Here is a 57,671-nt window from a genome sequence, read left to right as displayed (position 1 = left end):
CTCCTGAGCGCCGGGGCGGCCCGAGAGTGTGCCCTTTGGGTCGCCCCGCAGCCCTCCGCGAAGGGCGGTCCGCGCGGCCTCCCGAGGCCGCCCAAGGCCCCCGCACAGCCCTCCGAGACGGCCCGCAAGGCCCTCCAGGGCAGCCCCAAAGGGCACACTCGCGGGCCGCACGCATGCCCGTTAGGGCAGCAACACACCCGGTTCGGGCTGGGGTTGACTTCGCCCTTGGTCTAGTCCATCTTTGGTTGAAACCGAAGCTGGTCTAGTCCACTCCGGGGGGTGCGCGCCGGATCCAGGAGTCCGGTGCGGGTCCGCCGCCGAGGGGGACGACCGGCAGCGCGCGTCCACCGCGGCCTCTTGCCCCGGGAGCGGCGTCGAGTACGAGGAGGTAGCACCACCGGCTCTGTCGACACCGAGCACCACGGCGCCCGCGCCACCGGCACGACAGTGCCCCGCAGCCCTGCCACCCCGCTGCCCCTCCTCCCGCCACGCCGCCCGCCCCGGACGCACCTCGCCGAGGGCGCGGCCCGGCGGACCACGTCCGAGCACCCTTCGGCCGCGCTCCGCCGCCACGATCCGTACGCCATGCCACCACCGTGGCCCCGGACCGACCACCCCCACGCCACGGCAGCCGCACCGACCGTCCGCCCCCCTCTCGCCCACCCCCGCACACCGCGTCCCATGCGGCCGGCGGGAAACGAACCCGCACGCACTCCGACCTCGGACACACCGGGGCACGTCGTCGCACGACGCCCCCGCGACCGGACGCCCGCGTCCGTCGCGGCGCGTACCGCCCCGGCATCTCCACCCGGCCCGGCGGGCAGTGCCGCTCCCGGACCGCGACGACGGCAGCTCCTTGGCCCTTCTCGTCGCCGCCTCCCCCAGCGAGGCCTCCCCCCACGCGCGAACCCGCCGAGCCGCGGCCCCCGCCTGCCCTTTCGCCGTGCCCACAAGTGCCCCTTCACCGCGTCCCAGCAGCCTTGGAGGACCCCGCATGTCCACCCCGTACGAATTCCTGCACCGCGCCGCGTCGGACCGCCCGTATTTCAGCTCGGACGGCGAGACGTACCTGGCGCAGTTCCCGCTGAACGAGATCAAGAAGACACACCCGCTGCGCGTCCTCACCGAGGAGCAGTTCACCTCCTGGCAGACCTACGGCTACGTGGTGGTCCCGGAGGCGATATCCGCCGAGGCCGCGGGCCGTCTGCTCGACTTCACCTGGGAGTTCCAGGGACTCGACCGGTCCCGGCCCGACACCTGGTACGAGGAGCGGGAGTTCAGCACCGACCTGGAGCGGGACCTCTACATCTACGGCTTCGTGGAGGCGTACCACCACCAGCTGATCTGGGACAGCCGCCAGACGCAGCGGGTCTACGACGCGTTCGTCGACGTGTGGGACTGCGAAGAGCTGTGGGTGACCCTCGACCGGCTCAACCTCAACCCGCCGAACGTCAAGAACCGTGACCGCGCGCTGATCGCCCCCACCGACGAGGGCTTCGACATCGAGCTGCACTGGGACGTCGACTCCACGCGCGGGGTGCTGCCGCAGCGGGTGCAGGGCATCATCGCGCTCCACGACACCCAGCCGGAGCTGGGCGGTTTCCAGTGTTCACCGGAGCTGTTCCGGCAGTTCGACCGGTGGAAGCTCGACCAGCCCGCGGACCGCGACCCGATCCGTCCCAACACCGACCGCGCCGAATTCCCGGTGGTGCGGCCCGAGTTGAAGGCGGGCGACCTGCTGATCTGGAACGGCATGCTCGCGCACGGCGTGGCCCCCAACACCTCCGCCGACGGCGTCCGTTCGGTGCAGTACCTCTCCATGATGCCTGCCCTGGAGTCGAGCCACACCCTGCGCAAGTCGCGGGTCGAGTCCTGGCGGAGCCTGTCCACGCCGGACTGGAACGCGACGCTCGTCGGTGACGCCACGCGGCACGAGTCGGAGCGCTACGGCACGGCCGAACTCACCGAACTCGGCGAGAAGCTCCTCGGCCTCAGTTCCTGGCACGCCGACAACGCCTAGTGGTGAAGCGGAGAACCGCCATGCGCAAGATCTGCCTGACCCTGCCCACCAACAGGGCGTGCACCGCGATGATCGTGGCCCTGCTCCAGGAGGCGGAGTACGCGGCCCGCACCTTCGACGTCGAGGTGCACGTCCTCATCCTGGACTCCTCAGGACCCGCGACCTTCGCCGAGCACGCCCGCGCCGCCCGGACGGCGCCCGCCGCCGCGGGGATCGTGGTCCATCACCTCGGCGAGGACGAGCAGCGGGACTTCCTGCGGGAGGTGATCGACGCCTCGGGCGCCGTGAAGCAGGAGCTGCTGCTCGACCTGATGCTGCCCGCCGCCGTGTCGTACGGCGCCTGCACCAACCGGGCGTTCCTCATCGCCGCCGCGCTCGGCTGCGCGTCGGTGCACCGCAGGGACTCCGACAGCGACTACCAGGTCCTGAACGGCGAGCCCGTCTACCCCGTCCACCACGAGCTGATGTCCCTCGGCAAGCGCGCGGCCGACGCGGCCGGGGGCGTCACCGGGACCGACCTCGCGGCGGAGCACGCGGACAAGCCCGTGGTGCTCGTGGGTTCGTCGTTCATCGGTGAACTGTCCGTGGACATCGGCGAGATGCGCGACCTGGACCGCGACGTCTACTACGACGTCGTCAGCCTGTGGGCGCCGCCGGACTGGTCCGCGGAGCAGAAGCGGGACCTGGTCGACGAGTCCTTCCGGGGCGCCGGGCACGACCCGTTCACGGGCGACCGCGCGGACCTGACCCTCGTCGACCCCATGCGCGTCGACATGTGCAACGTCAGCTTCCACACAGTGCACGAGCGGGTGCCGCTGCCCCCGGCGACCGACACCATCGGCAGCGACTACTTCCTGCTGCATCTGGTGTACGACGCCACGCTGCCCGGAGTCGTGCACAACCGCAACATCGTGAACTTCTACACGGGCGAGCGCAGGACCGAGTCCGGCTTCGTCGCGTACCAGAACCGGTTCGTGAAGTTCTTCCTGTCGATGCTGTACCTCAACCACGTCTACCGCGAGATGACGGACGCCGGGTCCGCGCTGCTCGACGAGCACCACGAGGTGCGCGTGGGGCGGATCGCCGAACTCGTCCGGGAGAGCACCCGGTTGGACACGGCGGAGAACGTGGCGCGGCTCGACGCCCTCGATCGTTCCTACCGGAAGCTGGGCGGCAAGTACGCCGCGTTCGCCGACACCCTCGTGCCCCGGCGCGGGCGGCTGCTCGACGAGGCGCGGCAGGACATGGAGGACTTCGCGCTGCTCATCGAGGGCTGGGCGGCGCTGATCCGGGCGAGCCGGTCCACGCGCCTCGGCCGACGGCACGCGTAGCGGAACAGGGCATCCACCATGTACGAAACGACCAACCTGCGGGCGGCCCTGGCGGCCGCCACGGAGGACCAGATCGTCTACGACCTGCCCGGCATCGCGGACCGGCACGACTCCCTGGTGCGGGAACTGCCGGGCGTGGCCGTCCGGTTCGCGATGAAGGCCTGTCCGGTCGACGAGGTGCTGTCCTGCCTCGCGGGGCGGGGCGCCGGGTTCGACGCGGCGAGCCCGCACGAGATCGCGCAGGCCCTCGCCACCGGCACCCCGACGGACCGGATCCACTACGGCAACACCATCAAGTCCGACCGGCACATCGCCGAGGCGTACGACCTCGGCATCAGGGACTTCGCGACGGACAGCGTGGAGGACGTGCGCGCGCTGGCGGTGCTCGCCCCCGGCTCCCGGGTGTTCTGCCGTCTCGCCACCGACGGCGAGGGCGCCCTGTGGGGGCTCAGCCACAAGTTCGGCTGCTCCCCCGCCGACGCCCTGCGGGTGCTCTCGACGGCGCGGGCGTCGGGCCTGACGCCGTCGGGTCTGTCCGTGCACGTCGGCTCCCAGCAGATGACGGCCGAGGCGTGGCACGCCGCGTTCGACCGCATGGCCGACGTGCTCGCGGCCCTGGAGCGGCGCGGCATCCGCCTGGACCACATCAACCTGGGCGGCGGCCTGCCCGCCCTCGGCTACCGGGACCGGCACGGCAGGCCCCTCGACCCGCCCCTGGACAAGATCTTCGCCGTGATCCGGGAGGGCATGCAGCGGCTCAGGGCCGTCACCGGGACCCCGCTGGACTTCGTCATCGAGCCGGGCCGCTACCTCGTCGCCGACCACGGCGCCGTCCGTGCCCATGTGTCGCGCCTTTCCGCGCGCGAGCAGGTCAGCGGGGAGCGCCAGCACTGGCTGTACCTGAGCTGCGGCAAGTTCAACGGCCTGTACGAGATGGACGCGCTCCAGTACACGCTGGTCTTCCCCGAGTACCGGGGCAGCGACTACGTCCCGGCGGTCGTCGCGGGTCCCACCTGCGACAGCGACGACGCGTACAGCCACGAGGGCAGCCTCGTGCACGTGCCGCGGAGCGTCGCGTCGGGCGACCCGGTGTGGATCCTGTCCTCCGGCGCGTACGCGGCGAGCTACACCACGCAGGGCTTCAACGGCTTCGGCCCGCTGCCCTACACGTGGATACGCGGCGAGGGCGACACCGCGCCCGTCGTCTCCTCGGCGGGAGGGCGCGCGCGATGACCCAGGGCATACGCATCCGGCTGCGGCACATCGCCGACGGCGACTGGGACGGCATCGCGGCGCTGGAGGCCGAGGTGTACACACCGCTCGGGCTCTCGGAGGGCAGGGCCGCCCTGGAGTCACGGGCGCGGGCCTCGCCGAGCACCTGCTTCGTGCTCGACTGCGCGGGGGCACCGGCGGGGTATCTGCTCGCGCTGCCGTACCCGCCGTTCGAGTCGCCGGACCTGGCGCGGGCCGAGGAGCCCGTGCCCGGCGCCGACCCCGGCTCCCCCCAAACCCCCGCTTCCCCCGCCTTCCCCTCCGACAATCTGCACCTGCACGACCTCGTCGTCGCCGAGGACTTCCGGGGGCGCGGGCTCGCCCGGCGGCTCCTGCGGCATCTGGCGACGACCGCGCGGTCGCAGACGTACGAGCAGATCTCCCTGGTCGCCGTCGCGGGGAGCGAGACCTTCTGGTCGGCGCAGGGGTACCGGGCCCATCGGGAGATCCCGCTCCCGGGCAGCTACGGCACGGACGCGGTCTACATGTCCGCGGCCGTGCCGGAAGGACGAAGAGGCTGAAGACGCTCATGCAAAGATCGCTCGTTCGCGATGAGTTCCGGCGCGCACAACTGGCCATCGCGGCGCTGTTCTGCGTCCTGGGCTTCCAGTACGCCACGTGGGCGGCCAGGCTGCCCGCGCTCAAGTCCCGGCTCGACCTGTCCGAGGCCGAGCTCGGGCTGCTCCTGATGGCCTGCGGTGTGGGCGCGGCGGCGTCCTTCCCGCTGGTCGCCGCGCTCACCCGGCGCTGGGGCTCGCGGCGCCTCGCGCTGGTGTCGGCCCTGTTCCTCGGCGTGCTCCTGCTCGCCCTCGCCGCCGCGCCGAACTACCCGGTCGCCCTCGTCGTCATGTGCGCCGACGGCGTGGGGGTCGGATGTCTGAACGTCGCCATGAACGCGCAGGGCGCCGCGCTGGAGGCCCGGCACGAGCGGACGGCGATGTCGCAGCTGCACGCGACGTTCAGCGCCGGTTCGCTGGGGGCCGCGCTCCTCGCCTCCGGCATGAGCGCGCTGAGCTCGTCGGTGGCGCTGCACTTCGGCGTCGCCACCGTGCTGGTGCTGCTGCTGACGCTGTCCGCCCAACCGGCGCTGCTTCCCGACGAGAAGCCCGCCGGGGCGGCCGCCGAGCAGGACGTCGACGAGCCCGCCGACGGGGCGCGGAAGAAGGCCCGGCGCGGCTGGAGCCTGCCCTCCCGCGTGACCCTGTGGATGGGCGGCGCCATGGTGTGCGGCACCGTGGCGGAGGGCGCCATGAACGACTGGTCGGCGCTGTACATGAAGGAGGTCGCCGACGCGTCGGCGCGCCTCGCGCCGCTCGGCATCGCCGTGGTCTCCGTCATGATGGTGCTCGCCCGGCTCTTCGCCGACGGCTGGCGCACCCGGTTCGGCGACGGCCTCGTCGTGCGGGTGGGCAGCCTCCTCGCCGCCGCGGGCCTCGCGTTCGCCCTCCTCGCCGGCGGTGTCGTACCGGCCCTGATCGGCTTCGCCTGCATGGGCCTCGGCATCGCGGCGGTCACGCCGTGCGTGTACGTGGCGGCGGCGCGGCAGGGCTCGGAGGCACTGGCGCTTGTAGCCGCGATGGGCACGACGGGCCTGCTCGCGGGACCGCCGCTCATCGGCTTCCTCGCCCACGGCACGAGCCTGGTCTGGGGCATGGCGGCGGTGGCGGTCTCGGCGTCGCTGGTGTCGGTGTTCGCGGCGCGGATCAGTTGGCCTACGGCTGCGGCGCGCGGTGCGGAGGTGGAGGCGAAGGTGTGAGGGGCGGGTGGGCCGCCTCGGGGACGGGGTGGCCCACCGCAAGCGAACGGACCGCCCCGGCTGCGCGCCGGGGCGGTCCGCTTTCCCCTCGATGTCCGCTTCACAGGCCTCTTCGAGGAGCTCGACACAGGTGGCCGTGCGGTCGCCGAATGGGGCCGCTACGCCTCGCAGTTGAGGACGATGCCCTCGTTGACGCGGCAGATGTCGTGGTCCACGCCGCCGTCGACCTCACCCTCGTTCAGCAGGACCTGGATCTCGTCGTCTCCCTGGTTGCCGTGGATCCTCCCCTTGGCACCGTCGATCTCACCGTTGACGGAGACGATGACGTCGTCGTTGCCGCCGCCGGCCTGGATCAGGCCGATGCTCTCCTCCTCCAGCCTGATGGTGTCGTCCCCGTTGCCGCCGTTGATGACGCCGGCGTGGTTGAACGTGACCCGGATCGTGTCGTTGCCCAGGTGACCGAAGATGACGTCCCCGGAGACCAGGCGGTCGCACCGAATGTCGTCGTCGCCGCTCGTTCCGTAGATCTCCGGGCCGGGTTGGGGCTGGCCGTTGACGACGCAGTTCTCCGCCGCGGACCGCATGTCGCCGGGGGCCGCGAAGGCGACGGTGGGCCAGGCGAGCATCGCGGTCACGGCTGCGAGGCGGGCCACCCGGTGGAAGGTCGTACGGCGCGGACGCCTGTATTCGATGCGCATGCCGTGAGCATCGACGGGTCCCGCGGCGCTGTCACCGGAGCGGAAGCCAACGTCACCCGCATGTGGTGCCCATTCGTCCCCTTGGGTGACATGGCCCAGGCTCACGTCCGCCGTCCACCAGGCTCGGCAGGCTCGGCAGCAGAGAACCCTCCGCGAACACCCCCCATCAAGCCACAGCCCGCGCCTCCAACCGGCAAGCGGCCACCGCCTCCTCGGGCGTCATGGCGGCCCCGCGTCGGTGCGCCGCCCCGTACGCCTCCTCGTCGAGGCGCTCACGTACCACCGCATTGATCCGGTCGACGTCACCGCGTTCGGCGGGCGGCAGGGGCATGCCGACCGATTGCCGCGCCGTGTGGGCCGCGCCGAGGAGGACGGCGGCGCACACCGGGCGGCCGTCGGCGGCGTGAGCTCCGGCCAGGCCTTCCAGGGCGAAGGCCAGGGCGCGTGCGTCGCCGGTGTTGCGGGCCGCGGTCCATCCTTCCAGGTGGAGGCGCAGGGACGCCGCCGCGTCGCCGCGCTGTTCGGCGACGAAGCCGAGTTCGGCGAGGACGAGTGCGATGCCCGGTTCGAAGGCCATGCGGGTCTGCCACCGGAGGACTTGGCGCAGCTGGGTCTCGGCGGCGTCGAGGCGGCCCGCGCGGCGGGCGCCGAGGGCGAGGCCGGTCTCGGCGCGGATGACGCCCGGCGTGAAGCTGTGCTCGGCGGCGATGCGCATGGCCCGTTCGTGAAAGGCGCGCGCCGCGTCGTGGTCCCCGGTGAGGGTGGCGGTGCTGCCGAGGCCGCAGAGCTGGTCGGCGGCCTCCGGCCACAGGCCGAGGTCCTCGGCGATGCGCAGCCCCTCTTCGTGCAGGCGGGCGGCCCGCGGGTAGTCGCCGGTCATCTGGGCGAGTCCGGCGAGAGGTTCGACGGTCAGCAACTGCCCCCAGTTGTCGCCGAGTTCGGCGAAGAGGGCCGCGCTCTGCCGCCCGGCGCGTTCGAGGGTGCCGAGGTCGCCGCGTACATGGGCCTGGTTGGCGCGGACGCACAGGGCCGCCGCGAGGCCCCACTGGTCGTCGAGGGCGCGGAATCCGTCGAGGGCGAGGCGGATCAGTTCCTCGCTGGCGGCCTGGTCGCCCACGCCGAACAGGGCGAAGCCGAGGAACCACTGGGCGCGGGCGCCCTCGCGCCGGTCCGTGATGTCCTTGGAGAGTTCGACGGCGCCCCAGTTCCACTCCGCGCGGTCGGAGCCGTCCCCGACGAGCACCGCGAACCCGGCCTGCCAGGCCCGTGCCTGGGCCCGGGCGGAGACGACGGACTCCGGGGTCGCGGCGGGTCCCGCGTGCCGCCGTGCCGTCTCCAGCGCGGCCTCCAGGGATCTGACGGCCTCCCTGAGGCGCCCCCTCAGGAACCAGTACCAGGCGAGCGCGTTCACCAGACGCAGCGCTTGCTGTGCGGCGCCGTCGCGCACGGCCTCGTCGAGGGCGCGGCGGAGGTTGGCGGCTTCCGCGTCGAGGAGCCGCAGTTGGTGCCGCTGGTCGTGGCCGCGCAGGTGGGGTGCGGCGCTTTCGGCGAGCGCGAGGTAGTGGTCGCGGTGGCGACGGCGTACGCGTCCGGCCTCGCCCGCCTCCTCCAGGCGGGCCGCGCCGTAGTGCGCGACGGATTCCAGGAGCCGGTAGCGCGGCCCGTCGCCGGTGTCGACCGCGGCGACCAGTGAGCGGTCCACGAGGCGTGCGAGCAGGTCCAACACGTCCTCGGCGAGCAGGCCTTCGCCCGCGCACACCTCCTCGGCCGCCGCCAGCGTGCAGCCGTCGGTGTGCGCGGCGAGCCTGCGGAGCACGGTCTGCTCGGGCGCGGTCAGGAGCTCCCAGCTCCAGTCGATCATCGCGCGCAGGGTCTGCTGTCTGGGCGGGGTGCCCCGGTGCCCGGTGCGGAGCAGCCGGAACCGGTCGTCGAGCCGGGCCACAAGCTCCCGCACGCCGAGGGCCCGTACGCGCGTGGCGGCCAGTTCGAGGGCCAGCGGGATGCCGTCGAGCCGACGGCAGACCGTCGCGACGTCGTGGGCGTTGTCCGCGTCGAGGCGGAAGCCGGGGGCCGCGGCGGTGGCCCGCGCGACGAAGAGCCGCACGGCACCGGTACGTGCCACGTCCGCGACGTCCGCGTCCCGCGCGGGGTCGGGCACGTCGAGCGGCGGTACGGCCCAGACCGCCTCGCCGGGGATGCCGAGGGGTTCCTGGCTGGTGGCGAGGATGCGCAGGCCGGCGGCGCGGCGCAGCAGCGCGGATGCCAGGTCGGCGACGGCGTCGATCACGTGCTCGCAGTTGTCGAGGACCAGCAGCAGCCGCTGGTCGCCGAGCGCTTCGGCGAGCCGGTCGGCCGGTGCGGCGGGGCTGCCCGGGGCGGCGGCTTCGGAGGCGGTCTCCTCGCGGATGCCGAGCGCGGCCATGACCGCCTCCGCGACGGCGTGCGGGGCGTCCGCCGGTTCGGTGCGCCCCCGGGACGCGAGCTCGACCAGCCGGACCCCGTCGGGGAAGTCCCCCGCCGCCCGCGCCGCCACGGCGAGCGCGAGCCGGGTCTTGCCCACCCCGCCGGCCCCGGTCAGCGTCAGCTGCCGCACCGAGCCGAGCAGGGCCGTCACCTCCGCCAACGCGTCCTGGCGGCCGATGAGTTCGGTGAGGGGCACGGGCAGGTCGGGGCGGGGGCGCGGGTGCGGACGCGGAGCGAGAGGTGGTGCAGAGCGGTCGTCGTCGCCTCGTGCGGAACGGCCGTCACCGCCTTGCGCAGAACGACCGTCGTCACGTCGTACGGCGCGGTCCCCGTCGGCGCGTACGGCCTGAGGGTCGTCCCCCGCCACCGCGCGCCCCCGAGGCGTCACCACCGCCGCGCCGAGCGCCGGATCCTGCTCCAGGATCGCCTGGTGCAGGCCGACCAGCTCGGGGCCCGGGTCGAGCCCCAGCTCGTCCGCGAGCCGGACCCTCAGTTCCCGGTACGAGGCCAGCGCGTCGCCCGCCCTGCCCGCGCCGTAGAGCGCGCGCATCTGCACCGCGCGCAGCCGCTCCCGCAGCGGGTGCTCCGCGACGAGCGCGCCCAGTTCACCGGCCACGTCGGCGTACGCGCCGAGTTCGACGCGCGCCTGCGCGTACTCCTCGACGGCGGCGAGCCGGGCCTCCTCAAGGCGGGCCACGACCGGCCGCGCGAACGGCGTGTCCGCGAAGCCCGCGTACGCCGTACCGCGCCAGAGCCCGAGGGCGTCCGACAGGAGCCCCGCGCGGACGCTCGGGTCGTCGGCGGCCCGCGCGCGGGCCGTCAGCGCACCGAACCTGACCGCGTCGACGCTGTCCCGGTCCGTGCGCAGCGCATAGCCGCTCTCCTGGAGCGTCAGGAGGCCACGGCCGCCGGGCTCGGCGTCCTCGAAGGCGCGCCGCACCTGCCACACCTTGGTCTGGAGCGCCGCCGCGGGCTTGCCGGGCAGTTCCTCCTCGCCCCACAGGTCGTCGATCAGCCGGTCCGCGGACACGGGCCGCCCGTCGTGCGCCAGCAGCGCGGCCAGCAGGGCGCGGGTCTTGGGTCCCGGCACGGTGACCGGGTCGCCGTCCGCCGTCCACACGGCCAGTGGCCCGAGCACCCCGAATCGCATGGCGTCACCGTAACTCAGCGCCGTGACCAGCGGGATGGCGGGCGTGAGGGTGCCGTGAGCGGACGGAGAGCGGTTCGTGAGTGCCCTGCCGCAGGCTGGCATCCGCTCCGGCGATCAAGCCCGGGAGCGAGTTCCTTCCACCCCCTGCGAAAGGCGCACCATGACCGCGTCGAACACGGCGAACACGGCGAAGCCGACGAACACGGCGAACACGGCGAACACAACGGAGTCCGCCCTTGCGGCCGTAACAGCGTCCACGAGCACCGCGACGCCCACGCCACCCACGCCACATACGTCCTCCGATGCCCCGCCAGAGGCGGAGCGCAGAGCGGGGCCCAGGGAGTGGCTCGGCCTCTTCGTGCTCACCCTGCCCACGATCCTGCTGGCGCTCGACGCGACCGTGCTGAACCTGGCCGTGCCGGACATCAGCGCCGATCTGGGGCCGAGCAGCGCCCAGTTGCTGTGGACGGTCGACATCTACGGCTTCATGATCGCCGGTTTTCTGGTGACGATGGGCACGCTGGGCGACCGGATCGGCCGCCGCAGACTCCTGATGTTCGGGGCCCTGGGATTCGGCCTCGCCTCGGTCCTGGCGGCCGAGTCGACGAGCCCGGAGATGCTGATCGCCGCCCGTGCGCTGCTCGGCATCACGGGCGCCACCCTGATGCCGTCCACGCTGGCGCTGATCAGCAACATGTTCAAGGACCCGCGGCAGCGCGGGGTGGCCATCAGCGTGTGGGTGACCTGCTTCTCCGTGGGCATCGCGGTCGGCCCGGTCCTCGGGGGCATGCTCCTGGAGTGGTTCTGGTGGGGTTCGGTGTTCCTGCTCGGCGTCCCCGTCATGGTCGTGCTGCTGGTGGCCGCGCCGCTGCTGCTCCCGGAGTACCGGGATCCGGCGGCGGGGCGCATCGACGCGGCCAGCGTGGTGCTGTCCCTGGTGACGGTGGGTCCCGGCATCTACGGCATCAAGCGGCTCGCCGAGCACGGCGTCGACGCCTTCGCGGTCGCGGCGCTGCTGACCGGCGCCGTCTTCGGCGTGCTCTTCGTGCTCCGTCAGCGCCGTCTGGCCGACCCGCTGCTCGACCTGGGGCTGTTCCAGAACCGGGCGTTCAGCGCCGCGTTGCTCGTACTGCTCCTCGGCCTCGGCGTGATGGGCGGGCTCTACCTCTTCATCACGCAGTATCTGCAGCTGGTCGAGGGTCTCTCACCGCTGGAGGCCGGTCTGTGGCTGCTGCCCGCGGCTCTCGCGCTGATCGTCGCCTCGTCGCTGACTCCGGCGCTGGCCCGGCGGATCCGCCCCGGGTACGTCGTCGGCGGCGCCCTGCTCGTCTCGGTGGTCGGCTACGCCCTGATCACCCAGGTGGACAGCGGCGGCGGACTGCCCCTCCTGGTGACCGGCTTCGTCCTCGTCTACACCGGCATCAGCCCCATGATGGTCCTCGGCACGGACCTGGTGGTCGGCTCGGCCCCGCCGGAGAAGGCGGGTTCGGCCGCGGCGATGTCCGAGACGGGCATGGAGTTCGGCATCGCCCTCGGCATCGCTGGTCTCGGCAGTATGGTCACGGCCGTCTACCGCGACGAGACCACCGGCACACTTCCCCGCGAACTCCCGGAGGACGCCGCGCAGGCGGCCCGCGACACACTCGCCAACGCGGACGCCGCGGCCAGTGAACTCCCCGGCCCGCTGGGCGAAGAGCTCCTCGAACCCGCGCGGGAGGCCTTCACCGGCGGCCTGAACGTCGCCGCAGGCGTCGCGGGCGCCATCGTCGCGGTGCTCGCGGTGGCGGCGATGGTGCTGCTGCGGCAGGTGCGGACGGGCTTCGAGGAGGAGCCCGAAGAAGAGGCCGTCCCGGAGGCGAAGGTCGCCATGGGCGAGGGCCGCTGACGACGGCCCGGCAGGGGGGCGGCGTGGTGGACGGCGGAGCAGGCGTCGTCCACCACACCGCCCCCTTCTATGCCATCTGTTGCCGCATGACCGCCTACCGCCTACCGCCTACCGCCTCAACGCTGGAGCGCGAGATGGAATCGCGTGTAGTCCGCGAACTCCACGGCCCGCTCGAAGCCGAGGCGCCCGAGCAGCGCCACGCTCCGGTCGTTCCCGTGCGTCACCCCGGCGTAGATGTCCGTCGCCCCGAGCTCGCGCGCCGCGTGTGCGTACAGCGCCGCGCACGCCGCCGTGGCGCGGCCCGCGCCCTGGTGGGTCTCGTCGATCCAGTAGCCGGTGCCGTAGTTCGGCGGGTCCACGGCGATGAGGTCGACGCGGCCGATCAGTTCGCCGCCGAGGCGGATTCCGTAGCGCAGATCGGGGGCGGGGTCGTCGGACAGGTGCGCGCGGACCCAGGCCGGGGTGGCGCGGCTCTCCTCCTGGTAGTCGCCGAGGCGGCTCAGGTGCTGACGGTTGCGGTCCAGGAGCGCGTAGTAGGCGTCGGCGTCCTCGGCGGTCAGTTCCCGGAGCACCAGGTTCGGCAGGTCCGTGGGGAGGTCGGGGGCCCTGCCGCGGGGAGTCGCGGATTTCGTCACGCTGCCGAACGTACGGCGCCGTGAGCCCGGGGCTCAACGGAATTACGGGGCCGGGCGGGTGACTCCGGGGCGCACGGTCCAGATCGAGCCGAGGGGCGTGAGGCCCAGGCCTCGGGCGACCGCCTGGGAGGCGTGGTTCGTGCTGGTCGTGCTGTAGAAGAGGGCGTCCTTTGTGGGGCGTACGCGCTCCGACCAGGCGGCGACGCAGACGCGGGCGAGGCCCCGGCCCCGGTGGTCCGGGCGGGTCCAGATGCCGGCTTCGGCGGCGGCGTCGTTGGCCGCGGGGGTGTGGCAGATCGACACGGGTTCCCCGTCGCGTACGGCCATGGCCCACTCCCCCAGGTCACCGCCGATCAGCTCGGTCCACTCGCCGGGCCGCCAGTTGTCGGGGCGGATCAGGCCCCGGGCGGCCGCCCGGCCCTCGGTGGTGGAGACCAGGACGGGCAGCGGGCCGGGCGCGGGGGCGGCGAGTCGCGCGGGGAAGAGCCAGGAGGGGCCGCCCTCGACGGACGCCGCCCGGCCGCCGAGGTCGGCGGCCAGGCGCTCCAGGGTGCGGGGCGGCCGGTCCGGGGTGTACGGCTCGTCGTCCGCGCCGGCGCCGGGCGTGCTCTCCGCGCGGACCGGGCGCGCGACGCCGGGGCCGATCGCCAGCAGCCGGCCCCGCGGCGACCAGGCCCAGACGGCAAGGACGGTCGCGTCCCGCACGGCGGGCGGTTCCCCCGACTCCGGTACGAGCCCGTGGTTCGCGTCGACCTCCAGGGCGAGGAGCCGCGCCTCGTCCCCGGCAGGCTCGCCCCGGACCGGCTCTCCCCCGGCCGACGCGTCCCCCTGCGACTCACCCCTGCACGACATCTCCTCAGACTAACTCCGCAGGATCTTCAGGGCCTTGTCGAAGGCGGAGTCCCTGTTCTTCTCGAACTCCTCCTCCGTGAAGACCGGTTCGGTCAGGTGCGGGGGGATGCCGGGGCCGTCGAAGGTGGTTCCCGACCTGGTCAGGAACTCCTCGTTCGGCAGCCACGTCCCCATCCCCGCGATGGGCAGCCTGCGCGGCAGGACGTCCGAGAACACGCCCTGCGTGGGCTGCCCGATCCGCACGGCCTTGCCGGGCCTGTCGATCAGGGCCTGCGCGAAGGTCTCGCCCGCGCTCACCGTCGACCCGCCGGTGAGGACGGCGACGGGGCCGGTGTAGCGGGGCGCGGCGGCGGGTGTGACGCGCACGGGCTGGGGGCGGGTGTGGCGCGTGGGGTCGGCGGGGTCGTTGCGGGCGCGCTTGGAGTACGCGACGTAGCCGGTGTCGGTGAGGCGCCCGGCGAGATGTACGCCCAGCGCGTCCGAGCCGCCGCCGTTGATCCGCAGGTCGATGATCAGGCCGCGCAGCTTCCGTGTGCGGTCCTCGGTGAAGACGGCGTCCAGCGCACGGTCGAGCTCGGCGAGCTGCTCGGCATACGGGGCGCCGTCGCCCGCGTACCCGCTGAAGCCGGAGATCCGCAGATAGCCCTGGCCGCCCGGCAGGTCGGCGTAGGTGATGCGGCCCTTGGCGAAGTCCTGGACGTGCTCGGCTCCCTTCAGGTCGCGCGCGAGCACGAACTTCTTGACCCGGGTGTCCAGTTCCTCGCTGGGTGGCACCGTTCCGGACCGGCCACGGTTGAAGTACCGGTCGCCGTACCCCACTCCGGAGTGCATGTCCTCGAGCGGGTCGAGCATCTCGGAGAAGATCGCGAACAGCTCGTCCGGGGTGGTGTCGGCGTGCACCTTGGGGCGGTACCGGTCGCGCATGGCGTGCCAGTCGATGCCCTTGGTGGCGAAGAACGGGTAGTTCTCCTCGTACGACTGCCAGAAGACGTCGAAGGTCGCCACGGGGCCCTGCGGCGCCGGTCGCGTGCAGGCGGCGGGGGGCTTGCCGACGCGCCGCAGCTCCTGGAGGCCGGTGGTGCCGTCCATGTGCAGGGTCGCCCGGTCCCGGCCGGGCGCCGAGCGCAGGGTCAGGCCGACGCCGTTCTCGTCGGTGTAGCGCCCGGGGCCCGTCCGTTTCGCGACGTCGCCCTTGAGACAGCTCACGGACGTGGTCTCGTACTCCTGGAGCACGCCATCACGAATCGACCACACCGCCCCATATCCGTCCACACGCCACCATCCGGATGTGGGCGAATCCGCCCCGGCCGGTTGCGGTGCGGTCTTCGCTGGTGTGACCGCTGTCGCCGCCCCCGCGGTGAAGCCCGACCCCACGGTGAGAGTCAGGGCCGCCATCGCAGCCGTCGTCACCCTTCGCATATGCATTCCTCCCGTTTCGGCGTTTCGCCTCATTCGAGAGCATGTCCCGGCCTTCACAGCCGAGAAACGTGACCCGGCTCTCAAAGCAATCTCTTCGCTTTCTGTTATCCCGCCCCAGCCCGCAGGATCTCCCCATCAGCGCGGCCACACAGGAACCAGCGGCCACAGAGGAACCACGGAGAGGGGAGCGTTGTGCGGAACGACCGACTGAGGCCCGAGCAGGCTTTCTGCGCTGCGGCGGGGCGCCTCGCGCGCCCCACCCGCGCGTGCGCCGCGTACACGCGGCACGGCGCGCCCCTCGCTCCCACGGAGCGGGTCCCGACCGGCCCCGCACTCGTACCGCCGCCGACGGCGGGCACCATCCACCTGACCGCCCCGACCGATCTCCTCGAGCGCACGCACACCGGCGTCCCGTCCCCGGGCCACGCCGACCCGCTCGTTTCCCCTGCCAGTCCCCTTCCGACCACACCGAGGCGTTCCCCCACACCATGAATCCACAAGATCCGTCAGACCCGCTGTCCCACCCGCACCCCGCCGACCCCACGGCGCCCGGCGGCCCCTACCCAAGCCACCCCGACCCGTACGCGTACGACGGCGTCACCTCCATATCCCCGGCCGCGTCCGGCGCCACGGGTTCCCGGGCCGAGCTGCGGCAGCGGCGCACCACGCGGCGCCGCCGTCAGGCCATCGCGGCGGGCGCGGGCATCGCGGCGATCGCGACGCTGACCGCCGTCATGCAGTGGGGCTCGGACGGCTCCGACACCCCCGAGAAGACCGCGGCCGCGGCTGCCATGGACACGGACACGGACGGGCCCACGCCGTCCAGCGAGGCGCCGTCCCCCACACCGAAGGCGAAGAAGTCCAAGTCCGCGTCCCCGTCGAAGTCCGCCGAGCCGAAGAAGTCCAAGTCGGCCAAGCCCTCGAAGAAGCCCGCGGAGCCGAGGAGGGCCAAGCCCGCGAACCCCGGGAAGCCGAAGCCCCCGGCGTCCCCGAGGACGAGCCGCCCGACCCCGACACCGGAGGCGCCCAAGGCCCCCTCGGCCGCGGGCTCGGGATCGACCGCGCAGCAGGTTCTCAACCTGGTCAACGCCGAGCGCCAGAAGGCCGGTTGCCGCCCGCTCACCACCAACAGCAAGCTCGCCACCGCCGCGCAGCGGCACTCCGCCGACATGAAGGCACGCAACTACTTCTCGCACACCTCCCCCGACGGCACCGACCCGGGCAAGCGCATCACCGCGGCGGGCTACCGGTGGAGCACCTACGGCGAGAACATCGCCCGCGGCCAGCAGACCGCCAAGTCCGTCATGACCTCCTGGATGAACAGTTCGGGCCACCGCGCCAACATCCTCAACTGCTCGTTCAAGGAGCTGGGGGTGGGCATCGTGAAGGGCTCCGGCGGACCGTGGTGGACGCAGAACTTCGGCGCGCGGTGAGCGGGTGACCTGAGCGGCGGGGACGCGCGGGGCTCGGGGGCGACGGCTTCCGGGCCCCGGCGGGAGCCGGTGCGCCCTCAGTAGCCGGTGACGTCGGCAGACTCCGGGTCCTGGCCGCCCGCGCAGCGCCGCCGGGCGAGGGCGAGGTTCCTGCGGCTCGTGGCCACCCGCGGGTGATCGGGGCCGAGGGTGCGGCAGCGTGCGCTCAGCACCGCCTCGTTCTCGGCCCTGGCCTCGTCCGCCCGGCCCTGGTCCAGGAGGATCGCGGCGTGGTTGCTGCGGCTGGTCAGCGTGTCGGGGTGGTCGGCGCCGAGCACCCGGGCGCGGGCTTCGAGCGTCGCGCGGCTCTCGTGCTCGGCCTCGGCGAGTCGGCCGAGGTCCCGCAGTGCCACGGCGAGGTTGCTGCGGGAGCCGAGGGTGTCCGGGTGGTCCGCGCCGAGCAGCCGCGTGCGGTCGGCGAGGACCGCGCGGATCTCGGCCTCGGCCTCCGCGGCCCGGCCCTGCTCCCGCAGGATCCAGGCCAGGTCGCTGTGGATGGTGAGGGTGTCGGGGTGGTCGGTGCCGCAGACCCGGCGGCTGGCCCGCAGCACCTCACGGCATTCGGCCTCGGCCTCGTCGAAGCGTCTCAGGTCCTTCAGGACCCAGGCGAAGTTGGCCCGGCTGCGCAGGGTGTCCGGGGCGTCGGCGCCAAGGACCTCGCGCCGGGCGAGCAGGGTGTTGCGGTGCTCGACCTCGGACTCCTGCCACTTTCCCTGCGCGTACAGGACCTCGGCGAGGTTGTTGCGGCTGCGCAGCGTGTCGGGGTCCAGCGGGCCCAGGACTTCCTGCCTGATGCGCAGGGTGGTGCGGTGTTCGGCTTCCGCCTCGTGCCACTTGCCCTGGGCGTGGAGGACCTCGGCGAGGTTGTTGCGGCTGCGCAGGGTGTCCGCGTGCCGCTCGCCGAGCACGTCCGCGCTGACGGCGAGCACCACGCGGGCCAGGTCGTGGGCGGCCGCGTAACTCCCGGCGGTCCGCAGCCCTTCCACGGCCTTCATGGCCTCGGGGAGCAGCTCCGTCGAGGCGGGGCGCGGCAGGGCCCGGCTCGCCAGGGCCGCCGCGCAGTGCGGTGCCACCAGGACCCACCAGGGCGCTTCGGCGGGATCGTCCCCGGCGTGGCCGCGGCAGACCTCGGCGAGGAGGTGGGCCACCAGCACCGAGGCGTCACGGTGGGCGTCGTCGGTGCGCATCCGGTGCCGGTTGACGTCGACCAGCAAGGGGTGCACGAACAGGCACGGTACGGGCGCCGTGCCCGGCTGGGAGGCGCGGTAGACGGTGAGGGAGACCAGGCCGAGGGCGGCAAGGCCCGCCAGGACGTCCTGTGTCTCGTCCGCCGCGGTGACCGTGGCCCGCCCCCGCGCCGGGCCCGTCGGCACCAGCCGGTGGAGCGTCCCGGGGCGGCCGCGGCCGAGCACCCGCCGACGGCGCAGGACGGACGGTTCGAGCAGCGCCACGGGGACCGGCGCGGCGGCGAACGCGGTGATGAGGCGCAGCAGGGGCCGGGCGGCGTGCAGTCCGCGCGCGGCGAGGAGGTCCAGGGACAACTCCCAGGTCGCGGTGACGACTTCCTGGGGTCGGGCACCGGCGACGTCGTCGGGGAAGAGCTGGCCGAAGCGGGTCTCCAGGGCGTCGGCGTAGGCGGCGAAGGAGGAGACGCCGTCGAGCGCGGCCCGGGTGGAGGCCAGGTAGCGTCCGGCGGCGCGCAGGCCGAGCGGCAGTCCGCCGAGGCGCCGGGAGAGCACCGCCGCCGCTGCCGCGTCCCCGGCCTCCGCGCCCGCGTCGTCGAGGAGCACTCGCGCGCCGTCGGCGTCGGTGAGCGGCTCGACGGCGTGCAGGACCGCGCCGTCGCCCCAGACGAGGGGGTCGGCCTGACGGCTGGTCACCAGGACGAGGCCGCTGAGCGAGCCGCGGATGACGCCGTTGCCGTCCCGGACCGGCGCGTCGGTCGCGGTGAGCGCCTCGGGGGCGTCGACGTTGTCGAAGACGAGCACCCAGCCGGACGCGCCGTCCAGGAGTGCCCAGACCAGGTCGAGCAGCCGTCGTGTGCTCATCCGCGCCTGGTCGATGGGGGCTTCGTCCGCTCCGAGGCCCCGGGCCAGGGCGATCAGCGCGGTGTCGAGCGCGGCGCCGTCGGGGACCCGCAGCCACCAGGTCGGCAGGCCGCGGGCGCGGGCCCGGGCACAGGTCTCCAGGGCGATGGCGGTCTTGCCGCAGCCACCGAGGCCGTACAGCACGTGGAAGCAGCCGTCGGGCGCGGTGGTGAGCCGGGTGAGCCGCCGCACGGTGGCGTCCCGGCCGCGGATGTGGCGCGGCCGCAGGCCCCAGGGCGGCACCAGGGAACCCGTCTCGGGGCCGGGCGCAGGGGGTGGTGGGGCGGGGTCGGCGCGCCGGGCCTCCAGGACGGTCCAGCACACGACGGTGGCGACGAGGAAGCACAGCACCAGCCAGTTCCACGAGCTGGTGAGGAGGTTGACCGCCGCGCCCGCGAGGACCTGGGCGCCCACCACGGCCGACATCGCGAGGCGGCCGTTGCGGCGGCGGGCGTCACCGGACCCGGCCATGTCCTGCCCACGGTCCCGCCGGACGGCACCCGGCCGCGCCGAGCCCGACTCCGTTGCCCTGACACGCTCTTGGCCCGACCCCGCCCTTGGCCATGGACGCCCCCCAGCCGCACCTGACGGAGCCCGCTCCCCGACGTGCGGGCGCCGTGCCGCCAGCCCATTGTGCCCCGGTTCCGGACATCAGGGATGTCGCATTCTCACCCTTGGAGAAAATCTGAAGAACGTGAAGAATCCGTGACCGTCCTGGCACGTAACTCGCGTGACACCCGTGAGGAGAAACCTTGCGCCCGATCAAGTTGGCTCTGTCCCTCGGCGCCGCCGCCCTGATGGTGGCCGCCGGAGCGGCGAGCCCCGCCGCGGCCGCGCCGGACAACAACGGAAAGGCGATGACCTGGACGCTCCTGTCCGACGGTCCCAGCGGCACGGTTCAGGTGGGCGGCGGCCCGCTCAGCAACGCGTACACCGGTGACACGGACATCACCACGGCTCTCCCGGTACTGTGTCTGAAGATCGACAACAGTGCCGCGCCCACGGGCATCACCCCCAATTTCTACGCCGGTTGGGCCCGCGGCACCGTCGCCGCGAGCAACCCGATCCGCGGCACCCGTCTAACCAGCCGCACCGTCGCCGACAACGTCTGCGCGAACACCTTCGGCGCGGGCTGGCGGATGGCCGAGTTCCACGACGGCCGGTACGGGCCGAACCTGGAGAGCTCCGGCGGCTGGAGCTACTGGGCCAAGGGCGAGGTGCCCGCGGGCACCCGCTTCTGGACGGCGATCAACGACCAGCCCGCCAACCCCTGGAACTGATCCGCCCGCGCGAAGCCGCTCCGGTCCGCTGCCCCCAGCGGCGGGCCGGAGCTCCGCCCCAGGGCGCGGGCCGCGCGACCGCGGGGGACCGGCTCCGGTGCGGTCAGAGCCCGTTGCCCACGAGGAGCGCCAGGTCCACGAGCCGGTTCGCGTACCCCCACTCGTTGTCGTACCAGCCGACCACCTTCACCTGCGGGCCCAGGACGCGTGTGAGCCCGGCGTCGAAGACGCAGGAGGCCGGGTCGCCCGCGATGTCGGTGCTGACGAGCGGGGCCTCGGTGGCGGCGAGCAGCCCCTTGAGCGGGCCCGCTGCGGCCTCCGCGTACGCGGCGTTGACCTCCTCGACGGTGGTGGCGCGCGTGGTCGTGACGGTCAGGTCGGTGACCGAGCCGGTGGGAACGGGCACCCGCAGCGAGAACGCGTCGAGGCGGCCCTGGAGTTCCGGCAGCACCAGACCGATGGCCTTGGCGGCACCGCTGGAGGTGGGGACGATGTTGAGGGCCGCGGCCCGGGCCCGGCGCGGGTCCTTGTGCGGGGCGTCCTGGAGGTTCTGGTCCTGGGTGTAGGCGTGGACGGTGGTCATCATTCCGGATTCGACGCCGACGGCGTCGTGCAGCACCTTGGCCAGCAGGGCAAGGCAGTTGGTGGTGCAGGAGGCGTTCGAGATGACGGTGTGGCGCTCGGGGTCGTACGTGTCCTCGTTCACGCCGAGCACGATCGTGGCGTCCTCGCCGTCGGCCGGGGCGGCGATGATGACCTTCTTCGCGCCACCGTCGACGTGCGCCCGCGCCTTCGCGGCCGCGGTGAACACGCCGGTGGACTCGATGACCACGTCCACGCCCAGCTTCCCCCAGGGCAGGTCGGCGGGGTCGCGTTCGGCCAGGACCCGCACCGTCGCGTCGCCGACGCGGATGCCCGTGGGCTCGGCGGTGACCTCGCCGGGGTAGCGGCCGAGAACGGAGTCGTACGCGAGCAGATGGGCCATGGTGGCCACGTCACCGAGGTCGTTCAGGGCGACGATCTCCAGGTCCGCTCCGCGCACGGCCGCCGCCCGGAAGACATTGCGGCCGATCCGGCCGAAGCCGTTGATGCCTATGCGCACAGTCATGGGGCTGTCCCTTTCTTGCGTCTACGAGGCGTGCGGCGCCCGTCGTGCGAAGGTCTGTCGAGGTCGCGCGGCGCCGACGAGAACATCATAAGCAACTTAATTAAGTACGCGATATATTTTTGGAGTGGACGACACCATGAAGAACAGTGCGGGAGACGGCGCCGACGGCGGTCTGGACGTGGAGGCCTTCGCCGCCGCGGTGGAGAACTTCAACCGCTTCTACATCCGCCTGCCGGTCCTGGAGAAGCTGTCCTTCACCACGCTGTCGGTCCTGGACACCCTCGCCTTCGGGGGCGGCCCGCTGCGCCTGAGCGACCTGGCCCGCACCGAGCAGGTCAGCCAGCCCGGCATCACGCAGCTCGTCACCCGCCTCGAACGGGACGGCCTGGTGGAACGCCACCCCGACCCGAGCGACGGGAGGGCCGTGCTCGTCCACATCACCGAGGCCGGGCGCCGCATCGGCAGGTCCCGCCACGAGGACCGGACCCGCCACCTGGCCCCCCTGATCGCCGAACTCACCCCGGAGCAGCGCCAGGCCCTCACCGAGGCCCTGCCGGCCCTGACCCGCCTGGCCGAACTCGGGCGCGCCCGACGGTGATCCGGCCCCGCACCGTCGGAACCAAGCCAATCCGCAAGTTCACCCAATGGGGTGACATGCGTGGCCGCCTGTAGACATGTGCCCCGTGGTGTCAGGGAGCCTGGGAGTGAGGAGTCACGGGGAGGGGGCAGGCATGTGGCAAGCGGTTGCCGAACGCAGCGGGACGCGGGGCGGCCGTGAGACACACGCACTGCCGCACGCCCGCGTTCCCGGGTCCCCGGTGCGGGTGGCCGGGTGTCTGACCTCCCCGGTCGTACGCCTTCCGAGCGGCGCGAGTCGGCCGAAACCGGCGGAGACGATAGCCCCGCGCGTGCGATAGAAAGCGTGTTGCACAAAAGGGAACCACTCGTCACAGGACCGGTCCCCCCTCACGGGACTCGCCCCACCGCACATCCGCTCCGGCGGCCTCCCACCCAGCCACGTCTTCACGTCATCCACGTCTCCGCGCGCCGACGTGTCCGCTCCGGATCCACGCGGCTCCGCGCCCTCGCATCTCACCGAGCGCGTCCCCGAGCACGGCAGTCGGCACCTGCGCCGTCGCCCTGAGGCAGCTCTCCGACCACGCCCGTCGCACGTTTCCAGCCCGACACATGGTTCAAGTGGGCCCCGGTCCGGCCGACGTCCCACGTCCAATGTCCCACGGGGGAATCGCATGTCCGTGCCACCGTCACCCCAGCCCTACCGACTCCTGCGCGCCAGCGACCTGCTCGACCTTCACTTCCTCTTCCAAGGGCTCCGCCTCGACCGCCCTCTCGTCGGACCCCGCCGCCTGCTCCGCAAGGACCCCGCCCAACCGGCCTACCTCGTCGTCACGTTCGGCCCCCAGCACGTCGCCGAACAGGCCTTCTTCGAGGTGAGCCCCGGCATCCCCGAACCGGAGCCGCCGGCCGCCCCCGGCGGCAGCGAGCCGCACAAGCCACCGCCCGTCGCCTCCCGCATCGGCGGCCGCAGCGTCCTCGTCTTCGCCGTCGGCGCCCAGGACGTCATCCCGTACACGGAATCCGGGCTGCTCACCGCCATGCGGACGCTCCCCCTGCGGGTCGTGGACGCCGCCCGGGAGCCCGCCGTCGCGGCGGGGCTGCGCCAGGCCATGACCAGCCGGCCCGACGACGTCTTCCAGGCGCTGCGCCTCGCCCGGACCATGGCGGAACTCTCCTCGCGGCACGGCCCCCACGGCCCCGTCGCAGCGGGCCTGCGCTCCGCGCCCGCCCCGGCGGAGCAGTCCGCAGCCGAAGCCCTCGGCCCCGGCCCCGAGAACCCCCTGGCCGACCCCGCCAACCCCCGTACCGGCATCGAACTCCCCTACCGGCTCCTGCTGTCCCCGCCCCAGACGGCGACCTGGACACACACCACCGAACTCCCCGACCCCGACGGCCGCATCGAGCTGTGGCACACCCGGATGCCGGCGGGCGACGCCCGTGCGGTGTGGACGCGCGACACCGGCTTCAACCCCGCGGACCCACGCCCGCTGGACGACCCGAGCGAGTTCACGATGGCGCTGACCAGCGGGGACCGCTCCTCCGTCGTGCATCTGAGCTCCAACACCAACCTGCCGGGCGGCTTCACGCCCGCGCCCGTGAAGGTCGACAACCTCATCCTGTCGTCCCTCGGCGGCTGGCTCGACTCGCTCGGCGTGTGGGAGCAGCCGCCCACCAACTTCGACGTCACGCAGTGGCGGCACCGCACCTCCATGGGCCGCGACCACTACGTGCGCGTCATGTACCGGGGACGGCTCTTCCCCTTCGGTCACCTCGCCGACCTGGTGAAGGTCACCGAGCGGAAGTTCGACCACGACCGCCCGGACAAGGCGGCCTACCTCAACCAGCGGTTCTTCATCATGGTCCGCGAGCCGGTGCGCGCGTACGGCTCGCGGGCGGACAACGACGACCAGAAGCGGCTGCGCAGGCTCTTCCCCTTCAGCAGTGTCCGGCTGCTCACCCTGGTCACGCCGGACCTGCTGCCTCCGAAGCCGATCCCGGGCCTGTCCTCCACCGGCGGCGACCCCAACGACAAGTTGGCCTTCTTCCCGGTGACCCTGGCAGAGGACCCGTTCCGGTTCCAGGTGAGCATGGTCGACGTCGACGGCCGCGTCCTGGAGTTCGCCACGCCCATGGCGTTCGTGGGCAAACGGGTGCACGAGAACACCGCCGACGTCGAGAAGATCATCCAGCACTACCACGGGCTGATCGACGACGCGCGACGGCCGGAGCCACCGGACCTCACGAGCGCCGACGTGCGACGGGTCGTCGCCGACGTACGCGGCCAGTCCGTGGCGTACGCTCCGAGCCGGAAGCCCGACGACACCACGCTGCCCACCGGCCAGTTCGTCTGGGGCGCCGTGACCACACCGTCGATCCTCGCCCTTGACGCCACCGAACACCCCCGGTTCCTGCCGACGGTGCGCTGGGCACGGGCCGTCGTGCCCGCGCTGAGCCAGTTCACCACCGGCTTCGGCGGCGACCGGACGCAGTCGGTGTTCTATCCCGAGCCCTACGTGACCAACGCCTTCACGGAGGCGAACAAGGCGCAGCTGTTCATCGAGCTGGCCGAGCCAGTGGACCTGACGTTCCGCAACGGCGGGCAGACGGCGGGGGCGCTCGCCCAGCCCAACTTCCCCGTGGCAGGGCTCTCCCGGCTCACCGGCCCGGTCGCCGCGACCCCCACCACCGCCCTCGGCGCCCGTCCGGGCGCCGGGCCCGGCATCGACAAGTGGGCCAAGCTCGCCCAGGGCCGGTTCAATCCGCTGGACTTCTTCGGGCAGCTGTCCGGGGCGAAGCTGTTCGGGATGTTCCCGCTCACCGAGATCATGAGCGAGATCGGCCTGGACAACCTCAAGGCGCCGAACTTCTTCACGGCGACGGTCAACGCCGTCACGGGATTCCTCAACGACCTGCGCGGGCTGCGCGATCTGCTCGCCTCGGTCGAGGAGCAGTTCCCGGAGATCGCCGACCAGGTCATCCGGGTGACGGACGCGGCGGCGCTGTTCGCCGAGACCCTCGTCGAGTTCATCACCAGCCATCTGGAGCAGGACCCCGACCCGATCCCCATCAGCGAGGTGGAGAACGCCTTCAACGCGTTCTCCGAAGCGCTCACCGCGCTGCGCGTCGCCCTGCCCGCCGCCGTGGACACCGGCGTGCGGCAGCTGCTCACTCGCATCGCCGAACAGGCCGCCACCTGGGACAGCGCCGTCGGCCAGGCGCTCGCCCTCAAGAAGGCGATCGAACTCGCCGCCCTCGGCGCCAAGTTGCCGGACGTCGTCAACTCCCGGCTGCAGTGGCAGCCCGACATCAAGCCCTGGTCTCCGGACAAGTCGACGCCCACCGACCCCGAGCACGCCGTGTTCTGGCCGTTCGGCAAGCTGACGCTGGTCGCCGACCTGCGCGGCTCGCTGCGCCCGGACGTGCCCCAGGCCGCGGACGTGTCCTGCACGCTGGACAAGTTCCAGTTGCGCATGGTCCCCGGCTTCGACGCGATCGTCCTGAAGTTCGACCGGATCCGGTTCGGCATGCGCGCCGGGCAGAAGCCCGACGTCGAGGTGAAGTTCGGCGGCATCGACTTCGTGGGGAACCTGGCGTTCGTCCAGACCCTGCGGAACATCATCCCGCTGGACGGCTTCAGCGACCCGCCTGCGATCACCGTCGACGGCTCGGGCATCCACGCGAACTTCTCCATGCAGCTGCCGAACGCCGCCGTCGGCGTCTTCAGCCTGGAGAACCTCTCCCTGAACGCCGCGCTCTCGGTGCCGTTCATCGGGGACACACCGCTGCAGGCCGGGTTCTCCTTCTGCCGCCGCGAGGCGCCGTTCCGGCTGACCGTGTCGATGCTGGGCGGCGGCGGCTACTTCGGGATCGTGCTGAGCCCGAAGGAGATCGCCGTCCTGGACGCCGCCCTGGAGTTCGGGGCCGCCGTGTCCATGAACTTCGGTGTGGCCAGCGGCAGCCTGTCGGTGATGGCCGGGATCTACTTCCGGCTCGAACTGACCGGGGGCCCCGGCTCGCCCCGCAACAAGGTCAAGCTCGTCGGCTACCTCCGGGCGCGCGGCGAGGTCGACGTCCTCGGCATCGTCTCGGCGTCCATCGAGCTCTATCTGGAACTGGGCTACGAGGACGGCTACGCGGTCGGCCGGGCCAGCCTGACCATCAGCATCGAGATCGGCTTCTTCGAGACGTCGGTGACGATCCGCTGCGAGAAGCGGTTCGCCGGGAGCGGCGCGACGTTCGCGCTCGTCGGCGGCGCGGCCGCCCCGGGCATCGCCCCGCCGACGTTCACCGACCTGATGTCCCCGTACGTGGACCCGGTGACCGGAGCGCGCGTCGACCCCGTCTTCGACTACTGCACGGCCTTCGCGGAGGTGGCGTGACCATGGACAGCATCCGATGGACGGTGCTCCCGGACGGCGTGGTGGAGGGCGACGCGGTGCGCGTCTCCGTCCTCGTCAGCCCCAGCCTGACCGGGATCGACACGCTCGCCGGCTCCGGGTACTTCGTGAACTGGCCGGACAAGCTCGCCCGACTGCTGCCGGGCCTGTGGCTGGAGTTCGACAGCCCCGCGGGCACCGTCGTCAAGCAGTGGCAGCCCACCGGCCGCTACCCCGCGGCCGACGCCACGCTGTGGCAGGCCCTGTTCACCCCCAGCACCTTCGTCCGGCGGCCCGAGGATCCCACTGCGTTCGCCGCGGCCGAGCGGCGCACCCTGCGGTCGTACCCGGGCAAGCTCGTGCACGACGAGGTGACCGGGGTGTACGAGGCGGTCGCCGTGTACACCACCCGGAACAGGCTGGGGGCGCACTGGGCCCGCGAGGAGCGGATGCTGTGCGAGGAGCCGCCGACGGACCACCGCGGCTGGGAACTCCCGTCGGTGTACCGGATGACGGACATCATCTCCCAGCAGGTCCTCGACCTCGGCCAGAACGTGCAGACCGGGTTCGCGGCCGTGGAGGAGGCGCTCGAACCGCACGGTGACGGCCCGCGGGCGGCGGCGCCCGAGCACGAGCCGCGCTTCATGAACCGGCAGAGCGACATCTACACCGACGAGGAGAAGCGGCGGATGCTGCCCCTCGCCGAGGCGGCCCGGTTCTACGAGCGCGGCAAGGAACCCGCCCCGCTCGCCGACGAGCCCGAGCACCGGGTGGACTTCCACGAGGCGTGCGGCCTCATCGGCGACTACCCGGAGCTGCAGCGCAGATTCGGCCTCGTCGTCGACCTGCGCTTCACGATGCCGTCGGGGGTGGCCGACGGGGCGAAGGTCCGGGTGCTGTTCGACGACGGCGTCACCGGCGACGCCCAGCTCAACGCCGACGGCAAACGCCCCTGGACGAAGATCCGGTTCAGCCGCGGCAGCGTCTTCGAGGCCGCCGAGGAGACCCCGGGGGCGCTCACCGGCCGGGTCCTGAACCTCGGCGACCCCGAGTCCTGGCACCTCACCGAACTCGACGTGGACGGCGCGGCCCTCAAGCACATCGACTACGCCCGCTCCGTCGACAGCCTGCGGAGCAGCGACCTGCCCTCCGGCATCGGCTCGGTCGCCCAGCAGGTGACGGGCACCGGCACCCCCGCCGCCCGGGGCTCCGGCATCACGCTCCTGCACACCGACAGGGACCGGCAGCTGGCCGGTCTGATCGGCGCCGACGTCCGCCGCCGCACGACGGCCGCCGACGCCCACCTGACCGCCGAGAGCCTGGTGCGCGGCTATCGGGTGGACATCGGCGCCGTCGACCCGGCCACGGGTCTGGTGACGCAGTGGCGGTCGCTGCTGCGGCGCCGTGGCCGCTACGCGATCCGCAGGCCCGGGCAGCCGCCCGTCGAGATCCAGGTCCGCCCCGACGAGGGCACCGTACGGGCCAGCGTGGTCACCAAGGACGGGGCCGACAACCGTCAGCTGTACGGCCACCAGGCCGTGTTCGGCTGGCACGGCTGGAGCCTCGCGGCGCCCCGGCCCGGCCGCACCATCGGCCTGGGCGACGCTCCGGAGGAGCCCGATCCGCCGGTCTCCCCGGATGTGCCGCTGGACACGAAGTTCACCGCGGAGCCGGGCTCGCTGCCCGCGCTGCGCTACGGCCGGACGTACCGGATGCGGGCCCGGGTCGTCGACCTCGCGGGCAACAGCCTGGAGCACACGGTCAGTACGCAGGAGGCCGTGCAGTCGGAGGCGATCACGTACGGCCGCTGGGAGCCGGTGCCGCAGCCGGTGGTGCTCCCCCTGCTTCCGTTCAACGAGGGCGAGTCCACCGAACGGCTCGTCATCCGCAGCACGGTCACCGACGACGGCCGGGAGATCTCCACCGACGAGTACGTCCTGTGGCGCTCGAACGTCCCCGATCACAAGGCGCACTCCGACGTCGACGGCCTGGACCGGCAGTACAAGGCCATCGCCGAACGTCATCTGGCGCCGCCCAAGACCGCCCTGCAGATGGCCGAGGAGCACGGCGTGTTCGACGCCGCGTTCGGCGCGGGCAAGCCCGAGCGGCTGCGCAAGGAGTACTTCACCGTGGCCTCCCGCGAGGCCGGGTCCTTCCTGGACACGGTGGTGCGCGACCCCGAGTGGCCGTATCGGGAGCACGACCTGCTGCGTGAGGACAGCATCCACATCGCCAAGCACGACGTGCACGATCCGCTGCCCGTCACCCCGCTGCCGCTGCCCCGGCGCGGTGCGGGCCTGGAGCAGGGCGAGTTCGTGGTGCACGACTCCGACCAGCTGATCCTGCCCTACCTGCCGGACGTCCTCGCCGAGGGCGTCATGCTGCGCGGCCTGCCGGGCGACCGGGAGAACCGCAAGATCCCCTTCCCCGGGCCGTGGCCGCAGGCGAAGCCGTTCAAGCTGCGCATCCTGGAGGGCACCAGGGAGCCGCACTGGCACGACGGCGTCATCGAGCGGGTCCTCGAGGTGTTCCTGCCCAAGGGCGAGATCGCCAAGGTCCGGCTGAGCTGCTACCTGGACGCGGCGAAGCTGCCGCTGCTGCGGCAGTGGAACCTGCTGACCGGCTCGCAGTTCTGGACGGGCCTGCCGGAGCGGGACAAGACCTTCGTGACGCGGGCCAGCGCCGACGGCGAGAACTGGATGCTCACGCCCTGGGTCGAACTGACTCTGGTGCACGCCGTGGAGAAGCCCGTGCACCCGCCGCGGCTCGACGGCCTCGGGTCCACCCGGGAGGCCGAGAAGACGGCCGCCCTCCTGACGGGCGAGCTGACCAGCCACGCCGAGAGCAGCGGTCATGTCGAGCTGGACGCGCACTGGAGCGAGTGGCTGGACGACGTCACCCAGGCCGCGCCCAGCCGCATCGACGGCCACACGCACCTGGAGGACATCACCCTGGCGTACACCGACGACGTGGAACCGGTCCGCCGCACGCACGAGTTCGGCGACACCCGGCACCGCAACGTCCGCTACACCCCGACCGCCGTCACCCGCTTCCGTGAGTACTTCCACCCCAGCATCACCCAGGACCGGAGCAAGGTCATCCGCGTCGGCCCGACGCACGCCCCGCTGCCGGTGCCCAGTTCCCGCAGGCCCGAGCCGCCGGTCGTGGCGTACGTCGTGCCCACCTTCCACCGCGGGCGGACCGTGGACCACCAGCGTCTGACGGTCACCCAGCGGCGTACGACGGCCGGGCTCCGGGTCTACCTCAACCGGCCGTGGTACTCCTCCGGCGACGACGAGATGCTCGCCGTGGTCCTCGATCCGGGCACCGACCTCAAGGATCACCTCGCCACCCGCTGGGGCGTCGACCCCGTCTGGTCGGGCACCCCGCCGCTGCCGAAACCGGCGGCCGCGCACTTCCCGAACGCGGAGCGGCGGCCCACCGGGCTGCGCCTCGCCGAGTCGCCGGACTCCGCGCCGGTCCTCGTCGACGCGGTGGCCTTCACACCGAAGTACCACCAGGAGCGGCAGCTCTGGTACGTGGACATCGATGTGGACTTCGGCGCGGGGGCCGGTGCGGCGGCGTACTTCCCCTATCTGCGCCTCGCCCTCGCCCGCTACCAGCCGTACTCGGTCGATCCGCTGCACCTGTCGAAGGTCGAGGTAGCGGAGTTCGCGCAGGTCCTCCCGGAGCGCACTCTCACGGGCCGCCGGGAGGGCGATCGCCTCGACATCAAGCTGACGGGCCCGGCGACGTTCAACGAACTCGGTGAGATCAGCGGCACCGGCGCGAGTGCGGCGGCGGCGAGCCGCCGTGTCGTGGTGACCCTGCAGAGCCGGGCGAGCCTCGGCGAGGACGACATGGACTGGAAGCAGGCCGCCGCCCCGGTGGACCTCGTCTGCCGGGCCGAGGGGGGCGGCTTCGTGTGGAGCGGCGGTGTGCCCGCGCCCGCGGGCCAGTTGCTGACCCTCTACCGGCTGCTGGTGCAGGAGTACGAGCTGTACCGCACCGACAAGGACACCGCCACGGACACCGTCACCGTGAACGGCCAGCCCGTGGCGGCGGCCCGCCGCCTCGTGCACGCCGACTACTTCGGCCTGACCGTCGGCCTCCTCGGCCGCCTCGACTTCGAACTGTAGGAGGACCGGGATGCGCAGACAGGCGATCACGGCCTGCGTGGCCGCGCTGATGATGGCTCTGACGTGGTCGACACCCACCTCGGGCGCGCCCGCGAGCCGGGCCAACGACCCGCAGCCGCACCGGGGCGGCGCCGACATCGTCGTCCACCGCAGCACCGGCGACTTCGGCTGCACGTCGGGGTTCACGGTGCGCCGCTGGGACGGCGGCAAGCGCGCCATGGCCACGGCCGGACACTGCTCGAACGCCCTGACCGGGGTGAAGGTGACGTCCGGCGAATACCCGTACGGCTCGTTCTCGAAGGCCGCCTTCGAGGAGAAGGCGGACCTCGGGCTGATCACGGGCACGGCGGACAGTGCGCAGACGTACGCGCCCACCCTCTGGACGGACGGCGGCCCGGCCGGCTCACCGGTCGCCCGCCGGGTGCTCGGCAAGGTCGACGCCCCGGCCCAGGGGTCCAGCGTGTGTATCAGCGGGAACATCACCAAGCTGGTGTGCGACATCACGGTCCGGCACCTCAGCGACGGCGTGGAGTGCGAGAAGGATCCCCCGAAGCGGTGCACCAAGGGGCTCGCCCGCGCGGTGAAGGGCGGCCAGACGATCTCGGACTTCGGCGACTCGGGCGCGCCGGTGTTCGTACCGATCGACACGGTGATCGACGGACACCCGGTGCACGGCGCGTTGCTCGTCGGACTGTTCGTCGCCGGTGGCAAACAGAACCCGACAGGGCCGGACGACATGGTCCTCTTCCACACCGTGAAGCAGGTCGAGTGCTTCCTGAGGGTCCAGGTGCTGACGTCGCAGGAGGCGGACTCGGGGAACACGACACCACCGACGCCCCGGTCCGACTGCGGCTAGCTCCACGCCTCAGGCCGTCCACTGTCGGCCACTTGGGTGACACCCGCGTACGGGCGGCGGATCCGGGCAAGCGAACGGTGTCCAGGAGCCGCAGAGCGACGGGAGGTTGCCATGGTGCACTCCCCAGGGGAGCAGCGGGTGTGCCGGGAGTGGAGTCGGGACGCGCCGACGTCGGCGGCGCAGGCCCGTGCGATGGCACGGGATTTCATGGCGGCGGCGGGCTACGACGACGAGAGACACCGGGACGCCGTCCTGGTCGTGGTGTCGGAACTGGTGACCAACGCCCTGCAGCACGCCCGCGGGGTGACCGGCCTCAGGCTCAGCCACCACGACCGGGGCCTCACCGTCTCGGTCCGCGACGCCGGCAACCGGCCGCCGCGCACCCTGCCACTCGACCCGGCCCGCCCCGGCGGCTTCGGCCTGCATCTGGTCCGCGGCCTCACCGAGGGCGTGCGGGTGGAGTGGCGCCCCGGAGGCAAGAACGTCTGGGCGACGGTGCCGCAGCCGGGGGCCGAGGGGCGGTGAGCGCTACCGGCGTTCCCTGACCCAGCGTTGACACGGACCCAGCGTTGGCACAGCTATGCCTCTGCCCCCGCATCCGGCTGCGGGGGCAGAGGCAGGGAGCTCACCTCCGAACTCTCCCGGGAGCAGCCCGGCCGGTGGACTCGCCACGGGCCGGGTTCCCGGATGAGCGGGATCTATCCTGCGGGATCGACCTGCGGGACAGATGGGATCGATCCTGTCGGGTCGCGCCGCTGTTCCCAGGCCGGAGCGGGTCAGACCCCGGCCGGCATCAGGCCCGCGCGCAGGCGGCCGAGGATGCGCTTGAGGAGACGGGACACCTGCATTTGGGAGACGCCGAGGCGCTCGCCGATCTCGCCCTGGGTCAGTTCCTCCACGAAACGCATGTGGATGATCTCCCGGTCGCGGTCGGAGAGTTCACCGATGAGCGGGGCCAGGCTGTTGAAGTCCTCGACGAGTTCGTACGCCGCGTCCTCCTCGCCGATGAAGTCGGCGAGGGCCGCCTCGCCGTCGTCGTTGCCGCCGCCCATGAGCAGCGCGGCGTTGAGGGACGTCGAGGTGTAGCCGTTGGAGGCCTTGCGGGCCTCGATGACCTCTTCCTCGGACAGGGACATCAGCTCGGCGAGCTCGGCGGTGGTCGGGTCCCGGTCGAGCCGGGTCGCCAGCTCCTCGGTGGCCTTGACCAGTTCGATGCGCGCTTCCTGGAGCCGGCGCGGCACGTGCACGGCCCAGCTGGTGTCGCGGAAGAAGCGCTTTATCTCGCCGACGATGTAGGGGACGGCGAAGGTGGCGAACTCCACCTCGCGCGTCAGGTCGAACCGGTCGATGGCCTTGATCAGGCCGATCGTGCCGACCTGGACGATGTCCTCCATGTCGTCGCCGCGGCCCCGGTAGCGCGAGGCGGCGTAGCGCACGAGCGAGAGATTCATCTCGATCAGCGTGTTGCGCACGTACTGGTGGTCGTGCGTGCCCTCTTCGAGAACGGCGAGACGGTCGAAGAACTGTCGGGAGAGCACCCGCGCGTTGTGCGGCTCCACGGTAGACGGTGCTTCGATCAGTGGCAGTTCTCCCTCCACGCAGGCCTCGGCCCTCGTCGACCGGATCCCGGACACTGTCGGCCTGCATGCACCCATCGCGGCAGCCACACCATCCACCCTTCTCTCGACGGCACCCCGTGTCACGATCCGGGGACTCAAGACGCGTCTGCCCCTCCCTCCCGGTCCCACACCTCACGATCCGGAATTGACCCGTGCACCTCTCTGTGAGCTACCTCTCGACACGGCCCGCGGCGAGGACCAGGCGGGCGAGCTCGGAATGGAACACGTCGAAGTGCGCGCCCTGCGGCGGCACTCCGCCGCGGACGACCGCGGAGGCGTCGACGCTGACGTATCCCGAGCTGGGCAGGGCGTCCTCGGTGAGCGCGTCGGCGAGGGTGAGGGTGGGGCAGCCCTCGACGCCCTGCACCCCGTCGTAACCGAGCGCGCCCCAGAGCCGGTCGGCCCCCACCAGGGAGGGCGACTCGCCGAGCATGCGGGAGGCCAGCGGGAACAGCAGGCCGAGCTCCAGGTCGTGGTGCGAGTACGCGCACACCACCGGCCCCGCGACACTCTGTGCCACCCCGGCGAGCGCGCCGCCACCGCGCATCTGCTGCGGCAGGTGGGCGGCGAACGCGAAGTGGGACAGCGCGGCCTGAAGCAGCGTCACGGAGGCGGGCCTGCCCGCCTCCGTCTTGAGCCCTTGGGCGGCGTACGCGACGAGCCGGGCCCCGGCGCCGTGGCCGACGAGATGGATGCGCGTGTCGGGCAGGGCTTCGGTGAGCTGTCCGAGGGCGGGGGCGAGCCCGGTCTCGCCGATCATTCCGGCGCGCCGCCTGACGGCGTACGAGACGGCCTGGCACAGGAGTTGGTGCGCGCCGTCCCACAGCCGGTCGAGGGCGCGCGCGGACTCCGCGGATCCGAAGGGGCGGGTGCTGGGCGTGAGGGGGTCGGGGCGGGCGAGCCAGTCGGTGGGGGCGTCGGCGGGGCGCGGGCCCGCGGTCTCGGCCTCCGTGAGCGTTCCGGACTTCGACACCGTGGGCGCCTCGGTGCCCCGCCCCGGCTCCTGGATCCGCTCGGGGCGCTGCTCGGCGCGCTCCGCCTCCTCCTGGGCCTGTTCCAGGGCGTGGGCGAAGCCTTCGCAGACGTGCGCGGAGCTGTCGAACAGCATCGCCGGGTCGGACTGGGGCAGCAGTTCGTCGCCCATGTCGGTGGCGTAGGCGGCGGCAGGGGCGTGCAGGGGTTCCTCGACGAGGCGCCGCAGCAGCATGCCCACGTCGTCGACGGCGCTGAACTGGCGCGGCCGTTCGTCCACGAGGGAGCGCAGCTCCGCGATGAGGCCGTCCTGGCCGGGGAACGTGCGGCGGAGCGCGGACTCGGTGGCGTCGGTGAGCCGCGGCTCCGGCGCGAACCGCATGCCGGGCCAGTGCACGCTCACGAAGCCCACGCCGTCGGCCTCGGCCCCGTCGGTGAACAGGGCGCGGAATCGGGCGTCGACGTCGGCGGTGGTCTCGGCGTCGTTATGGGCGGTGTGCGCGAGGAGCACCAGGTCGCGGACGCCCGCCGCGCGTGCGGCGTCCGCGACCCGCGCGCACTGCTCGCCGTCCGCCTCGCCGCCGTCCGCGTCGAACTGGATCGCCCAGCGGGGCGCGGTGCCTTCCGGGTCGTTCTCGGAACTGCTCATGCGTTCCCCCGAGCCGGTGGTGGTCTCCGTCGAGCCGGTGGCGGATGCCGTGCACGCAGCATGCTCGGTCGGGGCCGCGGTGGCTAGGGGCGCGGGGCCGGGAGCGCGGCGGACGGCTGTTCGCACGCCGTCGTCACTTCCCCGTCCCACCCGCCGAGGTCCGCACCGCCTCGTGCGCCTCGCGGATCATCGCGGCGGCGCGCGGGAAGTCGCGGACCTCGGCGCTGAGGACGTCGAGTGCGTGCAGCAGCGACTCCACCGGTACGTGGCGTGCGGCGAGGACGGCGGCGGTCCAGCGCCCGAAGGCGGCGAACAGGCCGGAGTCGTCGACGTAGAGGGCGGCGGCGAGGAAGGCGACGATCTGGGCGACGTCGTCGGCGGTGTGCTGGTACTGGGCTTCGGTGTAGTCGAGGAGGGCGGGGAAGCGGGAGCGCAGTCCGTTGAGGGTCGCCCGGACGAGTTGGGGTGCCGAGCGGCTGATCAGCGTGTACTCCTGGTCGAGGAGGTGCTTCAGCGGCTCGTGGGTGAACGGGGGGCCGGTGGGCCGCCGCGGCGGGCCCTCGGTGAGCCGTGCGGCGGCGGTGCGGGCGTCCCCGGCCCAGAGGTCGGCGCCGAGCAGCTCGGCGTGGCGTCCGCCGGGCCCGAAGGCGGCGCCGCCCGCGAGGACCGGCACTCCGGCGGCCCGGCAGGCGGATATCGCGGCGTGGGCGGTGGGCAGCCGGGTCGCGAGGGAGCCGGACAGGGCCACCGCGTCGGCGCCGGTGTGGTGCAGATGGGCGATGAGGTGCGCGGTGGGGACCTGCGCGCCCAGGAAGTCGACGCGCCAGCCGCGCAGGGTGAGGACTTCGGCGAGGAGCCGGGCGGGCAGGGCGTGCCACTCGCCGTCCACGCAGGCGACGGTGATGCGTGCGTGCGCGGGTGTGCCGGAAGGAGTTCGGGCGCCGGAGGGTGCGTGGGTGTCGGAGGCTGTTCTGGTGCCGGGCAGGGCATCGTGGGGGTGTGCGGCCGGTGGTCCGCCGAGCCGGGGCGTGGCGGATGTCTCGCCGGGGCGGTACGGGGCGGGGGCCTCGTCGGGCGGTCGGGAGAGTGCCGCGACAACGCGTTCGTTGATGGCGGTCGCGGCGTGCTCCTGGGCGACGGTCAGCTTGTTGACGGCCCATTCCTCGCCCACGCGCCGCTGCACGGCGCCGATCACGTCCAGGAGCACGCTTTCGGCGTCGAGGCCGCCCCGGAGTGCGGCGCGGGCGGTGTCGGTGGCGGTGGACTCGTCGCCTGCCATGACCGCGTGCCAGAGTGCGGTGACCCAGGGGGCTGCCTGGTCTTCGGGGGTGGTGGCCGTGGGTGTCATCGGGGACCTCCAGCGGGGGTGGCGGACCGCCGGGTCGGGGCGGGGCCGGGCGGGTTCTCGGGTCGGGGCCAGGACCCGGGAGTGGGATCCGGGAGTGGGCCGGGGCGGGGCCCGGCGGGGGCACGTCAGTCGCGGGGCGCCTTCCATGTGACGCGGACGGTCTTCCCGCCGTCGTACACGTACACGTCGAGCGTCGTCGTGAGCGTGGCGGCGAGCAGCATGCCCATGCCGCCGGTGCCGTCGTGGGTGTCGGGGAGGCGCGGCACGGGCGGCTGCTCGCTGGCGTCGTCGATGTCCGCGATCAGGCCGTCGCGGTGCCCGTGCAGCCGCAGCCGCCACCAACCCGTGGCATGCCTGAAGGAGTTGGTGCACAGCTCCGACACGACGAGCGCCACATCGCCGGCGTCGACGCCGGGGCAGCGTACGGCGGCGAAGGCGCGGGCGGCCCGGCGGGCCCCGCCGATGCCGCAGTCCTCGGCGTCGACCGCGAGGAGCGCGGGACGGTCTCCGGCCGTGGGGCACCATGCCCCCTGAACCGTCGCCCGGTCGCACAGCGGGCACGGCGTCGTGACGCCGCGGGCCGCGTCGCGCGCGGTCACGTCCGGGGAGTGGGTCATGGCGCGCACGCCTCCTCCAGGGAGTCGCACACGTGGAAGTACCCGAGAGTGCCTGTCACCCGCAGCAGTTCGCGCAGTTGCACGGGAATCGGGCCGAGGATCCGCAGGTCGCGTCTGCGGTGGGTGCGGATGAGGATGTTGAGCAGCGTGGAGTCCGCGAATTCGAGCCGGGTCAGGTCCAGGACCAGACGGAGCGTCAAAGGTGTTGCCTCCAGGGCCAGTTCGATGTCCGGCTCGTACTCGACGTCCATCTCGCCGACCACCGCCACCACCCGCACCCCACGTCTCTTGTCGGCGTGAACTTCGACCGAGCACTGAGTCGCCGCATCATCATGCGTCCACTGCATGCCGACAGTCTCGACCCGTCGGACGCGGTCCCACCCCAACCATCCCCCCATGGGGGACCCGTCGAATTCATGTCTGGCGGTGGGGCCTCTTCCGCTTGGCGCGCCGCAACGTTTCAGCACGTCGGGGCGGTCTCATCATGTCGTCACGTCGGCCCGCCGGGCCCGGAACTCCCCCACATGGCCCGCGCCGACGGCGAGCAGCACGGCGCACAGCGCGAGGGACAGCGTCACCCAGTTCATCCACACGTAGTCGGCGTCGCTGGAGTAGGCGGTGCCGTCGTCGCGGACACAGTCGAAGCCCAGGGGCAGGTACGAGGACCGGGCGTGGGAGAAGCTTCGGACCGTCTCCTCGTCGAAGCCGTCATGGCAGACCGGAGTCGGCACCGAGTTCGCGCCGTCGCCGACCGCCACGTCGGCCGTCAGCACGGCGAAGAACCCCAGGGAGTAGACGGACGCGGCCGCACAGGCGGCCATCCCCGCCGCACGGCGCAACAGGTGCACCGGCCAGGGCTCGGGCCGCCCGGGAAGCGCCATCGCGACGACGCCCGCGGCAGCGATCAGCGCGCCGATGGCACAGACCGCGGGCACACCGAAACCCACCAGCACGCGCCTCACCTCCTCTCCTCGGCATGGGCTCACCTCACCAGCCCCGCACCCGGCAGGCTGTGGCGGAAGCCACTCCTCCTGTCACAGCGGTGCCACAGGGCGCACGGCCCCCAGGAGTTCACCCTGACTCACAGGGCAGGGGCCGCGGTGAGGTGGGTACGACGACGCGGTACGGCGATGACCACCAGGCCGATGTCGTCGTGCCGGCGCCCGCCGAGCCAGTCGGCGACGAGCATCTGCACCCGCTCGGCGATCGCCTCCGGCGGATGCCCGGCGCACTCAGCGAGCGCCGCCCGCAGCCGTTCCTCTCCGAACTGGTCGGTCCCGAGCGGGCCGCCCTTGGCCTCGGTGACGCCGTCGGAGTACAGCAGGCAGGCTTCCCCAGGGCGCAGCGTCGTCTCGTACGACTGCGTGAACACCTCGGGCAGGGCGCCGATGAGGGTGCCGTGGGTCGGGGCGGCAAGGACGGTCCCGTCGCGCCGCACGATGAGCGGTGGCGGATGCCCGGCGCTGGTCAGGCGGAGGGCGACGGCGCTGCCGCGACGGCGGACCGAGGCGAGCACGAGGGTCGCGAAGCGGCTGTGGTCGGCGCCGAGCAGGGCGGCGTTCAGCGCGCGCAGCAGCCGCTGGTGGTCCGGTTCGAGCAGGTGCAGGGCCCGCAGGGTGGTGCGGATCCTGCCGGTCAGGGCGGCGGCCTCCAGGCCTTTGCCGCATACGTCGCCGAGGACCACGTGGGTCTCGCCGCCCGCCTCGGACGCGGTGCTGATGTCGACGAAGTCGCCGCCGACGCCGAGTTCACCGTCCGCGGGGCGGTGTCCGACCGCGAACTCCACGCCGTCGACGCGGCGCGGCCCGGGCCGGAGCGTGTCCTGGGTGAGCAGTGCGGCGACGGCCGTCTGCTCGGTGTGCAGCGTCGCGGCGGACAGGGCGGCCGCGGCACGCACCGCGAAGAGGCGGGCGAGGGCCTCGTCGTCCTCGGTGAAGGGCTCCGCCCCCGCCCGGCGCATCAGGACCAGCGCACCGAGAGGAGTGCCGCGCCCCGGCAGCGGCGTGACCATGAGCGCGCCCGGGATCTCGGAACCGCCGGGCGCGGTGGCGGAGTCGGGACCGTCGTAGGGGTGGGAGCCCGCGGGCGGGAGCGGATTGCCCGGGGAGGCCGAACCGTCCGCGGAACTCGGACCATCCGCGGAACTCGGACCATCCGGGGAGTCCGGACCAGCTTCGGAACTCGGCCCACCCGCAATACCCAGGTCACCGGCGGAGCCCGGCCCACCCGCAGAACCCGACCCAGCCCCCGAACCCCACCCCTCAAACGCCTCGGGCAGCATCCACGACGGCAGAGCCGCCGGGTCCAGCCAGCGTGCGGGAACGGGCGGAAACCCCTGCAACGCCTCCGCGAGCCCCGGCACCTCGGCCGGGTCACCCGGGAGCCGCCCGTGCGTGGCCTGCCCGTCGCGCCGGGCGGCGGCCATCGGCGGGCGCGCGCCCCGGCCCGCGCCGACGACCACGGCCGCGTCGGCGAGGTGCCGCGCGGCGAGCAGAGCCGTACTCCCCCTGCACTCCTGGGGGTTGAGGCGGGCGAACAGTTCGTCGGAGACATCGGCGAGGAAGCGGGCGCGCTCCCGCCCGGCGTGCGGCTCGGGGTCGTCACGCAGCCACCACAGCACGCCCTCGGTGTCGTCCGCCGCGGTCGCCTCGGCCCGCACGGTACGCCCGGCCACCGCCCCGGCGGCCTCACGGTCGCGGCGCGCGTGTGCGTCGGCGAGCCAGGACGGGGCGTGCCGCGCCAGGGAGGTGCCGGCTCCGACGCCGGGGAGCAGGGCGGTCGCCGCGGTGTTGACCCACCGGACGCGTCCGTCGGCCCCGGCGAGGAGCAGGGGCCACGGCGCGGACTGCAGGGCGGCGGTCACCGCCCGCGCGGCGGACCGCTCCGTCGGGGCCCTGGTGTCTCGCCTCACGTACCGGAACGCCGTGCCTCGTGGGCACGAATTCCCCTCACCCTCTCGTCACCCCTTGGATCATTGAACGACCGCGCGCCTGTGGGTCGCCGAACGGCCCGGCACGGTCCCGGAGCGGCCGCGGCACGGCCGCACGCTCCCGCACCATGGAGGGCCGACGATCCTCCAGATGAGCGCTTCGCACAATCCTTGCGCGTGGGCTCCGGCGTACTCACCGCGCCCCGCGGTGACGGAATGATCACTTCGGGCGACAGCCCGAAAACTCCTTCGAGTTTTGACATTCCGCAGCCCGAAAGGTTGCACGCGACACGCGTGGTGATCAACACAATGATGGAGATGCCGTGAAGACCGTATTGTCATCCCGTTCACAACTCTCTCGCCGGGCACCGCTTCTGACCCGGCATCATCCCGTGGGGGGATCCATGCGACACCGCACTCGCGTCGCCATGCTCGGCTCGGCCCTGGCCGTGGCAGCGGCGGGCTTCGCCGCGCCCGGCGCCGTGGCCGCGCCGGCCGGCGAAGTCACCATCGACAAGGTCGTCGTGAACGGCGGCAAGCCGGTCGTCCTCGGCACCACCGCCGGCAAGACCTTCACCGTCTCGGTGACCGCGTCGGACGACTCGGGCATCGAGTCCGCCGACGTCACGCTGTTCGGCCCCGGCAACGGCGTTGCCCTGCCGCAGGGCAACCCGAAGTGCGTGGCGGACAGCACGACGACGTCGACCTGCACGGCGAAGTTCACGCTCGACCCGGACACGGACTTCTTCAACAACGGCCCGGCCGGCACGTGGTACGTCGACACCCTGGTGACGGCGAACGACATCGACAGCATCCTGGCGGAGAAGGCCGGTTCCTTCAAGGTCCAGCGCCAGGCCAAGCTCACGGCGAACGCCTCGCCCGAGCCGATCAAGAAGGGCAAGACCCTCACCGTCTCCGGCGCGCTGACCCGTGCGAACTGGGAGACCAGCAAGTACGCGGGCTACAGCGGCCAGTCCGCGAAGCTGGAGTTCAAGAAGAAGGGCGCCACGACCTACACCGCGGTGAAGACCGTGAAGACCGACAACAAGGGCAACCTGAAGACCACGGTCAAGGCCTCCGTCGACGGCTCCTACCGCTGGACCTTCGCCGGCAACACGACGACGTCGTCGGTGAGCGCCACCGGCGACGCCGTCGACGTGATCTGATCACTCTGATCACTCGGCTGTAGCACACTCGGCGATCGCCGGGTGCGCGTGGATCCACGCGCACCCGGCGATCGCGTTCCCGGCACAAAGCACCGGCGCCCCAGGCCAGTTCCTCAGCGCGCGAGCCGGGCCAGCTCCGTCCCCGCGAGCAGGAAGGCCCCCACGCCGAAGTCCGCGGTGCTCTCGTACGTCACGGGCCGGCTGGACTCCGGCCGGTCGCCGACCTTCTGGACGAAGCCGAGGAAGCCGTCCGGGTGCACGGCGGTGGCGACCATCCCGTTCCACGCCCGCGCGGCCACCGGCAGATGTGTCGCCGCGTCGACCAGCCGGGCCGCCACCGCGTACGCCGTGCCGTGGACGAAGAAGGCCGTGCCGCTGGTCTCCGGCCCGGGCAGATGGGCGGGGTCGGCGAGCGTGCCGGACCTCGGCAGGGAGAGTGGGAACGGGCTCCCCGCTGCCCTCGCGTCCGGACTGCGGGTCGAACTGGCGGCATGGATGCCCCCGAACAGCGGCCATGTGAGTGCCGAGCCCGGTGCGCTCGGGTGATGTGAGGACGACGTTCGCTTGCCCCGTACCGGTGCAGTGGAACGGCTGCGCCATGTTCTCGACGCAACGACTGCGCCTTCGCGCCACCGTCTGGCCGGCCTTGGCCTGTGCCACCGCCCTGTCCCTTGTCCCGGCCGAGGCCGGTGCCGTGCCCCGGTCGGCGGCCCCTGGACCGCCCGCGAAAGAGAAGGACGTGCTGCGGGAACGCACCGTCGACCTCGATGCCGCCGACTACCAGTGGCTGTGCGGTTCCGGCGGCTTCAGCCAGGCCGACGAGCACACGCTCGAGTTCTTTCCCGACGTCCGCGTCACCGTCGTCCAGGACGGCCGCGAAGCCGACGGGAACACCGTCACGTGGACCGGCCACGTGAAGGGGGCACCGGAGGACCTGGCGGTGATCTCCGCGAGTCATGTGTGCCCGCCCGCCAAAGGGGACGTACCGCCCGCCGTCGACGCGCTGATCGACCTGGAGACGCGCGCCTACCACCTCACCACCCTGCCCGGAAAGCAGCCGCGGGTCCGGATCACGGAGGAGGATCCGGGCGCGCGCCGCCGCCCCAAGCCCGACAACGCCGTCCTCGGCAAGGACGCCGCGCGGAAGCTGCACGACTCCCTCAAGAACCGTGCGCCCGCCGACCCCGCCAACCCCGTCGTCATCGATGTCCTCGCCGGGTACACCCCGCCCGCCGTACGCCGCCTCGGCAGCGAGCAGGCCATGCTGGCCCGGCTCCGGCTCGCCGAGTCCTACATGAACCAGGCCCTGGCAGACAGCAACATCGCGGCCAGCATCGACATCGTCGGCAGCTACAACACCCAGTACTGGGGCGACCAGACGGCCGCTGCCATGCTCAACAGACTCTCCGACCCCCGGGACCCCCTCCTCGGCGCGACGGCGCACCGCTACCGCGAGCAACTGGGCGTCGATCTCGTCACCGTCGTCAACGACGTCCCCAACGGCTCCTCCGGACAGGCCAGCCTGCCCACGCAGGGCCGAATGGACAGCGAGCTGGCCTACTCCGCCGTCGACGTCCAGTCCCTCGTCGACTGGTACAACCTCGGGCACGAACTGGGCCACAACCTCGCGCTGTTCCACGACCGGACCACGCTCGACAAACAGCTCCCCGGCGGGTACCAGCACCTGCTCAACGCCCCCTACGGCACCGGCTGGATCACTCCGCGCCGCGACTACCACACCTTGATGGCGTACGCCGAGAACTGCGGCCGCCCGTGCAGTCCGGTCAACCAGTACTCCAACACCGAGAACACCGTCGACGGCCAGCCCCTCGGCGACGCGGACAACAACAACGCCGCTCTGGCCCGGCTGACCGCCCCCATCGTCGCCGACTACCGGACCCTGAAGGTGAATCGCCCCCGGTACCGGCTCACCCTCGGATCCAGCCCGAACGGCACGATCCGCCCCGCCGTCCACGGCCCCTACGCTCCCGGCACCACCGTCGCCGTCACCGCCAGGCCCGCGCCCGGCTACCAGGTCAGCGCCTGGATCGTCGATGGCAGGCGCCACAACATCACCGACGAGCACGTGACGATGACCATGGACCGTCCCTACACCCTCAGCGCCGTCTTCACACGGAACTGAACTCACCGTCACGTCGCCACCGTCAGGGCTGCGCGGGCGTCCGAGCCAGAGGGCTCGATGGACGTGCGCGCAGCCACCGACGCGAACGAGCCCCAAGGCGCACTCCGTTCACACCCTTGACGCGGACACGGCTATCGGTATGGTCTAGTCCAACGAAGCGGAATCCCGTTGTCCGGCGGGCACTTGGCTGCCCACACCCACCGTCCGGCCCACGGCGGCCCGCGCTCCGGCACGCGGACCGAACCCCACATCCGCACTTCACACCGCCGCTCTTCGGCGTCCCCCCATGGAGTGAGCCATGCGATCTCGCATACTCGGACTACTGACCGCCACCGCGTCCGCCGCCGCGCTGCTGACGTTCGCGTCTCCGGCGTCGGCCGACAAGACGGACAAGGCCGACACGTCTTCGTCCGGCAAGGCGGCCGCGGCGTTCATCGTCAGCGAGTCCCAGTTCAACCAGATGTTCCCGAGCCGGAATCCCTTCTACACGTACAACGGCCTCACGGCGGCCCTCAGCGCCTACCCGGGCTTCACGAACACCGGCAGCGACACCGTCCGCAAGCAGGAGGCCGCCGCCTTCCTCGCCAACGTCAGCCACGAGACCGGCGGCCTGGTCCACATCGTGGAGCAGAACCAGGCGAACTACCCGCACTACTGCGACAAGACCCAGCCCTACGGCTGCCCGGCGGGCAACGACAAGTACTACGGCCGCGGCCCCATCCAGCTCAGCTGGAACTTCAACTACAAGGCCGCGGGCGACGCACTCGGCATCGACCTGCTGAACAACCCCGACCTGGTGCAGAACGACGCGGCCGTCGCCTGGAAGACGGGCCTTTGGTACTGGAACACCCAGAACGGCCCCGGCACCATGACCCCGCACAACGCCATGGTCAACGGCGCCGGATTCGGCGAGACCATCCGCGCCATCAACGGCAGCCTGGAGTGCGACGGCGGCAACCCGGGCCAGGTGCAGAGCCGCATCGACAAGTACAAGGCCTTCACGCAGGTCCTCGGTGTCGACCCCGGCGGCAATCTGAGCTGCTGAGCGCCCCCGAACGCCGAAGCGTCGGCGGCCACTGACGGCCGCCGACGCTTCACGGCTTCGGGCGGCACGTCCGCGCCGCCGGAACCACTCGGGTTCAGGCCCCGGCGGGTCCGTAGCTGCGCTTCCCGCGCCGGTAGGCGATCTCCCCCAGCACGATGTCCACGGCCAGGAACGCCACCAGCGGGATCCCCAGGAGCGGCACGAAGTAGCCGAGCACCGCGACCCCTGCCATCAGCGGCACCAGGACGTACGCCGGAACGTGCTGCCAGGCCCCGCGCGGCAGCGGACGCCCGAAGGCACTGCCCCGGCCGCGCTGCCACCACATCCGATAGCCCCACACGATCAGCAGGACGAGACCGACGGCGACGGCGCCGAGGAGCACCTGGTTGGCGAGGCCGAACAGGGTGCCGCTGTGCGCGTCGATCCCCCACCGCGTGAGCTTGGCGAGCACCGGATAGTCGTCGAACCTGAGTACGTCGACGACCTTCCCTGACGTCGGATCGACGGCGGCCGAGTCCTGCTTCCCGGGGATTCCGCGCTGGATCTCCTTGACGACGTACGCGGACGAGGCGTCGGCCGGCGGCACGACCTCCACCGGACCGGAGATCCCCCGGTCACGGGCCGCCGCGAGCGCGGCGTCGATGCCGACGTCCTTCCCGTCGCCCGCCGTGCCCGACGCGCCCGCACCACCGGAGGCGCCCCCGCCGTGCTCGGCGTGCTCTCCCCCGGCCGGGCCGCCGGACTCCCCCGCGCCCGCCAGGCTCGTCGACACCGTCGGCGTCGTCTGCCCGACGGCCTCGCGCAGGTCGGCGATGCTCTCACCCGCGTACGCCGACCACGTGAGCCCCGTCGCCGACAGGAAGATCAGCCCGGCGGCCGTCCACACGCCCACCGTTCCGTGCAGGGTCAGCGTGCGGCGGCGGCCCGTCGCGCCCCGCACCTTGCGGCGGGCCCGGCGTCGCCCGAACCACAGCACCAGGCCGCCACCGGCGAGCACCCACAGCCAGCTCGCGGCGATCTCGCTGTAGAGACGGCCCGGCTCGCCCAGGTGCAGATCGCGGTGGAGCTCGGCGACCCAGGTGCGCAGCGGCAGCGCGCCGCTGGAACCGTACTGCTCGAGGGCGCCGCGCACCTCGCCGGTGTAGGGGTTCACGAACACGGCGAGGGTGCGCTCGGGGTCCACGCCCGGGACGCCCGACAGCAGGACCCGGGTGGTCTCCCCGTCCCCGGGCGCCGGTCGGACCGCGCTGACCTCGCCCTGGGGATGGGCCTCGCGGGCCGCGGCGACCTGGCGCGCCACGGGCAGCTTTCGATCGCCGACGGGGACGGTCAGCTCATCGGCGTACACGATCTTCTCGGCCGTGTACGAACCGGCGTACAACAGCCCCGTCACCGCGGCGACCAACAGGAACGGGGCGATGAGCACACCGGCGTAGAAGTGCAGGCGCAACACGAGCGGCCGGAGCGGGGCCAGGGCGGAGCGCCGTGGGGAGGGGTCCGGTGGGGGAGCCGGTGGCCCGTCGACGGAGGCGGGGGCGGGGGGTGCGGCGGGCATGACGTGCTCTCCTGGGTGCCGGACGGTGGTGCGGGCCCGGTCGGGTGGTGACCTGGCCGGTCCAAGGGTCGAGCGGGCGGGAGAGGGAGTTCCCGGAAGGCTCTGTAACGTGCGTCACGCCTGAGGGCGTCATCGGGCGCTCGGCCACGGCGCCCCCGTTCGGGCGGCGCGGCGGGCCGGGCGACGATGTGACCTCGCGATCTTCATTTGAGATGGGGTGGCCGAGAAGCGCATTCATCACCAAGCGATGCGTGAACAGGGGTAGTTGGCAGGGTGAAATCCGCGCGACGATGGCACCTATGACCGCGGCACAACGCGCCATGACCGAGCTGGAGTCGTGGCCGAACCTCGTAAGTGGCTCTGCCCGGTGCGCTGTCGGACGCTCCTTCGGGATCGTGGGGGCGCCGGGAGCGACGGGCTACGACATCGTCCACTTCCACTCCGACGGGGCGGCCGACGTGTGCCTGACCCGCGCGGCCGTCGACCGGCTGCGCCCGCAGCTGGCCCACAGCTCCGCGATCCGGGTGCGCCCCGGGGCGTCGTGGATCACCGTGCTCCTCGACTGCGACATCGACGTCGCGCTCCTGCTGACGTTCGTCAGCGTCGGGCTCAAGGCGCACGACGACGACCTCGCCGCGGCGGACCGCGCGGGACGGGGCGGCGCGTTCGCCCACTCCCCCGCCCCGCCGTGCGACTGGGAACCGCTCGCGTTCCGGCAGCCGGCGGCCAAGGTCCCCGCCCCGGCCGGACCGCCCGACGTCGAACGTCGCGGCATCCTCGCGACATGGAGGGCGGTGGGCCGGCTCATCCCGCACGGCCACTGAGGCCCGCGCGGGCAGTCGACGACGGCACGGGACCCGCCGGGTCGTCGGGCCGCCCACGCCGCGCCGCGTCCGGCCGTCCACCGCGCCCGGCGGTCCACTCCGCCCGGGCGCTCACTCATGCCCGGGCCCCCGGCGATCCGGGCACCCCGGCCTGTCCGAGCACGCCCCGCCCCGACCCGACCCGCGCCGGACAGCACTCCCCCGCGCCCCCGCAACGCGCCGTTTGAGGCACCCTCCCGCTCCGGCGGCCCGTCACGCTCCGCGCGTCCACGGACGGAGCATCGACTTCACGCCATCCGCGCCGAACGCCGCAGCCCAAGGATGCCCAAGCCGTTCACGCCGCAGTGGACCAGAACGCCGACCGACACGTTCGTATGATCGTCGGTGACTTCGTGGCCGGGGCCGATGTTGAGCACCGTGAGACGGTCGGGACGGCTGTTCTCCCGGGCGCCGACGCCTCCCCGCCGGGTGGTGCGCGGCTCCGGCAGGGCGAGGGATCAAGGAGCACGCAGTGAAGAGCAGTTGGACGCGCAAGGCCGCCCGCGGGGTACTGGTGGCAGCGATGTGTGCCGTGCCGTTCGCCCTGTCGACGGGCGCGGCACACGCCGACGAGACCCACCACAGCGGCTCCCACAACGGCCCCGTCATCGGGCTGATCAACACCGGCCAGATCGACGACCCGATGGAGGACGTGCTCGAGCACACCCTGAACTTCGGCGACGGCTACCGCTGGGACTGACCGGCACCCGCACCCGTCCGCGCCGCGCCCGACACCCCCGGGACGGCGCGGCGCGGACGGTGCCGCCTCACCTCCAGCCGTACGCGTACGCCGCGACCCATGTGACCTCCAGCTGCGCGCTGCTGCCCGGCGCCGCCGTCGGCCCCTCCAAGGCGCTCTCGTTCTGCAGCACCCAGGACAGCGGGCGGTCCGGTACGTCACGGGTGTCGTGGCCCACCTGGCGGCCGTCGACGAAGAAGCGGACGTGGCCGGGCGTCCACTCCGTCGACACGGTGTGCCACTCGGTCCAGTCGTCGGCGCCCTGGAACGAGCCCTGTTCGCCGCCGCCGCACGGATGGTGGAAGGCGCTGAGGGAGCCCGTCCACTCGCCCTCGGGGTGGTCCATCTCGCAGCCACCGCCGTAGTGCAGCCACGCCGACTTGTAGCCGGGCGCCAGATCGGTGACCTTGATGCGCGCGCTGTACTTGCCGTACTTCATCTGCATCACGGCCCGCGGTACGACGGCCGCCGCGTGCACGGGCCCGCCGTCGTCGGGCCGCCACATCCGGATGCGCATGCGCCCGTCGCCGTTCTGCGCAGGGCCCACGCTCACCGTGTCCTCGGGGTGGTAGACGCCGACGACGGAACGGTCCCGGTCGTTGGCGGTGTCGCGCCACCCCGTCGGGTACGCCCACCAGTTGTCGCGGTACGAGCCGCGAAGCCCGCCGCAGTACGCGGCGGAGGTGTCGACGTGGTGGTCGCAGTCCCTGAACGACCCGAGCGGCACCCGGTCGCCGTCGAAGTCCTCCGCGAGGACCTGCCAGAACGGGCCGCAGTCGCCGCGTGGCAGTCCGGTGCCCGTGGTGCGGCAGAGGTCGGCCGAGCGCGGCGCGCCGTCCGCGCGCGGGATGCCGAGCAGGGCCGCGAGGAGCGTGGCGCCGACGGCGGCGAACAGTGTGGGTCTGCGGGTGCGCGGCGCTGCGTGTGTGCCCATCGCGGTGCCTTTCCTCCCGTCCGGCCCCTGGCGCGGTGCGTCGCCCTGGGGGCCACGCATCCTTGCCGTGCGGAGAGGAAATGGCCAGAGCGCGGTGGGGGTCGGCGGATGCACACGCCGGGAGGCGCGGCTCTGCTCCGGCGGCCCGCGCGGCGCGTGTCCACACGGCCGAGGTGTGCGGACGGCCCCCCGGAGGCCCGCCCGGGGCCCGGCCTATCCTGGCGGAGTGATCGATCTTCCGCTCTCCGCCCTAGAGGTGTCCATCGTCGAATCCGGCACCACCCCCGCCGACGCACTGGCCAACTGCCGGCGCAGCGCGCAGGAGTTGAGCCGCCTCGGCTACCACCGGCTGTGGTTCGCCGAGCACCACCAGTCACCCGCGATCGGCGCCTTCCCGCCGGCGCTCCTCGCCGCCCACACCGCCGCCACCACGCCCGGCCTCCGGCTCGGCTCCGGCGGCGTCCTCGCCCCGAACCATGCTCCCATCACCATCGCCGAGCAGTTCGCGACGCTCGCCACCCTGCACCCCGACCGCATCGACCTCGGCATCGGGCGCGGACCCGGCACCTTCCACGAGCCCACGGCCCGGGCGCTGCGCCGCGGCGCCGACCCCACCACCGACGACGAGTACCGCCGCGACGTGGCGGCGACCCTGGACCACCTGCTCGACGTCGGCATCGGTGAACTGCCCGAGCCCTGGCTGCTCGCGTCCAGCGACGCGGGCGCCGAACTCGCCGCCTCGCTGGGCCTGCCGATCGCGTTCGCGCACCACATCCGGCCCGACAACACCCTCGCGGCCCTGAAGCGCTACCGGGACGCCTTCCGGCCCTCGCGCTGGAGCGCCGCCCCGCGCGTCCTGGTGTGCGTCGAGACGGTGTGCGCGGACACCGAGGAGCGGGCCGCCGAGCTGGCGAGGCCCATGGACGTCATCAAGGCGGGGCTTCTCAAGGGCCAGGGCGAGCAGCCGTTCCCCACTCCCGCCGCCGCGGCCGCCCACCGGTTCACCGCCGAGGAGGAGCAGGCGCTCGCGGCGTTCACCGGCCAGCAGGCCCGCGGCACGCGCGAGGCGGTCGAGGCCGCGCTGACCCGTGTGGTCGAGGCCACGGGCGCCGACGAGCTGATGACCGTCACGCCCGTCCACAGCACCCCCGACCGCCACCGTTCCTTCGCCCTCGTACGCGACATCGTGCGCCGCGCGTGACCGCACGGACGCGGCGGCCCGGATCACCCGGGCCGCCGCGTCACGCTCGTACGTCTCAGAAGCGACCCTCGGCACAGAGCCCGGAGCCGTGGGGCAGGTCATGACCCCCGGGCGGTCCGCTTCGCCGCGTGATCACCGGGGGTGCGTCAGACCGCGCGCCACAGCGACGGCGCCGACGGGGGCTCCCAGCCGCGCTGGGCCGTGTGGCCCTGGAGGCAGACGTAGGCGCGGCTGTCGTGGGTGACGCGGTCGCCGACCTTGTAGCCGGTGCCGACGGCCCAGGTGCCGCCCGGCGGTTGGGTCGGGGGGTCGGTCGGTGAGGGTGTCTGGGGCACCCGCAGGACGAAGTCGAAGTCGGCCTCCTTGGTGTTGCCGACGTCCCGGACGTTCATGAGCAGCCGGGCGTCGAAGATCGGGTCGGTGTTGTTGCGCGGCTCGTTGGGGAAGTAGAGCTGGGTGGTGAGGACCGGGCGGCCGGGGGCCTGCAGTTTCACGTGCAGGTGGCGGGTGCGGCCGGGGTAGAGGCCGGGGAAGATCGTGGTGAGCGTGAACGCGCCGCGGGCGTCGGTGAACTGGTGTCCGCGCATCCGGAAGCCCACGTTGTCGTAGGCGCCGCGGGCGTCGGCCTGCCAGAAGTCGAGGAGCACCTGCGGGATCGGCAGGCAGGCCAGACCGAACACGTAGCCGGTGACGGTGAGTCGGGTGCCCTGGGTGCCGGGTTCGATGAGCGAGGTGCGCCGGGGCGAGTTGGGTTTGAAGTACGGGCCCTCCGTCTGGGGTGGTGTCGGGTCGTCGCCGTCGTCGCAGGACGGGGTGACCTCGGGGGCCTTGCCGCTGCCCGCGCTGGTGCGGGCGAGCGCGGGCACGCCCATCATCGCCACCGGCGCCGCGACACCCGCGGCCAGGGCGGCGCGGAGCACCGTCTTGCGACTCGGGCCGGGGCGCGGGGCGCGCGGGGCCGGGTCCGCGGGCTCGGGGGTCGGGGGGCCGGAGGGCTGTTCGCTGAGGTCGTGCCCGTTGGTGGGCGTGTCGCCGTCCATCGCTCCTCCTGGGTGGGGGGTGGGGATCGGCTAAGAAGCTATGCGGCGGGCCCGGGCGGGGCGATGGACGCAATGCGGTGGTCGTGGTGAATATCGCCACCGCCACGGCGGAAGTCGCCGGGAGTGGCGCCGGTCTCGCGGCGGAAGAAGCGGCAGAAGTACGCGGGGTCGGCGAAGCCCACCCGGTCCGCGACCTGACGGACCGTCAAATCGGTGCAGGCGAGCAGGCGCTTCGCCTCGTGCACCCGGGCCTGGCGGAGCAGCTCGCCGGGGGTGCGCCCCATGGCGGCCTTCACCGCCTCGTTGAGGTGGCTCACCGAGACCCCGAGGTGTCCGGCGCAGTCGCGCACGGACCAGGGCAGCGCGCGGGGCGTGCTCACCAGGGCGACGAACTGGGCGGCCGCGGGGGCGGGGCGGGCGGCCTCGGGAGCCGGGACGCCGTGCGGGTGCGGCCGGCCGGGGGCGGGGAGGCGCCCGGCGCGCACCACGAGGATGTGGAGGAGTGCGCGCAGGACACCGCCGAAGCCCTCGGCGCCGGTGCGGTACTCGTGGTCCATCTCGGCGACGAGGCGCGCGGCCCACTCCGCGTCCCGCTCGGGCAGTTCGAGCCAGGGGCGGCGGCCGAGGCGGCGCAGCAGGGCGCGGTCGGCGGGGTGCTCAAGGAGGAAGTCGTCGGTGAACACGACGACGCAGCCCTCCAGCCCCCGGACGCCGTCCCAGTAGTGCACCTGCCCGGGCGCGATGAAGCACAGGTGGGGCGGGCGCAGGGTGAAGCGGGTCAGGTCGACGACGTGGCTGCCGGTGCCGCCGGTGACGAGCACGATCTCGTGGAAGGTGTGCCGGTGCGGGAAGGAGGCCCGGGACATCGGGCCGATGGTGTCGAAGGTGCCGATGGCGAAGGGCAGCGTGTTGGGCATCGGCACCTCGAGGCGGTGGATCGGCAGGCCGCCCGCTCCGGGATGGCTGCCGTTTCCGTGACTCGTACCGGGCAAGACCGTCGACCCGCGCATGCGTACGCTCCCCTCACCGACACCGCCCGCGCGCGCCGCTCGCCGTGGCGGCGCGCGACCCGGACGGACTTGTCAGGTCCATACCATTCGATGGTCCACGATGGCATGGGCGGGAGCGCGCACCCACCTGTTCTCAGGCCAAGTTGGGCGCCCGCGCCGGGCCCGGGAGGCGGGCGGCTCGTCCTGTCGACAGGAAAGCGTTAAGACCGGGCTGAACGGTGTTGCGTTGTCCGCACACGGGCGGAGCCGCCGCCCGGGCGGGGCGGCGGCTCCTGGTCCTGCGCGAGGGTGAGGCATCGGGACAGGGACCGGTCGGCTCGGATCTCTCCCGCGCTTCTCGTTCGTTCGTCTGTCGTCCTCTCCCCCGCTCCCCGCTCACCTGGCGTGAGCGGTCACGCTGTTCACACCTCCACTTCGATGCACACGAGCCGCTTGTCCTTGCGGGCCGTGAGCGCCGCCTCCCACATGGGCTTGACGAACGGCGGGATCAGCGACGCGTCGATCCGCTCCGGGGACGCGAAGCGGTACTGCCCCGCGCCGTCCTCCCGCAGCGTGATGGCACGCCGTTGCTCGGCGGTGACCTCTCCGGCGTCGAAGATGTAGTACACGCGGGGCATCAAGCCGTCGGAGTCGACCCAGGCGACCACGAGCAGGTCCCCCATCTCGACGTCCAGACCCAGCTCCGCACGGACTTCCCGGGCGCAGGCGGCGCTCGGGCTCTCCCCCGCCTCGACATGACCACCGGGAAGGTTCCAGTAGGCCGTGTACATCGGGTTCACCATCAGTACATCGCCATGCTCATCGGCGATGATGGCCCCTGCCGAAGCGGCTAGGGACGTAGCAGTAGCATCCATGGCATCTTCCTGAATTAGCCCCGTCATGGCGTGAGCACGGCTCATCAGGATCAGATGGTTCGGCGAGCAGGGGCCCCACCCCCGCCCAGTGGAAGCGAGGACGGGCGTCGCTCGCTCCCGGCAGCGGCGGGCTCCCCCGGGCAGGGGTTCCCTTCGTCCCGTTCGGGACCGTGACCGCTGTCTTTCCTCGGGCCGCACCACCAAGGAGCTCGGGGTGCCGATTGGTGTCGTCACCGGTTGATCGCTCCTCCCCGCCCCACCGCGGCCCCGGTACGGGCCACGACGGTCCTGGCATCACCTGACGAAACGCTCGTTCCATTCGCAGGGGCCGACCAATCCCCGAGAACGACGGCGCAGTTGGGCGGGCACCCAGCGTACGGCGACGCGGCACGAAGGCCGATCGGGGCATGAGCAGGACCGATGACTCGTCGTCGGGCTTCCCCCGCCCCCACGCGGGAAGCCCGAAATCAGGTCATGCGGACGAATGGAACATCCGGGCAGGCTTCGTTCCCCGTCAGAGCCGGCCTGCCCCCGGCCCTGGCGTGAGACAGATCCTGATGCACTATCACAGGCGGTGTCAACGATTGAGAACGACGCATGTCATGGGCGTGCGCCTCGAATGAACCCGCGAAGGCGCCGCCTCACTGTTCTCCCTGCACCACAACGCGCGTAGCGAACCCGCGCCACGGACGCCCTCCGCCGCCCTCCGGACCCCCGCCCGCCTTACGCCCCCGAATCACCTTGCTTACGCCCCTGAATCACCTTGACCAGTTCGTCCAGGGCCGGGAGCAGGTCCCGCAGCGTGTCGATCTGGGCGCCGTCGGCCGTGCTGCGCAAGGCCACCGAGCGCGCGCCGAGTTCCTGGAGGACCGCGCGCGTGGCGAGTTTCGGCAGGTCCTCGTTGACCATCCGGCGCAGATACGCGATCAGCGCGGCGCCCTCGGTGCGGGAGCAGAAGCCCTCCGGCGCCCGGAAGAAGAGCTCAAGGCGGGCCGCGTGGTCGTGGTTCGCGCCGCGTTCGCCGTTGAGCAGGTTCGACACGTGCTGCGCCGAGATGCCCGTCGCCCGCGAGATCTCCCTGAGGCCGTACGGCTCCTTGCCCGCGGGGGTCTCCTTGAGCCGGGTCCGCTGCAGGAAGCGCAGGCGCTGCTGGAACAGGGCCTTGCGGAAGCCCTCGCGCGCGTTCTTCTCCCGGGGCTCCTCCTCGGGGAGTTCACCCGCGAGCAGGGCCCGCACCCGCTCGGGCTCGATGCCGGTCGCGCGGGAGATGAGCACGACATCCAGCAGGCGGCCGCGTGAGGTGCCAAGACGCAGGGCGTAGGCGTCCACGTCGGCGAGGAGACGGGCGATCTCGTGTCCGGGCGCCGGTTGGTGGTCGGCTGCGTTCACCTGAAGGTCTCCATGGGGCCACGGAACTCGTTGGGGCGCCCTGAGAGTATCCGCCTCAACCCTCCCCGGCCAGCGCCGTCTTCAATTGTTGACACAGGTTCCGGCCGTACAGTGTTCGGCTTCCGGGCCCAACCACCGCCCGACCAGCACCGCGGTCCAAACTCCGGACCGCAGCAGTCCGTTGACTGACACGCGGTACCGCCGAACCGTTACGTCACCGGCCTGGTACTGTCCCTGCGCAGGTCAGCGGGCACACGCCCGTCACGTAGGGAGCGGGGAGCGTGAACGGCCTATGAGAGGCGCCAGCACACGGGCACAGGTCCCGTGTCTCGCGGAACCGGAACGAAGAGCGGCGACGGCACGACGGGCTCGACCCGCCCCAAGAGCCGTGCCACCACCGGGCGCCGGGCGCGCCCGGACCGGCACCGGACCGAGCCGGGAGAGCTGACCCGTGCCGACCGTCGGCGCCCCTGCCGTGTGGCGCCACAACGGCCGGGCGCGTGTCGCCGACGCCTCGCACCGCATCCGCTCCGCCGTGCGCAAGCGCCGTGCCTGGGCGAGGGCGCGGCGGCGGGCCATCCGCATCATCCACGACGACCTCGGACTGCGGCCCGGCCAGGGGCTGCAGACGCTCCTCGACACCGTCGCCCACGAGCGCGGCCGGACCATCACCGTCCAGAAGCTGCCCCTGCCCCCGCACATCAGCGGGTTCTGCGTCCAGGGCGAAGCCGAGGACACCATCGTCATCACCGCCAACACCAGCGAACGCCAAGGGCTGCACGTCCTGTTGCACGAGCTCTACCACCTGCTCGGCTCCAACCCCGCGGACTCCGATCCGTACGCCGTCACGGCCTGCGACCTCCTGGAGCCGCACCTCGTCGCCGAGCAGCTGCCCTCGCTCCCCGCCGACGTGGTGCGGGAGGTGCTGACCCGGCCCGTGCGACTGCGCACCGGCTACGAGGAGGACGAGGAGTGGTCGGCGGAGGTGTTCGCCACCGTCGGCATGCTGTTGCTGTCCCTCGATGACGACGGCGGTCACACCGCGCCCCTCGCGTCCTTCGCCAACCGGCGCTCCGACCTGTGATGTGGCACGCGACCCTGACGGCGGTCGGCCTCACCGCCGCCGCCGTCGCCCTGTTCCTGGCCACCGGCAAGGCGCTCGCCGCCCGGCGCGAACCCGCGGTCCTGCTCAAGGTCTCCGCGTCGTCCCTGTTCCTCGCGAGCGTCATCTTCCTGCTGGCCACGCCCGCCGTGTACCGCGCCGTCGACACCGCGTTCGGCGCACCCCATCTGTCCGCCCTGCTCACGAACGTCGTGGGGCTGCTGTGCGTCGGCCACGCCCATCTGATGTCGGTGCTGTGGCATCCCGGGCGGCGCACGGGCGGCGCCCCGCACCGCACGCTCCTCGCCTGGGCCCCGTTCTACGCGGCCACGGTCGTCGCCATGACGGCCCTCTACGCCCGGGCCGACCCGGGCGGCGAGGCGCGTCCCCTTCTCTTCGCCCCGGACTACGTGCACAGCCCGGACGTCGTGGCGTTCCACCTCGTGTACCTCGCCATGGTGACCGCCGTCGTCCTGACGACCGTGCGGCGCTGCCGCGCGCTGCTGGCCTCTCCGAGCCCCCGGCTCACTCCCGAACTGCGGCGATGCGTCCGTGAGTTCGCGCTGGCCGTCGCCCTCGACCTGCTCCATGTCCTGTGCGTCCTCACCGCGATGGCCGGTGCGGCGGGCGGCCTGCCCCTGGAGGGCTTCGCCGAGGCCGCGTGGCTGACCACCGCCGTCAGCGGCCTCGTCGCCAACTACAGCCTGGTCCGTCTGTCGGTCGTCGCGCGCAGGCGGGAGCGGCGCGACTACCAGGCCCTGCGCCCGCTGTGGCAGACGGTCGTGCGCGCCGACCCTCAGCTCGTCCTCGCCCCCGGCCTCCTCTGGGGCGGCTGGGACACCCGGATCGCCCTGTCCCGCAGGCTCGTCGAGATCCGTGACGGCGCCCGCAGCCTGAGCCCCTGGATGAGCAGCGCGCCCGCCCGGGCCGTCGACCAGCTCGCGCGGCGCGGCTTTGTCGGCTTCGACGTCGTGGCGGCACAGGCGGCGGCGACCCTGCTGTACGCCGCCGATGCGCGCGGCCGGGGGCTGCCGCCCGCCGACACCGACATGCTCCTTGCGGCGCTGCCCGGGGAGGACGTGCCCGCCGCCGCGGAACGCGACCATCTGGTGCTGGTCGCGCGCCACCTCGGCCATCCGGTGGTGCTGGAGGCGCTGGTGCACGCGCGACGGATGGCGGCTTCGGAGGTACGGGGGTAGGGCGGGGCGCAGGGCCGGAGGGGCGGGAGTCCGGGTGCGGCGGGCCCGGCCCCTGTATGCGGCTGCGGCGGGTCGGCTCAGGTCCTGACGACCGCACCGTCCAGGAGCGGGCCGAGTTCCTGTGCCACGGTCGTCAGCGCGCGTACGTCCCCTTCGGCGCGGGCGATCAGGAGGGCGCCCTCCACCGCGCTGATCATGACCGTGGCGAGCGCTTCGGCGCGGGCGGGCGGCACTCCCATGTCGGCGAGCGCCACGGCCACCGGGCGGGTCCAGGTGGCGAACGCCGCCGCGGCGGCCTGCCGCGTGGACTCGCTCGTACCGGCGCGGTCCACGACGGCCGCGACGACCGGGCAGCCGGACGTCTCGCCCGCCGCCGCGAGCTCGTCCGTCCACTGGCGCACCATCGCGGCGAACAGCCCGCTCGGCGTCGGCTCGGGCAGCCCCGCCACGAACCGTGCGACACGGCTCGCCGCGTACCGGCCCGCCCACTCCACGGCCTCGTTGACCAGTTGCTCCTTGCCCCCGGGGAAGTAGTGCTGGAGCGAGCCGCGCGGCGCCCGCGCGTGCTCGACCACGTCCCGCATGCCGGTGGCGCCGACGCCTCCCCGGCGCAGCAACTGGGCCGCGCTGAACACCATGCGCTCACGCGGCCCCCGCCCGGACACCTCACCTGCGGTCACGCCCTCGCCTCCACCTCACGCGTCACGTCGTACGCGAACCTCTCACGTCGTACGCGGACCCGGCACCTCGCACACGGACCGGGCACCTCGTCGACGGTGATCCACTCCCCGCACGAACTCTCCTGTGCCGCACCGTACTTCCCCCGCTACTATGACGGCTGTCATAGACGGCCTGGCCGATGACCTCGGCCGCACGGCCTCGACGTTCGGGGACGGGAGTTCGGGATGGACGTGGGGTTTCTTGGTCTGGGTGTCATGGGGCAACCCATGGCGCTCCGGCTCGCGCGGTCCGGGGCGGAGTTGATCGTCTGGAACCGCACCGCCGCCCGGTGCGCGCCGCTGCGCGACGCCGGGGCGCGGGTGGCGGTGGACGTGGACGAGGTGTTCGAGAAGGCTCCCGTCGTCATCCTCATGCTGGCCGGCGGCGCCGCGATCGACGCGACGCTCGGCCGTGACACCCCGGCGTTCGGCGCCCGGGTCGCGGGGCACACGGTCGTGCACATGGGGACGACCTCGCCGGAGTACTCGCGCGCGCTCGGCGCCGAGGTGCGGGCGGCGGGCGGGAGGTATGTGGAGGCGCCGGTGTCGGGGTCGCGGGAGCCCGCCGAGGCGGGGCTTCTGGTGGCGATGCTGGCGGGCGCGGAGCGGGACGTGGCCGAGGTGCGGCCGTTGGTCGCGCCCATGTGCCGGGAGACGTTCCTGTGCGGATCGGTGCCGGGCGCGCTCCTGATGAAGCTGGCGGTGAACCTGTTCCTGATCACCACGGTCACGGGTCTCTCGGAGTCGTTCCACTTCGCGGAGCGCCAGGGCCTGGACACGAAGCTGTTCCTCGACGTGCTCGACGCCGGACCGATGGCGAGCGGCGTCTCCCGGATGAAGGCGCCCAAGCTGCTCGCCCGGGACTTCGGCGTGCAGGCCGCGGCACTGGACGTACTGACGAACAACCGGCTGGTCGCGGAAGCGGCGCGGGCCTCCGGTGTGGCCTCGCCGCTGCTCGACGTCTGCCACTCGCTGTTCGCCGACACGGTGGCGCTGGGGCACGGGGGCGAGGACATGGTCGCGGTGCTGCGGGCGATCGAGGCCCGCACGGACGCCCTGGGCGCGGCCGGGTAGCTGGGGCATCGGGCCCGGTACCGGGTCGTCCGGACAGCGGACGGCGGACATGCGGACGGGGGGGGGGGGGGGGGGGAGGAGGGGGGGGGGGGGGGAGGGGGGGGGGGGGGGGAAGGGGGGGGGTGG

Annotated in this window: 47 protein-coding genes (1 of these 47 running past the window's edge); 23 read left to right on the top strand and 24 right to left on the bottom strand. The window is 72.8% G+C overall.

All coding sequences use genetic code 11. The features are described 5' to 3' along the window. The 6 genes from ACZ6AA_RS29660 to ACZ6AA_RS29635 all read left to right on the top strand — a co-directional run. Positions 1-7, top strand: partial view of a glycoside hydrolase family 3 protein gene (locus ACZ6AA_RS29660; RefSeq protein ID WP_468456735.1) — the 3' portion only. 1,505 nt of this gene lie to the left of the window's left edge; only the last 7 of its 1,512 coding nucleotides appear in the window; the start codon falls outside the window, past its left edge; the stop codon is at positions 5-7. 987 nt (positions 8-994) lie between these two features. Further along, complete coding sequence (locus ACZ6AA_RS29655; RefSeq protein ID WP_468456733.1) at positions 995-2,020, top strand: phytanoyl-CoA dioxygenase family protein; 1,026 nt, start codon at positions 995-997, stop codon at positions 2,018-2,020. 20 nt (positions 2,021-2,040) lie between these two features. After that, positions 2,041-3,351: a DUF6271 family protein gene (locus ACZ6AA_RS29650; RefSeq protein ID WP_468456732.1), complete on the top strand. Its 1,311-nt coding sequence runs from the start codon at positions 2,041-2,043 to the stop codon at positions 3,349-3,351. An 18-nt stretch (positions 3,352-3,369) separates the two neighbouring features. Next, positions 3,370-4,584, top strand: coding sequence for a type III PLP-dependent enzyme (locus ACZ6AA_RS29645; protein WP_471460895.1), 1,215 nt, complete (start codon positions 3,370-3,372; stop codon positions 4,582-4,584). Continuing rightward, entirely contained in the window at positions 4,581-5,144 is a 564-nt protein-coding gene (locus ACZ6AA_RS29640; RefSeq protein WP_468456728.1) for a GNAT family N-acetyltransferase, read from the top strand. Before ACZ6AA_RS29645 ends, ACZ6AA_RS29640 begins: the two co-directional genes overlap by 4 nt. Positions 5,145-5,152: 8 nt before the next feature. Continuing rightward, positions 5,153-6,379: an MFS transporter gene (locus ACZ6AA_RS29635; RefSeq protein WP_471460892.1), complete on the top strand. Its 1,227-nt coding sequence runs from the start codon at positions 5,153-5,155 to the stop codon at positions 6,377-6,379. A gap of 158 nt (positions 6,380-6,537) precedes the next feature. On the opposite strand, the gene ACZ6AA_RS29630 is transcribed toward ACZ6AA_RS29635, so the two are convergent. The 3 genes from ACZ6AA_RS29630 to ACZ6AA_RS29620 form a co-directional block, all read right to left on the bottom strand. Beyond that, positions 6,538-7,077 carry a hypothetical protein gene (locus ACZ6AA_RS29630; RefSeq protein WP_468456724.1) on the bottom strand — a complete coding sequence of 180 codons (540 nt, stop codon included), beginning with the start codon at positions 7,075-7,077 and terminating at the stop codon, positions 6,538-6,540. 166 nt (positions 7,078-7,243) lie between these two features. Further along, complete coding sequence (locus ACZ6AA_RS29625) at positions 7,244-10,690, bottom strand: AfsR/SARP family transcriptional regulator (protein ID WP_471460888.1); 3,447 nt, start codon at positions 10,688-10,690, stop codon at positions 7,244-7,246. Between the two features lie 114 nt (positions 10,691-10,804). After that, positions 10,805-10,966 carry a hypothetical protein gene (locus tag ACZ6AA_RS29620; RefSeq protein WP_471460885.1) on the bottom strand — a complete coding sequence of 54 codons (162 nt, stop codon included), beginning with the start codon at positions 10,964-10,966 and terminating at the stop codon, positions 10,805-10,807. A gap of 82 nt (positions 10,967-11,048) precedes the next feature. On the opposite strand from ACZ6AA_RS29620, the gene ACZ6AA_RS29615 reads away from it, so the two are divergent. Continuing rightward, complete coding sequence (locus tag ACZ6AA_RS29615) at positions 11,049-12,575, top strand: MFS transporter (RefSeq protein WP_471460883.1); 1,527 nt, start codon at positions 11,049-11,051, stop codon at positions 12,573-12,575. Positions 12,576-12,691: 116 nt separating this feature from the next. On the opposite strand, the gene ACZ6AA_RS29610 is transcribed toward ACZ6AA_RS29615, so the two are convergent. From ACZ6AA_RS29610 to ACZ6AA_RS29600, 3 genes are read right to left on the bottom strand one after another with little or no spacing between them, the layout of a single operon-like run. Further along, a complete protein-coding gene (locus tag ACZ6AA_RS29610; protein ID WP_471460880.1) occupies positions 12,692-13,210 on the bottom strand; it encodes a GNAT family N-acetyltransferase in 519 nt (172 codons plus the stop codon). 42 nt (positions 13,211-13,252) lie between these two features. Further along, on the bottom strand, positions 13,253-14,062 hold the full coding sequence (locus tag ACZ6AA_RS29605) for a GNAT family N-acetyltransferase (protein ID WP_468484059.1): 810 nt from the start codon (positions 14,060-14,062) through the stop codon (positions 13,253-13,255). 9 nt (positions 14,063-14,071) lie between these two features. After that, positions 14,072-15,481: a S41 family peptidase gene (locus tag ACZ6AA_RS29600; RefSeq protein ID WP_471460877.1), complete on the bottom strand. Its 1,410-nt coding sequence runs from the start codon at positions 15,479-15,481 to the stop codon at positions 14,072-14,074. Between the two features lie 488 nt (positions 15,482-15,969). On the opposite strand from ACZ6AA_RS29600, the gene ACZ6AA_RS29595 reads away from it, so the two are divergent. Beyond that, positions 15,970-16,914 carry a CAP domain-containing protein gene (locus ACZ6AA_RS29595; RefSeq protein WP_471460874.1) on the top strand — a complete coding sequence of 315 codons (945 nt, stop codon included), beginning with the start codon at positions 15,970-15,972 and terminating at the stop codon, positions 16,912-16,914. Positions 16,915-16,991: 77 nt separating this feature from the next. Here ACZ6AA_RS29595 and ACZ6AA_RS29590 read toward each other — a convergent pair whose 3' ends face one another. Beyond that, the gene (locus tag ACZ6AA_RS29590) at positions 16,992-19,511 is read right to left on the bottom strand and encodes a tetratricopeptide repeat protein (protein WP_471460872.1); all 2,520 of its coding nucleotides are present in this window, start codon (positions 19,509-19,511) and stop codon (positions 16,992-16,994) included. Positions 19,512-19,792: 281 nt separating this feature from the next. On the opposite strand from ACZ6AA_RS29590, the gene ACZ6AA_RS29585 reads away from it, so the two are divergent. After that, complete coding sequence (locus tag ACZ6AA_RS29585) at positions 19,793-20,320, top strand: hypothetical protein (protein WP_468456709.1); 528 nt, start codon at positions 19,793-19,795, stop codon at positions 20,318-20,320. 103 nt (positions 20,321-20,423) lie between these two features. Here the strand turns inward: ACZ6AA_RS29585 and gap are convergent, their stop codons facing one another. After that, the gene (gene gap / locus ACZ6AA_RS29580; protein WP_471460868.1) at positions 20,424-21,428 is read right to left on the bottom strand and encodes a type I glyceraldehyde-3-phosphate dehydrogenase; all 1,005 of its coding nucleotides are present in this window, start codon (positions 21,426-21,428) and stop codon (positions 20,424-20,426) included. Positions 21,429-21,552: 124 nt separating this feature from the next. Between gap and ACZ6AA_RS29575 the strand changes: the two genes are divergently transcribed. The 5 genes from ACZ6AA_RS29575 (at position 21,553) to ACZ6AA_RS29555 (ending at position 31,903) form a co-directional block, all read left to right on the top strand. After that, complete coding sequence (locus ACZ6AA_RS29575; protein WP_468456705.1) at positions 21,553-22,026, top strand: MarR family winged helix-turn-helix transcriptional regulator; 474 nt, start codon at positions 21,553-21,555, stop codon at positions 22,024-22,026. Between the two features lie 652 nt (positions 22,027-22,678). Continuing rightward, entirely contained in the window at positions 22,679-26,386 is a 3,708-nt protein-coding gene (locus ACZ6AA_RS29570) for a serine/threonine-protein kinase (RefSeq protein WP_471460865.1), read from the top strand. Between the two features lie 2 nt (positions 26,387-26,388). After that, positions 26,389-30,522: a hypothetical protein gene (locus ACZ6AA_RS29565; RefSeq protein WP_471460862.1), complete on the top strand. Its 4,134-nt coding sequence runs from the start codon at positions 26,389-26,391 to the stop codon at positions 30,520-30,522. Between the two features lie 10 nt (positions 30,523-30,532). Then, positions 30,533-31,378, top strand: coding sequence for a chymotrypsin family serine protease (locus ACZ6AA_RS29560; protein WP_468456699.1), 846 nt, complete (start codon positions 30,533-30,535; stop codon positions 31,376-31,378). A gap of 111 nt (positions 31,379-31,489) precedes the next feature. Further along, entirely contained in the window at positions 31,490-31,903 is a 414-nt protein-coding gene (locus ACZ6AA_RS29555; protein WP_471460859.1) for an ATP-binding protein, read from the top strand. A 251-nt stretch (positions 31,904-32,154) separates the two neighbouring features. Here the strand turns inward: ACZ6AA_RS29555 and ACZ6AA_RS29550 are convergent, their stop codons facing one another. The 7 genes from ACZ6AA_RS29550 to ACZ6AA_RS29520 form a co-directional block, all read right to left on the bottom strand. Further along, the gene (locus ACZ6AA_RS29550) at positions 32,155-33,033 is read right to left on the bottom strand and encodes an RNA polymerase sigma factor SigF (RefSeq protein WP_468456695.1); all 879 of its coding nucleotides are present in this window, start codon (positions 33,031-33,033) and stop codon (positions 32,155-32,157) included. A gap of 133 nt (positions 33,034-33,166) precedes the next feature. Beyond that, entirely contained in the window at positions 33,167-34,618 is a 1,452-nt protein-coding gene (locus ACZ6AA_RS29545) for a hypothetical protein (protein WP_468484052.1), read from the bottom strand. Between the two features lie 133 nt (positions 34,619-34,751). Next, positions 34,752-35,966 carry a cobalamin B12-binding domain-containing protein gene (locus ACZ6AA_RS29540; protein ID WP_468456692.1) on the bottom strand — a complete coding sequence of 405 codons (1,215 nt, stop codon included), beginning with the start codon at positions 35,964-35,966 and terminating at the stop codon, positions 34,752-34,754. Between the two features lie 125 nt (positions 35,967-36,091). Beyond that, the gene (locus tag ACZ6AA_RS29535; protein ID WP_468456690.1) at positions 36,092-36,583 is read right to left on the bottom strand and encodes an ATP-binding protein; all 492 of its coding nucleotides are present in this window, start codon (positions 36,581-36,583) and stop codon (positions 36,092-36,094) included. Then, positions 36,580-36,930, bottom strand: coding sequence for an STAS domain-containing protein (locus ACZ6AA_RS29530; protein WP_468456688.1), 351 nt, complete (start codon positions 36,928-36,930; stop codon positions 36,580-36,582). The genes ACZ6AA_RS29535 and ACZ6AA_RS29530 overlap by 4 nt, the downstream gene beginning before the upstream one ends. Positions 36,931-37,065: 135 nt before the next feature. Then, positions 37,066-37,545 carry a hypothetical protein gene (locus ACZ6AA_RS29525; protein WP_468456686.1) on the bottom strand — a complete coding sequence of 160 codons (480 nt, stop codon included), beginning with the start codon at positions 37,543-37,545 and terminating at the stop codon, positions 37,066-37,068. A gap of 119 nt (positions 37,546-37,664) precedes the next feature. Continuing rightward, the gene (locus ACZ6AA_RS29520) at positions 37,665-39,494 is read right to left on the bottom strand and encodes a PP2C family protein-serine/threonine phosphatase (protein WP_471460850.1); all 1,830 of its coding nucleotides are present in this window, start codon (positions 39,492-39,494) and stop codon (positions 37,665-37,667) included. Between the two features lie 422 nt (positions 39,495-39,916). On the opposite strand from ACZ6AA_RS29520, the gene ACZ6AA_RS29515 reads away from it, so the two are divergent. Beyond that, a complete protein-coding gene (locus ACZ6AA_RS29515; RefSeq protein ID WP_468456682.1) occupies positions 39,917-40,678 on the top strand; it encodes a calcium-binding protein in 762 nt (253 codons plus the stop codon). Positions 40,679-40,791: 113 nt separating this feature from the next. Here the strand turns inward: ACZ6AA_RS29515 and ACZ6AA_RS29510 are convergent, their stop codons facing one another. Next, the gene (locus tag ACZ6AA_RS29510) at positions 40,792-41,073 is read right to left on the bottom strand and encodes a glycoside hydrolase family 88 protein (protein ID WP_471461396.1); all 282 of its coding nucleotides are present in this window, start codon (positions 41,071-41,073) and stop codon (positions 40,792-40,794) included. Positions 41,074-41,417: 344 nt separating this feature from the next. Between ACZ6AA_RS29510 and ACZ6AA_RS29505 the strand changes: the two genes are divergently transcribed. Continuing rightward, on the top strand, positions 41,418-42,821 hold the full coding sequence (locus tag ACZ6AA_RS29505; RefSeq protein WP_468456680.1) for an InlB B-repeat-containing protein: 1,404 nt from the start codon (positions 41,418-41,420) through the stop codon (positions 42,819-42,821). Between the two features lie 298 nt (positions 42,822-43,119). After that, positions 43,120-43,866: a chitinase gene (locus ACZ6AA_RS29500; protein ID WP_468456678.1), complete on the top strand. Its 747-nt coding sequence runs from the start codon at positions 43,120-43,122 to the stop codon at positions 43,864-43,866. 94 nt (positions 43,867-43,960) lie between these two features. On the opposite strand, the gene ACZ6AA_RS29495 is transcribed toward ACZ6AA_RS29500, so the two are convergent. Beyond that, entirely contained in the window at positions 43,961-45,421 is a 1,461-nt protein-coding gene (locus tag ACZ6AA_RS29495) for a PepSY-associated TM helix domain-containing protein (protein WP_471460846.1), read from the bottom strand. A gap of 299 nt (positions 45,422-45,720) precedes the next feature. On the opposite strand from ACZ6AA_RS29495, the gene ACZ6AA_RS29490 reads away from it, so the two are divergent. Further along, entirely contained in the window at positions 45,721-46,245 is a 525-nt protein-coding gene (locus ACZ6AA_RS29490) for a luciferase domain-containing protein (protein WP_468456674.1), read from the top strand. Positions 46,246-46,532: 287 nt separating this feature from the next. On the opposite strand, the gene ACZ6AA_RS29485 is transcribed toward ACZ6AA_RS29490, so the two are convergent. Beyond that, positions 46,533-46,661, bottom strand: coding sequence for a hypothetical protein (locus ACZ6AA_RS29485; protein ID WP_468456672.1), 129 nt, complete (start codon positions 46,659-46,661; stop codon positions 46,533-46,535). Positions 46,662-46,756: 95 nt separating this feature from the next. On the opposite strand from ACZ6AA_RS29485, the gene ACZ6AA_RS29480 reads away from it, so the two are divergent. Further along, a complete protein-coding gene (locus tag ACZ6AA_RS29480; protein WP_471460842.1) occupies positions 46,757-46,984 on the top strand; it encodes a hypothetical protein in 228 nt (75 codons plus the stop codon). A gap of 67 nt (positions 46,985-47,051) precedes the next feature. Here the strand turns inward: ACZ6AA_RS29480 and ACZ6AA_RS29475 are convergent, their stop codons facing one another. Next, a complete protein-coding gene (locus ACZ6AA_RS29475) occupies positions 47,052-47,957 on the bottom strand; it encodes a glycoside hydrolase family 16 protein (protein WP_468456670.1) in 906 nt (301 codons plus the stop codon). 226 nt (positions 47,958-48,183) lie between these two features. Between ACZ6AA_RS29475 and ACZ6AA_RS29470 the strand changes: the two genes are divergently transcribed. Further along, positions 48,184-49,158, top strand: a complete 975-nt coding sequence (locus ACZ6AA_RS29470) for an MsnO8 family LLM class oxidoreductase (protein ID WP_468484179.1) — start codon at positions 48,184-48,186, stop codon at positions 49,156-49,158. A gap of 146 nt (positions 49,159-49,304) precedes the next feature. Here the strand turns inward: ACZ6AA_RS29470 and ACZ6AA_RS29465 are convergent, their stop codons facing one another. The 4 genes from ACZ6AA_RS29465 to ACZ6AA_RS29450 all read right to left on the bottom strand — a co-directional run bounded on the left by ACZ6AA_RS29465 (position 49,305) and on the right by ACZ6AA_RS29450 (position 53,451). Further along, positions 49,305-50,198 carry a dioxygenase family protein gene (locus tag ACZ6AA_RS29465; protein ID WP_468456666.1) on the bottom strand — a complete coding sequence of 298 codons (894 nt, stop codon included), beginning with the start codon at positions 50,196-50,198 and terminating at the stop codon, positions 49,305-49,307. 38 nt (positions 50,199-50,236) lie between these two features. Continuing rightward, on the bottom strand, positions 50,237-51,208 hold the full coding sequence (locus ACZ6AA_RS29460; protein WP_468456664.1) for a helix-turn-helix transcriptional regulator: 972 nt from the start codon (positions 51,206-51,208) through the stop codon (positions 50,237-50,239). A gap of 401 nt (positions 51,209-51,609) precedes the next feature. Then, positions 51,610-52,062, bottom strand: coding sequence for an NUDIX domain-containing protein (locus ACZ6AA_RS29455; protein WP_380849991.1), 453 nt, complete (start codon positions 52,060-52,062; stop codon positions 51,610-51,612). Between the two features lie 723 nt (positions 52,063-52,785). Beyond that, positions 52,786-53,451: a hypothetical protein gene (locus tag ACZ6AA_RS29450; protein WP_468456662.1), complete on the bottom strand. Its 666-nt coding sequence runs from the start codon at positions 53,449-53,451 to the stop codon at positions 52,786-52,788. Positions 53,452-53,902: 451 nt separating this feature from the next. Here ACZ6AA_RS29450 and ACZ6AA_RS29445 point away from each other — a divergent pair, with 451 nt between their 5' ends. Both ACZ6AA_RS29445 and ACZ6AA_RS29440 read left to right on the top strand, forming a co-directional pair. Beyond that, positions 53,903-54,535: a hypothetical protein gene (locus ACZ6AA_RS29445; protein WP_468456661.1), complete on the top strand. Its 633-nt coding sequence runs from the start codon at positions 53,903-53,905 to the stop codon at positions 54,533-54,535. Then, positions 54,535-55,752 carry an MAB_1171c family putative transporter gene (locus tag ACZ6AA_RS29440; RefSeq protein ID WP_468456659.1) on the top strand — a complete coding sequence of 406 codons (1,218 nt, stop codon included), beginning with the start codon at positions 54,535-54,537 and terminating at the stop codon, positions 55,750-55,752. Before ACZ6AA_RS29445 ends, ACZ6AA_RS29440 begins: the two co-directional genes overlap by 1 nt. Before the next feature lie 77 nt (positions 55,753-55,829). On the opposite strand, the gene ACZ6AA_RS29435 is transcribed toward ACZ6AA_RS29440, so the two are convergent. After that, entirely contained in the window at positions 55,830-56,390 is a 561-nt protein-coding gene (locus ACZ6AA_RS29435) for a TetR/AcrR family transcriptional regulator (RefSeq protein ID WP_468484184.1), read from the bottom strand. A 267-nt stretch (positions 56,391-56,657) separates the two neighbouring features. Between ACZ6AA_RS29435 and ACZ6AA_RS29430 the strand changes: the two genes are divergently transcribed. Continuing rightward, entirely contained in the window at positions 56,658-57,545 is an 888-nt protein-coding gene (locus tag ACZ6AA_RS29430; protein ID WP_471460832.1) for an NAD(P)-dependent oxidoreductase, read from the top strand. Positions 57,546-57,671 lie beyond the last annotated feature (126 nt).

Source organism: Streptomyces sp. NPDC040610, from assembly GCF_055594065.1.
This window is presented reverse-complemented; position numbering and strand designations above follow the sequence as displayed.

Bases quoted from the DNA above. Each gene is read 5' to 3' on its own strand.
- ACZ6AA_RS29590 (WP_471460872.1), bottom strand. From the start codon at position 19,511: ATGGCCGGGTCCGGTGACGCCCGCCGCCGCAACGGCCGCCTCGCGATG.
- ACZ6AA_RS29440 (WP_468456659.1), top strand. From the start codon at position 54,535: ATGTGGCACGCGACCCTGACGGCGGTCGGCCTCACCGCCGCCGCCGTC.
- ACZ6AA_RS29475 (WP_468456670.1), bottom strand. From the start codon at position 47,957: ATGGGCACACACGCAGCGCCGCGCACCCGCAGACCCACACTGTTCGCC.
- gap (WP_471460868.1), bottom strand. From the start codon at position 21,428: ATGACTGTGCGCATAGGCATCAACGGCTTCGGCCGGATCGGCCGCAAT.
- ACZ6AA_RS29530 (WP_468456688.1), bottom strand. From the start codon at position 36,930: ATGCAGTGGACGCATGATGATGCGGCGACTCAGTGCTCGGTCGAAGTT.
- ACZ6AA_RS29560 (WP_468456699.1), top strand. From the start codon at position 30,533: ATGCGCAGACAGGCGATCACGGCCTGCGTGGCCGCGCTGATGATGGCT.
- ACZ6AA_RS29605 (WP_468484059.1), bottom strand. From the start codon at position 14,062: ATGTCGTGCAGGGGTGAGTCGCAGGGGGACGCGTCGGCCGGGGGAGAG.
- ACZ6AA_RS29465 (WP_468456666.1), bottom strand. From the start codon at position 50,198: ATGGACGGCGACACGCCCACCAACGGGCACGACCTCAGCGAACAGCCC.
- ACZ6AA_RS29545 (WP_468484052.1), bottom strand. From the start codon at position 34,618: ATGAGCAGTTCCGAGAACGACCCGGAAGGCACCGCGCCCCGCTGGGCG.
- ACZ6AA_RS29515 (WP_468456682.1), top strand. From the start codon at position 39,917: ATGCGACACCGCACTCGCGTCGCCATGCTCGGCTCGGCCCTGGCCGTG.
- ACZ6AA_RS29500 (WP_468456678.1), top strand. From the start codon at position 43,120: ATGCGATCTCGCATACTCGGACTACTGACCGCCACCGCGTCCGCCGCC.
- ACZ6AA_RS29625 (WP_471460888.1), bottom strand. From the start codon at position 10,690: ATGCGATTCGGGGTGCTCGGGCCACTGGCCGTGTGGACGGCGGACGGC.
- ACZ6AA_RS29640 (WP_468456728.1), top strand. From the start codon at position 4,581: ATGACCCAGGGCATACGCATCCGGCTGCGGCACATCGCCGACGGCGAC.
- ACZ6AA_RS29455 (WP_380849991.1), bottom strand. From the start codon at position 52,062: ATGGATGCTACTGCTACGTCCCTAGCCGCTTCGGCAGGGGCCATCATC.
- ACZ6AA_RS29600 (WP_471460877.1), bottom strand. From the start codon at position 15,481: ATGCGAAGGGTGACGACGGCTGCGATGGCGGCCCTGACTCTCACCGTG.
- ACZ6AA_RS29565 (WP_471460862.1), top strand. From the start codon at position 26,389: ATGGACAGCATCCGATGGACGGTGCTCCCGGACGGCGTGGTGGAGGGC.
- ACZ6AA_RS29460 (WP_468456664.1), bottom strand. From the start codon at position 51,208: ATGCGCGGGTCGACGGTCTTGCCCGGTACGAGTCACGGAAACGGCAGC.
- ACZ6AA_RS29645 (WP_471460895.1), top strand. From the start codon at position 3,370: ATGTACGAAACGACCAACCTGCGGGCGGCCCTGGCGGCCGCCACGGAG.
- ACZ6AA_RS29655 (WP_468456733.1), top strand. From the start codon at position 995: ATGTCCACCCCGTACGAATTCCTGCACCGCGCCGCGTCGGACCGCCCG.
- ACZ6AA_RS29630 (WP_468456724.1), bottom strand. From the start codon at position 7,077: ATGCGCATCGAATACAGGCGTCCGCGCCGTACGACCTTCCACCGGGTG.
- ACZ6AA_RS29490 (WP_468456674.1), top strand. From the start codon at position 45,721: ATGACCGCGGCACAACGCGCCATGACCGAGCTGGAGTCGTGGCCGAAC.
- ACZ6AA_RS29495 (WP_471460846.1), bottom strand. From the start codon at position 45,421: ATGCCCGCCGCACCCCCCGCCCCCGCCTCCGTCGACGGGCCACCGGCT.
- ACZ6AA_RS29650 (WP_468456732.1), top strand. From the start codon at position 2,041: ATGCGCAAGATCTGCCTGACCCTGCCCACCAACAGGGCGTGCACCGCG.
- ACZ6AA_RS29535 (WP_468456690.1), bottom strand. From the start codon at position 36,583: ATGACCCACTCCCCGGACGTGACCGCGCGCGACGCGGCCCGCGGCGTC.
- ACZ6AA_RS29550 (WP_468456695.1), bottom strand. From the start codon at position 33,033: ATGGGTGCATGCAGGCCGACAGTGTCCGGGATCCGGTCGACGAGGGCC.
- ACZ6AA_RS29430 (WP_471460832.1), top strand. From the start codon at position 56,658: ATGGACGTGGGGTTTCTTGGTCTGGGTGTCATGGGGCAACCCATGGCG.
- ACZ6AA_RS29540 (WP_468456692.1), bottom strand. From the start codon at position 35,966: ATGACACCCACGGCCACCACCCCCGAAGACCAGGCAGCCCCCTGGGTC.
- ACZ6AA_RS29595 (WP_471460874.1), top strand. From the start codon at position 15,970: ATGAATCCACAAGATCCGTCAGACCCGCTGTCCCACCCGCACCCCGCC.
- ACZ6AA_RS29435 (WP_468484184.1), bottom strand. From the start codon at position 56,390: ATGGTGTTCAGCGCGGCCCAGTTGCTGCGCCGGGGAGGCGTCGGCGCC.
- ACZ6AA_RS29570 (WP_471460865.1), top strand. From the start codon at position 22,679: ATGTCCGTGCCACCGTCACCCCAGCCCTACCGACTCCTGCGCGCCAGC.
- ACZ6AA_RS29635 (WP_471460892.1), top strand. From the start codon at position 5,153: ATGCAAAGATCGCTCGTTCGCGATGAGTTCCGGCGCGCACAACTGGCC.
- ACZ6AA_RS29555 (WP_471460859.1), top strand. From the start codon at position 31,490: ATGGTGCACTCCCCAGGGGAGCAGCGGGTGTGCCGGGAGTGGAGTCGG.